The organism is Arthrobacter flavus (genome assembly GCF_039526005.1).
Lineage (GTDB): Bacteria > Actinomycetota > Actinomycetes > Actinomycetales > Micrococcaceae > Arthrobacter_D > Arthrobacter_D flavus.
Genome location: NZ_BAAAIJ010000013.1, coordinates 1 through 57,671 on the forward strand (window position 1 = coordinate 1; position 57,671 = coordinate 57,671).

Below are 57,671 nucleotides of genomic sequence, written 5' to 3' on the forward strand. Positions count from 1 at the left end.
AGTTTGAGACAATCAACAACATGGTGCTAGCCGCCTAAGAAACTATCAACCCCACGAGTCAACCAAACCGTGGGCAGTCCCACGCGCTGAGCGTGGCCGCCGTCGTTGAGCTGGTGGCAACCCTCGGTATGGCTTGGCTCGGTGACCGTTTCGGACGGATCCGGGTGGTGGTCTGGGGGCTGATCGGCGTCGCGCTGCTAGCCGCACCGCAGTTTCTGGTTGTGTCCTCTGACTCGGTGTTTCTCATCTTCCTGGTCTTTGCGCTCATGCGATTGCTGATGGCGGCGACCTACGGACCGGTGGCGGCAGTTCTCTCCCAGATGTTCCGTCCCCAGGCGCGCTACACCAGCATCTCCTTGGCCTACCAGGTCTCTGGGGCGATCTTCGGTGGAATCTCGCCGGTTGTTGCCACCCTGGTGTTCCGAGAAACCGGGAGCATTGTTCCGGTGATATTCCTTCTCATCGCCATGTGCGCATTGAGCATCGCTTGTCTCGTGAAAGCCCCTCAGCATATCGACGAGACAACCATCGCATCCGAAAAAGTCATGCAGTAAGAACCTGACACCTACACAACTCGCTGCCCTCTCAATCATCTCGCTGATTGAGAGGGCAGCTCGCGTTGTGGGGGTGTTCACCAAGCGACCTACTTTGACCCTAGCCGTGGCCTTTTGGTGAAGCCCGTTAAGAGCTTGCTCCATACCCGTATGCTTCAACCACGAGCATGAGCCGGGGGACATCATGCGCTGGGGGGTCCAGGCGTTCAAGTTCTTCTACCTGTGTATCGCGTTGTATCAACTTCGTCCGCGTTATCACTCCATGGAGAACAAGTGAAACCAATCAGAGCTGCCCTCATGATGCTTGCGGTGCTGGTCATCAGCGCCGGTACCTTAGTGGCACCCAGCCAAGTCAGCGCCGCGCCGACATTCCGCGACGTCCCGTCCACCAGCCAGTTCCATACCGAAATCTCTTGGCTCGCAGATCAGGAGATCTCCAAGGGCTGGCCGGATGGCACATTCCGTCCCCTGCAGTCGGTAGCGAGGGACGCGATGGCAGCCTTCCTCTACCGGTTGGCCGGAGAGCCGGCCTACAAGGCTCCCACGCAGTCATGGTTCACCGATGTGCGGGTCGGAACCCAGTTCTACAAAGAGATCCACTGGCTCGCGTCCCAGGGAATCACCACCGGCTACCCGGACAGGACCTTCAAGCCGCTCAGCTCAGTCAACAGGGACGCCATGGCAGCGTTCCTCTACCGGTTCTCCGTCAAGCCAGCATTCACTGCGTCGAAGACCAGCGCGTTCCGCGATGTACCCACCGCCAACATGTTCTATAAAGAGATCAGCTGGCTCGCGAACACTGGAATCTCCACCGGCTGGTCGGATGGCCGCTTCCTGCCCCTGCAACCGGTCAAGCGGGACGCGATGGCAGCCTTCATGTATCGGACCAAGACCGAGCTTCCGCTGAACCGTCCGGCCGTTTACGGGTCGACGGCGGTCCAGGTGCTGCAGTCCATCCCCGTCAAGGGGCGCGCTCCCAAGACCGGCTACGACCGCGACAACTTCGGGCCCACCTGGTTCGACACCGACAACAACGGCTGCGACACCCGCAACGACATGCTGAAGCTCCAACTCACCAACATCACCTACACCTCCGGCAACTGTCAGGTCGCCACCGGCGTGCTGAACGACCCCTACACCGGAACACTGATCAACTTTGTGCGGGGAACCGCCACCAGCACAGCGGTGCAGATCGACCATGTTGTTGCGCTGTCCGATGCCTGGCAGAAGGGTGCCCAGCAGCTCAGCGCCGACCAGCGGCTGATGTTCGCCAACGATCCGCTGAACCTGCAGGCCACCGACGGTCCGATCAACGGTCAAAAGGGCGACGGCGACGCGGCCACCTGGCTGCCGCCGAACACCTCCTACCGCTGCACCTACGTTTCGCGGCAGATCTCGGCCAAGGCCATCCACGGCCTGTGGGTGACACAGGCGGAGCGCGACGCCATGGCCGGTGTGCTGAACAACTGTGCCGGGCAGCCTGCCGCAGTTACCCAGCCAGCTCCCGTGGTCATGACCCCGGCGCCGAAACCCACGCCTGCTCCGGCGCCCGCGCCGAAGCCGACGCCCAAACCGACTCCCAAGCCAACGCCGAAACCAACTCCGAAGCCGACGCCCAAGCCAAAGCCGGGTAACCCAGGCGATACGAAGAACTGCGATGACTTCAGCACCTGGCGGGAAGCGCAGAACTGGTACGAGAAGTACTTCCCCTACTACGGAGACGTGGCAAAGCTTGACCGGGATAAAGACGGTATTGTCTGCGAGTCGCTCCCCGGCGCCCCGTAACTTACCTCGGTAGCGCGGCGCCTGGGGATCCCGGTCCTCAGGCGCCGCTGCTAGGCTTCCCACGTGACCGTCCTTCCCGCCCTGTCTCCGTTCCGAACCACCGCCCGCATTGTGCTCGGCGTCTTCCTGCTCTTTGCCGGAACGGCACACCTGTTCTTTGCCCGTGAAGAATTCGCCGCCCAGGTGCCCTCATGGATGCCCCTTGATACCGACTTCGTCGTCGTGGCGTCAGGCATCGTCGAGGTGGTTCTGGGAGCAGCGCTGATTTTCCTCCCACGCTGGCGCGTCCACATCGGCTGGATCGTGGCAGCCTTCTTTGTGGCGGTGTTCCCGGGCAATATCGCCCAGTACGTCGACGGTGTCGACGCCTTCGGTCTGGACACCGACTCCGCCCGCCTCACGAGACTCTTCTTCCAGCCGCTTCTGGTGGCGTGGGCGCTGTGGTCCACCGGCGCCTGGCGCGACCGCAGGACTCTTCGCGGATCCACCCGACAGTAGGCCTACCGGGTCAGAAGACCCTCCACCTGGTCGCCCATCAGCTCTCCGTCGCGGTCCATCCAATACCGGCGCAGGACGTTCAGTCCCACACAGGTGTCGATGGACTGGATGCCGGAGAGCGCACCGATCTCGTCAGTGATGAAATGCGCCAGTTCATCCGGCCCCCTGAAGGTCCCGTGATAAATGATTGACGCCTTTCCGGTCACCATGGACACCATGCGGGCTGATTTTTTGACGCTGAGGTTTTCCAGGGCAGCAGCAATGAACTTGGGTTTCACCTGCAGGGAAATGATGGCATGCAAGGTAAACCCGGCCGCCGCCGGTTCCATTTCGACGCGCGGTGAGATGGAACCGTTGTTGAGGAGTAGTTGGATGGTGCGGTAGGCCGAAGAGCTGCTGATGTTCAATGATCGGGCTACCTCGGCAGCAGTCACCCGCGCGTTCTGACCCAGCTGCAGGAGCGTACCGAACTCAATATCGCTTAGTTCATCGATCGACGTCATGGGCGGCTTATTCACCGGCACCCGGTGCACCTCGAGGGCGGCAACCTGCTCGGGTTTGAGTCGGTCTAGTCGCCAGGAGTGTCCCACTCGTTTCGATTCGAGCACCAACTGACTCTCGATGGACGCGACGCCGGGAATCGAGGGGACACTGCGGCTGAGCAGCTCATTGATGTCCGACCCGTGCAGGGGATAGAGGTCGGCGTAGATATCAGCGCTACCCGAGGTCACCAACAGAAACTGGATCTCCCGAAAGCCCCTCAGCTTCTCGGCAACCTCCAGCGCCTGCCCGGGCTGGCATTTGAACCACAGCTGACGTGGATTCCCAGAGGTCACTAATGGCCACGCGAAACGCCCGATGACTTTCATGAGCCGGTCCTGCTGCAGGCGCTTGAGGCGCCGCGTAATAGTGCTGGCCGGCTCGCCCAGGATGTCGGCGAGGGCGTTGGCAGGAACGCGGGGAGCAATCTGCAGTGCGGCCACGATATCCAGATCCGTTTGATCCATGGGCGGCGGCTCATGCGGGGGGACCGAGGAGGTGTTGCGGTCAGGTGTCGACGCCGTCACTGCCGCTTTTACAGGAGCCATAGCTCGACAATACAGGGCAACCGGCCCATGAGAACTCTCTTTTAAGAAGAAATAATCATGAAACATGTAATTGATGACCGAATTAGCCATTCAGTCTTGCATGAGTGACAGATCTCATCTAACTTGTTCTAGGTGAGAGCTGCACCACACGAATGTGGCTCGGCCCACCACGATTCCATCGAGGAAACGAGCACCTATGAATGACTCCCAACCGTGGAGCTGGCCAGAATCCCAATGGCGCGGACACGTCAACAGCGTCCGTGCAGGGAAGCCACTTGCACATCCAGACCCCGCGCAGCGGTGGCCGGGCGGCGCGAAGGCTGCCGTCCTGCTGTCCTTCGACTCTGACCACGAGACACCCGCCCTGCGCGACGGCGAGACCTCCCCCGGCAAGATGGCCCAGGGAGAATACGGGGCGCGGGTTGCCGTCCCGCGTATCCTCGATCTGTTGAAGCGGCACGAGGCGCCGGCGTCGTTTTACATCCCCGCCGTGTGCGCGCTGCTGCGACCGGACGAGGTACCCGGCTACGTCGCCGCCGGCCACGAGGTGGCAGTCCATGGCTGGATCCACGAACGCAACACGCTCCTGACCTACGAGCAGGAACTGGATTTGCTGGGCCGGGCGGTCGACGTCCTGCAGACCCAATCGGGCAGCCGGCCCACAGGAATCCGCACCCCCTCGTGGGATTTCTCCGACTCCACCCTCCGGGTCATCCAGGAGCTGGGCTTCGAGTACGACTCATCGCTAATGGCCGACAACGAACCCTACGAACTCCTCGCAGACGGGCAGCCGACCGGCGTCGTGGAAATCCCCGTCGAATGGATCCGGGACGATGCCCCGTACCTGATGATGGACCGCTTCGCCTCGTTGCGTCCCTATATGCCGCCGCGCGAGCTGATCCAGATCTGGAAGGACGAGTTCGACGCCGCCTACGCGGTGGGCGGCACGTTCCAGCTCACTATGCACCCCCACATCATTGGCCACCGTTCGCGACTGATCGTTCTCGACGAACTGATGAAGCACATCCGCTCGTTCGACGACGTCTGGGTCACCACTCACGCCGATCTGGCACACCATGTCGCATCCCAACTCGATACCAGGACAGACACCCCATGAGCTCTCAGACCACACATGAAGAGGTCCACCAAACCAAGCTTTCCCCCAGGGGGAAAAAAGCCATCATTGCCGGCGGAATCGGCAACGCCGTCGAATGGGTGGATTGGGCCGTTTACACCACCTTCTCCTCCATCTTCGCCCACCACTTCTTCCCGCCGGGCGATCCGGTAGCGGCGCTGCTCGCCACGCTGGCGATCTTCGCCGTCGGCTTCATCATGCGCCCGGTGGGCGCGGCAGTAATGGGGATCTACGCTGACCGCAACGGGCGTAAGAAGGGCCTGGTCCTCACCATCGGCATGATGGCGGCTGCGACGGCGGTCATCGGCTTTGCGCCGACCTACGAGCAGGTGGGCATCCTGGCTCCGATGATCCTGGTCGCGGCCCGCATGATCCAGGGCTTCTCCGCTGGCGGCGAGTTCGGCTCGTCCTCGGCGTTCCTGGTCGAGTCGGCGGCTCCCCGCCGTCGTGCGTTCGCCGGGTCATGGCAGCAGGTATCCGTGGGTGCGGGTGTGCTCATCGCCTCAGGTATGGGCGCCATCATCACGTCGACTCTTTCACCCGAGGCGCTGGATTCATGGGGCTGGCGGCTTGCCTTCATCCTCGCTGCTCTGCTGGGCGTCGTCGGCCTCTGGCTGCGGTCCTCCGTTGAGGAAACCGACTCCTTCACCAACGCGAAGGCAGCGGCGGAATCCTCCACCGAACAGCGCCGCAACTCGGTCTTCACCATGTTCACCAAGCACCCCAAGGAAACCGCTCGGGTCTTCGGCATCACCATCGCCGGCACCCTGCTCTACTACATGTGGGTCTCCTACATGCCGACCTACGCTGCCGTCGCCACCGGGATTCCACTGAGCCAGGCTCTCACCGCCAACTTCATCGCCGTCGGTGTCTTTTTGGTCCTGCTGCCCTTCGCCGGCATCCTGTCCGACAAGATCGGCCGCAAACCGACCATGACCGCCTTCGCTGCCGGGTTCCTGCTGTTCTCCTGGCCAGCCTTCGCCATGCTGAATGGCAACTTCTGGATGCTGCTCCTCATCGAACTGATCGGCGTCATCCTGCTCCTCGGTTACTCCGCTAACTGTGCTGTCATCATGGCTGAACAGTTCCCACCCGAGGTCCGCGCCACCGGCATCGGCCTGCCCTATGCCCTGGCCGTCGCCATCTTCGGCGGCACCGCGCCGTATATCACCACCTGGATGAACACCAACGGGTACGGCGATCTGGTCTGGCTCTACTGCGCCATCGCTGCGGCCATCGGCGTCGTGGTCTACCTGACGATGCCCGAAACCAAGGGAAAGAAGCTCGATTGAGACGCCACATCATAGTCACCGGTGCGGCCAGTGGAATTGGCCGGCAGATCGCCCTGCGGTTTGCCGGCCTGGGGGAGCGGCTCACCCTCGTTGACATCAGCGCTGAGGCGCTCGCCGACGTGGCCGCCGCCTGCACCCAGGCAGGGTCCGACGACGTCGGCACCATCACCGCCGATCTCCGGCTTGCGGACGGTCCCCAGGCCATGATCGACGAGGCCTGGGGTTCCGATCCCGTGGATGTCCTGGTCAACTCGGCCGGGGTGTACCCGGCGACGCCGTTCCTGGACCTGAACGCTGACACCTGGGACGCCGTCGCCACCCTGAACACCAGGGCTCCGGTCCTCGCGACCGTGGCTCTCGCGAACCGGGTGATCGACGCCGGCCGGACGGCCAACGTCGTCAACATCTCCTCGGGCGCAGCGTTGCGGGCACGCCCCGGCGCCGCCCCGTACTCCACGTCGAAGGCGGCGCTGGAGATGGCCACCCGGGCCTCAGCCCTGGAACTGGGTCCGCTAGGCATCCGCGTTAATGCCGTGGCACCCGGGTTCGTCACCGTGGACAGCACAGCCAACCCCGTCACCGAGGACTACGCGGCGGCGGTCTCCGGCAATCCGCTGGGACGGCGGGGTGAACCGGACGACATTGCCCGGGCCGTCCTCTGGCTGGCCAGCGACGAGGCCGAATGGATCACCGGAGAAGTACTGCGCGTGGACGGCGGATCGTCCGCCGGTGCCATGAACCTTCCGCTGCACTGGCCAGCCCAGGGCACGGATTCCCCGAAAGGACAGCATGACTAACCCTTCCCCCTACACAGTGGTCGGCGCGGGAGCGATCGGTGGCACCCTTGCGGCTCACCTGCATACCCACGGTGTGCCGGTGCAACTGGTCGACGCCGATCCCGAGCATGTCGCAGCGATCCGAGCCAACGGGCTCCAGGTCCGCGGCCCGGAGAGCACGCTCACTGCCAATGTGCCGGTGTACGGCCTCGACGATGCACCGGCGCAGCTGGACCGCGTCCTCCTTGCCGTTAAGGCGCAGGCCACTGATAAGGCAGTCGCGTGGATCGCTCCACGGCTCTCCTCCGACGGTTTCGTTGCCTCGCTGCAAAACGGGCTCAACGAGGCAACCATCGCCTCACACGTCGGCATGGAACGCACGGTAGCGGCGTTCGTCGACCTGTTTGCCGACGTGCTCGAGCCCGGAGTGATCAAAGACGGTGGCAGCGGAGGCATGGCGCTCGGCGAATACACCGGCGGACCCAGTGACCGCACCCGACAGCTCGCCGAGGACCTCCAGCACTGGGGGACACCCGTGGTGACGGACAATGTGGCGGGTTTCCTGTGGTCCAAGCTTGGCTTCGGTGCCATGCTCGTGGCTACGGCACTCGCCGACCGCGACATGAGCGAACTGATCGACGCCCATCGGCCTGCTATGAACGGCCTCGCGGCCGAGGTTTTCGATGTCGCGGCGAAGGAAGGGATTGAGTTGGAGGGCTTCGACGCGTTCGATCCGGAGTGCTACCGGCGGGGCATGGATCCGGCCCGCAATGCTGCGGCGACGGATGCTCTCGTTGCGTGGCTCGCTACCCAGACGAAAACCCGTTCCGGGATCTGGCGCGACATTGCGGTGCGGAAACGCCCGACCGAGGTGCCGACCCAGTATCTGCCGGTCATCGAGCTCGGTAAACAGCATGGCATCGTTACGCCCCTGCTGACCGAACTGGTATCTCTGATTCAGCAACTGGAAACCCAGTCCATCCAGATGACCGAAGAGCACCTGACAGCTCTCGACACGAAGGCGGCAGCCCACGCATGAGCACTCTCGATTCCCTGCCCGGCTGGGTTGCCCAGCACCGCGACACCATGGTCCAGGACCTCTCCGACTACGTCAGCGCCGAAACCCCCTCGGATGACAAGAACCTACTGAATCAGGGCCTGCAATGGATCGAAGGATGGCTGCGCCGCCGGATCGGCGATCCCGCGTCCCGTCGCATGGTCGACGGCGGCGAGCTGGGTGACATAGCGATCCTGGACTATCCGGCCGACGACGACGCCGGCCCCTGGGTCACAGCGTTGTGCCACTACGACACCGTCTGGTCCGCCGGCACCCTGGCCGACTGGCCGGCCACTGTTGACGGCGACAGGTTCACCGGACCCGGTGCCTTCGACATGAAGGGCGGCTTGATCCAGCTGGTCTGGGCTATGAAAGCCGCAGCATCTCTCGGGCTGCCCCGGCCGAACCTGCGGTTGGTCCTTAACGGTGACGAGGAGATCGGCAGCCCTGTTTCCCGTCCCGTCATTGAGGAAGAAGTGGTGCGCGGCGAATCCGTGCTGGTGTTTGAAGCGAGTGCGCACGGGGCGTTGAAGACGGCCCGCAAGGGGGTGGGCATCTTCCAGGTCCAGGTCCGCGGTGAAGAAGCCCACGCCGGTCTTGATCCCGACGCTGGGGTCAGCGCGATCGATGAGATCGCCCGCCTGGTCCTCGAACTGCACGGCGCGGCAGATCTGGAGGCCGGCACCACGCTGAACGTGGGTCTGCTCAAGGGTGGCACCCGTACCAACGTGAAGGCTGGTCTGGCAACCGCCAACCTCGATGTGCGGGTGTCCTCCGATGAGGAAGCCCAGCGCATCAATGGGGTGTTGGCCGGATTGACTCCACACAACGCCAAGGCATCCGTGGAGGTCACCGGCGGATGGAACCGGCCGGTCATGGTGCGGTCCGAAGACACCGCGAGCCTCTTTGGCGAGGCGCTCGCCGTTGCCGGAGAGCTGGGGTTCCCGCTGGAGGAGACCTCGGTGGGCGGCGCCAGCGACGGCAACTTTGCGGCAGCGCTCGGCCTGCCGGTGCTAGATGGTTTGGGCGCGGTGGGCGACGGCGCGCACGCCCGCACCGAGTGGATCAGCATCGATGGGATGCTGGAACGCACCTGCCTCGCAGCCGGACTGCTGGCTGGTCTGTCTGCCGCAGCAAAAGAACCAGTCGCGTTGGCTCAGGGTGGTCGAAGCTGATGGAAACCACCAGCCGAACCGCTGTGAATACTCCGCTTACGCTGCGCGGGGTCACCATCCCCAACCGGGTCTGGATGTCGCCGATGTGTCAGTACTCGGCCAAGGCCGATGGTGTGCCGACCGACTGGCATCTGGTGCACTACGGTTCCCGTGCTGTCGGCGGATGTGGGCTGGTGATGGTGGAGTCGACCGCCATCGGTCCCGATCATCGAACCACCGCCGCGGATCTGGGTCTCTGGAGCGAGGACCAGATGGCAGCGCATAGCCGTCTCGCGGGGATCATTCGAAGTAGCGGCGCCATTCCTGCGGTGCAGCTGCAGTGTGCGGGGCGAAAGAGCTCGCATCAGGTGCCGTGGCAGGGTGGCGGCCAGAACAGCCCGGTGCCACCCGAAGATGGTGGTTGGACCCCGTGGGCTCCTTCGGCAGTCCCATTTGGTGCACTGACGGTGCCGCGGGAGATGACCGTGACGGACATCGATGTGGTCGTGGAAGCTTTCGCGGAATCTGCTCGTCTAGCGGATCGTGCCGGATACGACGTCGTGGAAATCCATGCAGCGCACGGGTATCTGTTGCACCAATTCCTGTCACCACTAGCGAACCAGCGGTCCGACGACTATGGCGGTTCGCTGAAGAACCGGATGCGGCTCGCTCTTCAAGTAGCGAAGGCTGTGCGCGAAGCTTTTCCGGAGGATAAGCCGGTGTTTGTGCGGATGACCGCAACGGACTGGGCAGACGGCGGAATCAGCTTCGAGGAAGCGACAGTCTTTGCATCCGAGTTGGCAAACCTGGGTATCGACCTCCTGGATGTCTCTTCAGGAGCTCTAATCCCGACGGCGCCACCACCCCAGCGCACGGGACTCAATGTTGACTATGCCGTTCAGCTTGCTGCAGCCTCCGGGTTGCCAGTAGCGCCGGTCGGCCAGATCGCTGATGCGGTGGCTGTGGAAGCTGCCCTGGATGGAGGCGTGGAGGCCGTTCTAGTGGGACGGGCCTTGCTTCGGGATCCGTATTTCAAGCTGCGAGTCGATGCTGGCGACCTGAAAGGCCGGTGGCCAAGTCAGTACCATCGGGCCTTGGCCTGATCTGCTTCACGTTGCCGCTCAATACTTAGGCTGTCGATAAATACCTTCCACTTGGTCCTGGTTAGGCGATGAGCTTCAACTGCTGGCTATAACCGAAACCTACGTGCACTGCTGCATCCTGCTTGAGCCTCGGTCGGCGCAGACAACAGGCCGACCGATTCAGTCGTCCGAGGTCTGGGTAGACGAGGTCGACTTGACCTCTTCAGACACTACCTTCACCAACATCAGGTGACAGGACCTGATGTTGATCTGACCGCGGAAGCACGCGGACATGAGCGTACGTAACTGGGTGTTATCGGCGTTTCCATTAGGCCAGAGAAGCTTCAGCCCCGCACCCTGGGGTGTGGGCATTCACCACGATCTTGCACTTTTACAAAGTTTGTCGCTCCAGCTCGCTGAAAAGCGCTTCGGTTAAGTCGCGGAGGGCCTGGTTTACGTAAGGGACGAAGGGTGCGTCGTAGACCCAATCGGCGTCCGTTGGAAAAGGGAACGTGATCAGTTCGGCCCCCTTCGGAATCCCACCAGAATTGCTTTTGTAACCGTAAAAAAGAATGCGCAGTCCGCGCCCGTCCTCGTTGCGAAAGCTGAGCCAGTTCGACACTGCGTCTCCAGCTGGATGATCGAGGTGAGTCCGATAAAGGCGGGCCATTTCGAGCAGCTCACACGCAGCTTTCGCATCCGGGTATTTATCTGCGACTGCGTCCAAGAATTTCTTCATACTTCGAACCTTCAAATCTCCATAGACTGTCTGAAATCTGACGGTTATTGCTGCCAGGGTTGACAGGGTCTTATAGAGGCCCTGGAAGTAGCCTTCGTAGAGATCGAACACTTCGTGCTGATGGTGAGCGGGCGGTATGCTTCGTAGCGTCAGGCTCGTTAAGAATCCGGCAGTGTTTGCAAGTTGCTCGCTCTTTAGGGTCAGTCGCCCCACTGCTTCGACATAGTTGGCGATAGCACGGGTGCGTCCGTAATCCATCCCCGGTAGCGGGTACAAACGGTCGGCCCAGTTATCTATGAATTGCACATTAAGCGGGCGCGGGGGGACGACTACTTTTTCCACCACGGTTGGGTTCATTTCTAGCAAGGAGTTCCTTTCGGCGAAACGAGATGTCATGGATCATATTTCAACTCTGTGCTCATCAAGACCATCACAAGAAGAATTTCTGTTGCATACGGGTAGGCTCAGCCCAGCGCCGGCAGCACGCCCAGATGGTTATATGTGAGAGCGCCAAGCGCGTCGGGCACAGCTACGACAACGCCCGTCGGTGTCTCCTGTCCAGTGATTCGATCTAGCGTCGCTGTGCATAATCGCGATGTTTGCTCTCGACCAATTGCTTTACCTTGGAAGGGATATTTTTCTAGGTACTTCGCTCGCATGTATTCCATGAAGGGGAGCATCCCCGCTTCCTGATCGTTACCGTAGCTGTCTACCGTTGGGCGCCCGAGGAGATCATCTAGGTGAGCTTCCGTCAGTTCTTCGGCAATGACTTCAAGTCGCATCAGCGTGATATTGCTTTGGTCATGGCTCCGGGTGAAATCAGCTTCGGCGAGCCACTTCTCCTTCAGCACTCGGCGGACTGATGATGACTTTAGATGCTTCGGCAACGTGATGTCGTCGAGCCATCGTCCACCTTCAAACAGTCGGTAAAAGCCGGAGGCTGAAAGGCTACGTCGCTTTGCGGTGATGAGATCCTCGACCTCGGTTATAGCCTTGTCATTCAGGTAGCGCGTGATGACGTCATAGGCGAGGCTAGCGAGGAGATGTAGTGCAGCGCGAGATTCCGCTATTCCATTGCCGCGCGGATTCCCAACCGGGTATCTGTTGGTCCAGCAGTTGCCGCCTGCCAGGGTCCAGTGTGCCTTGTCGGTAGAGCCCGCGCTGGGTGACTAGCCAGGTTGCCAGGATGTTTTCGAACCTGTCGACGCCGTAGTGAAAATGTGGCGCATGTCCTTCGCTGCGAATGAAATCAATGACTTCAGTGAGGCGCTTTTCCCACAAGGTACTTTCAGCTTGCAGGCGCGGAGGACCGATCCAGTCTCCGAGCGCTGATCGGAGCAACTGCTGGCGCCCGATATCTAGGGATCCTTTGCGGACTTGTTTGCGCTGGCCGGCGACCCAAACAGCAAGCCTCTGTTCTATAGGGTCTTTGGAGAGTGTGCGTGGCAATCTTCCATGGCGCCGCTGGAAGTTCTTCACACCCTGCAGATGCGCGTCCCACGACGGACGAGGTGCCTTCTTTGGCAATTCAGCTGCTGTTGGGAGCGCGGGACGGTCGTTCAGCACTAGTCGTTTCCCGGCTGATTCTGGCTGCGTTCTCTCAAAGCTCCGGATGACCCTACGCACGCGTTTAGCTGGGACTCGGCATAGCTGAGCGATGTTATCTGGGGTGAGCCCCCGCAGGTACATCAGCCGCCACTCCGCAGCGGATAAGCAGGGACCCCAGTCATTGGGGTCCTCTTCCTCGATGCCAGGTGCAATGGCCACGGCCACAGAATATTGGGGACGACGGAATCCCGCCAGACCTCAGCACAGAATTGCCGAGGGCACTTTTCCCAACTATTTCCTATCCGGATCAGCTGGCGTCACCGAGCCAACCCAGACCCAGCCTTCACGGTGGATCTTGATGCCCGGCTCGAAGAAGCAGACCTTGGTGGCCGCCTCCCTTCAGGACAGTGCGTGTGCCTGGCTCCGGTACGCCGGGACGGGTACCTGACCCAGACGTAGACCCGACGTGACGCGGGAAAGTCCTACACAGGATTTGTCGGCAGATCCAGCTGAGCCTCGGTGAGCATGATGGGCTCTTGGCGCATCACCGGGTCCTCGATCAACCCATCCAATAGCCGAGGGTACTACTTTGCGTATCGCTTATTTTGGCCCGTGATTTGACCGTCGCTCAAGCTCCTGGGACGGCGGCATCCCTTACGCTAGAAGCTGCGCCGACACTTACCCTTTGCGAGACTCCAATTTCAGGACGGCTTCATGGAACTTAGCTGCGGCGATTCCAGTCGGATAAGCGGCGAGATGGCTGACCGTTACAGAGTCGGTCTCATGAACCATCAGTGAGCAAAATCGAACCGAGAGGTATCTGGGCGCTCGCCGTTGCAAGGAATTCTTCCCAGGGCCCAACCAACCCCTAGGAATTGCGCAGTCAACCGACCCGGGAATCATGCCGCCTGTTTGTTGGCGGTGGCGTCGGGTGACGCGCCGGTTTGTAGATCATAATGTGTTTGCTCGTATTCCTCTGGCGTCTGGTGATTCAGGGCGGAATGCAAGCGTTCGTTGTTATACCAATGAACCCATTCGAAGACGATTGCCTGCGCGTCGGGTTCGGTCTTCAAAGCTCTACTGCGGAATGTTGAACCCTTCGCGACGGCCTCGTTCTTGAACAGCCCAACACCGTCTCAGCGGCGGCGTTGTGGTACGCGTCACCGACGCTTCCGATCGAGGGCTGCAAGCCCTCCAGGGCCAGGGTGTCGGTGTAACGGATCGAGGTGTATCGGCGTCCTGCATCGGAGTGATGGATCAGCCCCGCCGCGGCCGGCCGGCCGGTGTGGTGACGGCGCCACGGTTTACGCCGGGTTCGTCTACGTGGCCTTGGTCATTGACCTGTATTCCCGGGCGATCGTCGGCTGGGAAACCTCGACCGTGAAAGACACAGCGTTCGTGGAACAGTGCCTGCGGATGGCGTTGTGCGGGACGTAAGTGAAATCAGTGACCCAGACCTGGTTCGGCGTCAGGGCGGTGAAGTCCCTGTTGAGCAGGTCCCCGGCGCGGCGGCCGTCCTTCCCAGGGATCGTGGTGCGCATCTTGCGTCCCTTGGTCAACCCGTTCATGCCCTCTTCGCGCATCAGCCGGTCAACGGTGTGTTTGGATGCTTCCGGGAGACCGTTGCGACGCAGCCACTGCGTCATCTTCCTCCGCCCGTAAAGGACCTCGGGCCGTGGACAGCCTTTCGCGTCGGGGACGTTCAAAGCTCGTAGGGCATCGGTGAGGCGGGCGTCTTCAAGGGTGCGCAACGCTGGCAGGCGTGTCTTCCACGCAGGGTAGGCTTGTGCGGCGACCTGCACGTCCTGATCTCGCAGGACGGCGCAGATCGACTCGACAGCGTAACCAAGGGCGCGTATGTCGTCGATGAATCGGCAGATCAGCGGCGGCGAGGGTCGAGTTCCCTGAGCTTAAGAAAATCGACGCCTGTTTGAGGATCTCGTTGGACTCCTTCAGATCCCGCGCCTCGGCCCGGAGCCGCTTGATTTCCTCCAGTTCCTCACTGCTCGGACCGGTCTTTTTACCGGCGTCAATCTGAGCCTGGACCACCCAACGACGCAGCGATTCAGCACCGACCCCAGCTTCGGCGCTAAAGCCTTACAGGCCGTATAAACAGAGGGATATTCGGGCAACCGATCCACTGTCATGCGCACTGCACGATCATGGACTTCGGGAGGAAACTGCCTGAGCTTAGTCACTATCTTTCTCACAGAAGATAGCAGCATCAAACCCGGGACGGTTCACTTCAACAAACCCCGGGCGGTTCACACCGCCTTACCCGAGGCGCTTGAGAGCGTCCCATGATCCGTTGACCTGTTTGATGTCAGAGGAGGATACCAGCACGTAGGACCACTTCTCTTCTCGTGTCTGGACCTCTTTCAAACCGTTGACATAGTTCACCCATTTGCGGGCCGCGTGACGTTTGGCTTGAACATCTTCCGCCAGCATTTGGTTGTCAGCCTTTACCTCAAGCAAGATCCGCACACCCTTGTCTTCGGCGACTAGAAAGTCCGGGTTGTATAGCTGTCCTGATCCCCAGGCGATGGTGAGATCACCTACAGCGAGCCTCATCCACCACTGCACTTCCTTCGCCTCATCTGCGATGAGGGCCAGCGCCCTTTCTGGTTCTGAATCGAACCAGTCGGCGGACATACGTGATTTAGCCCATCCCTCATAGGCTGTTGTCTTACTGAAGCTGCCGCGGCGATCATCTGACATGACTCTGGTCCCAAGGTTTCTGCTGGGGGCGAGTTTGGCGAATCCGATCTGCTCTTCATAGCCGATGCCAGGTGTGACTTTGCGTTGCTCTGCTTGAATCAGACGCGCGAGGCGGACAGCTGCTCGACCGCCGAAGGCTGATAGCAGGGTTGGAGCTTGATCGCCCAAGCCCTCGATGAGGGCGTCAACAAGACGTCCAGCATTCGCTTTCTCAACTGACCTCGATGCAGAAGAACTATCGACCATCGGCAGATCCATGACGTGCGATATCAAAGCAATTCGGGAGAGTTCGAGGGGGAGGTCGAGAGTTGGTTTTGAGCTGATGGCGTCTGCGGCTGTTACTTGTCTCGTTTCTGAGCGCCACACACCATCCGGCCCCTGTACACGAACCGCAGTAAGGCGTATCCGGCGCAGCTCATCGTCGGGGTTGGATCTTAAGGATTTTCCGAGCTCGACAAAGACTGCATCTGTCGTAATGTCCGACAGACTGAACTTCTTAGCGACTGGTCGCTGGGTGATTTTGGGCAGGATGATCTCTGGATCGGCTAATTGCAGAGTGATCGGAGTACGAGATATTTTCTCGGTTTCGGCTGTGCCAGCTGTCTCACGCGCATCTACCTCCGAGATTAGGAAGCTACCGATGTTGGCGTCAGGTGTGGCGGCTGGATCTTGACCAGCAGCGTTAGGGTCGACGGATTCGCTCTGGTTTTGAGTGTCGGAGGGAGAAGGTGAGACTGCCCGGCCCGTTTCTTCGGTTACTGTCCGGACCACAATTTCATTGTTCTGATCGGTTGTTACGATTGTTCGTGTCCGGAAGGAGACAAGTTCTTCATTCAGCACGCCAGCGCGGTCGAGTAGTGCGGCGAACCTTTCATGCGCAAGAACTTCGAGCGTGTCGAGCATCTCAACGCCCGTGTATTTACCGTAGGGGAGCCTGAGTCCGCGGCCCAGCACCTGTTCAGTGAGAACGTTGGACAGGGAGGGTTGTGTGGAGAGCAGTACGTAGACGCTTTTGACGTCCCAACCCTCCTTGAGCATGGCTACGCTGACGACGACGCGGATGGGTGACGTGGGTAAATCGACTCGCGATAGTTTGCCCCACATGTCGGGTTCTTTGTCCTCGGTGACGGATGAATCGACCTGCAGTACTGCGTGGGCGTAGGCACCGTCACGGAAGTCGTCGGAGCGAAGGTACTCGGCGAGCTCGTCTGCTTCTGCCGTGTTTCTCGCGACAACCAGCATAAACGGATTGACCGCTGATGTTGTCGGGTTCTGCGCGAGGTAGGCGTCCTGTGCGGTCCGCTTAACCTCAAGAAGTGTGATGCCGTCATTGAGAGCCGTGTTGGTGTCTGTGCGATCGTCTTTTCGCCCAACAATGACGGGCGTTTTTACGAACTTGTCTGCGATCGCAGCGGACAGTGGGTACTTGTAGATGATGTGGTCCGCAGGCGTCTTGCTGCTGGGGGTCGCGGTAAGGCCCACGATGGCGCGTGGAATTAGCCCGCGAACGGCGTCGGAGAATTTTTCGCCGTAGTAGAGGTGGTGTTCGTCAGCTAGAACGACGAGATCGTCGGCGTTAACCAGCCACTCGTAGAACTCGGCCCCCAAGCCTTCTGTGAAGGTTCGGGTACGGCGGTTCACTTTGGTTGTGGGCTGGATCAACGTCTGTACGGTCAGAACGTAGACCTTGACGATTGTTGAGTCGTCCATGATCGACGCCATCTCAGGGGTGTCGAAGTTCTCGCTGGTGACGAGGACCGTCTTAACGCCCAGTAGGTTGGTCAGATCTCTAGGGGACCCAGGGGTGAAGTTAGCGATCGTCTTGGTGAGGATTGTTCGGCCTGGGACAACGATGACGAAGTTGTTCCATCCTCGGGACTGCGCGAGGTAGTCGATTGTTGCCGCGAGGACGTAGGTCTTACCGACACCGGTAGCTGAATCGACGACGCCTTCGAAAGGTGTTGACCGCCCTAGACGATCGATGTGATCCGATATGGCAGTGGCTATGTCTTCCACGGCTTCGGCATTGGGTTGCCGCAACTGCATTTGGTGCTTGATGAGCGCCAGCAGGTCGTGGTCGATGTTGAGTTCCCCGGACTCACTCACTCTGATTCCTCACTGTTGTGGTCGCCAAACCAGTTGAGACCGCTGGAACGACGATTGGCACGTCGATACGACGAGATGATGGATGCCGGTATTTTGACCAGGCGTGACCCCCGAAGGGCCTGCTTGATGTAGGTCTGCGCGTCAGGATCTACTCCTGTTGCGTAGATTTCGATGAGTTCCCCGGGATCAAGGGAGGAAAGAAGGTAATCGACGAACTCCTGGTTGACGAACCCGTCGACCACAGCGAGGCGTACATCTCCTCGCCTGCCTGCGAAGGGAGGAGTCACCTCGAAGGTGAAGTCGAACTGTGCTGCGACTGCTTCACCGAGTTGATCACCGACCGCCCAACGCGAAAGGTAGACGTCGTCGTCGTCGACGGTGAACATGGACGGGCCTACGTCGAGGACGCGGAAACCTCCGCCTCCGCCCCATCGATCCTCAGCGACCATCTGGGTTTTAAGGCTGTCCCGAAAAACTTTGAGAGTGGCTTTGAAAGCATCACTAGCAGTGCCTTCGATGGAGCCGCTAGCGACGACAGCGTTTAGGGCCCGCAGAGCGTCGTAGGCGTTCTGCGGGGTTACGGAATCTGGCAGTACCCCCACGGCTTCCCTGAAAGAGGCTGTGCTGACCCCGCCTCGATCCGTGCCGTCCACCACCCGTGTGAGTCTGGGCATGGTGAATCGTTCGATGGTTGCGGCTTCCCACTCAACAGTCACCCATCGCCGGCCCATTTTGTGGGCGACAGCTGCAGTGGTGCCGCTGCCGGCAAAGCAGTCGAGAACGATGTCGCCTGCATCGGACCCGATGTAAATGATTCGTTCCATCAGACGTTCGGGCTTCGGCGTGTCGAAGGCATTTCCGGTGGGGAACAGTTTTTTGATTTCCGCCTTGCCTTCTTGGCTGTGACCCACGTCGGCAGTCCGCCACAGCGTCTCTGGTGGACGAGTCGTTGATTCGTCTGCGTACTGGCGGAGGTAGGGCTGCAGACCGTTGCCCTTATCAAGCCAGTCCACTTCGTCTTTGCGTTCGAGGTACGTGGACTCTTGCCACCGCCAGTTACCCTCTGTTCCATTGGGTTTGATGGGCCAGACTGTCTCGCCGTTCGGGGCCTCGATGCCGTACCAGAGGTTTTGTCGGTCTGCCCGTGCTGAGTTCTTTCCCCACTTCCGCAAGGGGTCGCTGCGGTACGGTCGGCCTTCGTCGTCGATGTGTCGGAACTGTTCGGGATTGGGCGCGATGACGAAAGGATTGGGTCGCCATCCCGGGGATTTCGAGTACACCAGGATGGAATCTTGACTGATAGAAAACTGCTTGGCGTCCATGCGCGGGCTGTAAACTTTCTCCCACGAAATGTCACCGACGAAGTTGCCGGGTCCGAAGACTTCGTCCATGACGACACGTGCGCGGTGCACCTCAACGTGATCCAAATGGAGCCACACTGACCCGTCTGGCGCGAGTAGATCCTTGATCTGCCGTAGCCGATCGCGCATCATAGTCAACCAGACACTGTGCTCGAGTGCGTCTTCGTAGTGAGTGAAGGCTTGGCCTGTGTTAAAGGGCGGATCGAGATACGCCAGCTTGACCTTGCCGGTGTACTCCTTTGAGAATTCGGGCAGGTTACCCAGTGCGGTGAGAGCGTGCAGGGCGTCACCTCGGATGAGGAGGTTGTCTTGGGCCCTGTCGTTCTTGCCGTGAACTTTCCCTACCGTTTCTACATCGTGCAGGAGGCGGACCTCACTGGTTCGGTAGTCGCCTGGGGTGGTCCATTCGTAGCCACCCCCCAATTTGGAGAGTAGCCGCATGTGCTTGTTCGTCCAGGTCAGCTCTAGGCGTCCTTTAGGGCCCTCGTATTCCACCACGTTGACTATCAACCTCTTCTCAAGGGCAACCATTGCCCCCCCCGAAGTCTATAGTCCGCAATAGTGAATCAAGCCGCTGATGTGTCCTTCTTGCGTCTGCGCTGCGAGCTACTTCAAGGGCGGAGGTATCGCGTCCAGATCGATTGTCGGGTCTGTTGCCTTAGGGCTGACGGGCATCAAGGTGGCGTTGCTTAGCCAGATCTAGGTGAGAGGCGAAGTGGGGTGCTGTAGCCGCGTTGTGCGAGGGGCAATTGAGGCCCAGCAGCCTGGACACTGCTTGTTCAGTATGAGGGGTGAGCGACGGCCGAACCTGGGTGATGTGTCCCGTGTGATCTACGGCGACGTAGCCCCATTCGAACAGGGCATCACATCCCAGATTGCACACAAGCATTGCAACGGCCTCGAAGTCTCTTCTTTCGGCTTCGCTGCAGCGCGAACGAGGCTTGATATGCGCAGCGATGAGGAGGTTTGCAGGCAGGTCTCTACTGCACAGCGAGCAAAGTGCTGATCTTCTGCCGGCTATCAGATGATGACGAAGATCCTGTTGCTCCGCACGTGCCTTCCCGAATCGCACGATGTCTGAGTCGTCACCATCCCAGAAGCTTGGGGGACGTCCCAGCCAACTGCCATCTGGGTCAGGGATGACCAGGTGGAGCCGATCTAATAGTTTGTGCCCGTCCTGGGCTGAGACACGCGACAGAAACTTCCCCTGAGCTGCGCCCCTGCCGTCTGACTTGAGAGGCCCGTGCTGACCAAGAGCAATGATGGAGCCGAGTTCCTTGTAACCCATATTGATGTCCTTCCTCAACGGCTCAACGAGAACGAGCCACCCGTTTTCTCCTTCACCCGGACGAGGAGGATATTCGGGAGGACGTGGATGAGCGACTGCCGGGACTGTCACCGTGCTCACGGCCCGTAAGGCCCCATCTTTATAGTGAAGTATGACGTCGCCACGGCGCAGGTCGTGGATGAGTCGACGTGCTTCATCAATCTTTCTTTCGGGCCGTGGGCAGGTCCACAGCGTCTTGCTGAGGATGACCTGCTCGTAGTTCGTGGCTTGGTTGGCAAAGTAGTATTCCACGGTCCAAGCACACCACAGCGCCTCCACATGGTCTGATGTCGACCCACGCATAGGGCGGACTATTTTCTCGACGTTTTGACTGCGATATCGCGGTGGACCTGGTAACGCCGCACCGCAGGAGGATCCATCACAAAGAGGGGGCCCTACACCCTTGAGGATGCTTACCGCACTTCTGATTCCTTCGATAGCGAAGACAAGCAGGTCGGGGATCATCCAGCTTTGGTCAGACAGCTGCTATAGCTCACGCACGAGGGCTTCCGTAGTTCGACTAGGCTCAAGCTGACTGAAACCAGCCATAAGGTATCGACACCAACTCAACGAGTCTTTGGGGAGGCAGTCCCACGTCCCTTAGCTTAGGTCCCAACCTCCAATTTAGAGTCCAAACGTAGAACCAAAGGCCTAGTATTAGAATTTAGCTATGGACTTGAATGAGGTTGAATCACGTGCACGGCAGCTCCTGGCGGCGATGCTTCAGTTTGAGGGCCACATTAATCTATACCAAATTCTAAGTGTGATCGACGATTACGACGAAAGTTGGCACACGGATCCAGTGCAGGTGCGCCTGAATATGCGCGCGCTTGAGCTTCTCACAAAGCTGAAGTACGCAGATGTGATGCAGGGCGGATATGCGCATAATGCAACCACTCTGGGGCGCCGAGTCGCGGAAGTTGGATGGCCGACGAAGTTGGCTGCAGATTGGCTTGACGAATGGGTCGAACACGAGCAGATGCTAGAGGCCCTCAACGAAAGGCGCGAGTCGTCAGAGAACGCTGTCAGCAGGCTCGTTGTTAGCAATTGGCGACAATTCTCCAATGTAGACATAATTTTCCATCCCCGGCTGACAATCTTGACCGGAGCAAATGGTGCTGGTAAAACCACATTGCTAAACATTCTCGGGCCTCACTTCGACTGGGCTGGGCAGCTACTCACCCAAAAACCCCGAAAGGAGTCGTCGCATACCGCTATAGATGTGGGGCAACTCCTATACTCGAACGGCACAAGATCACCAATACTTCAGCACCTGACCACAGGGGTCCAGAATTCGCCCCTATCGATCACCCACATGCAACAGGTCCCCGGCCTATTCATTAACTCCCATCGTTCGATTAGTGCTTATCAACGTTTGGAGAGTCTTCCCGCCCGATTCTCCGAATACGAGGTATTGCAACAAGATTTTGCATCTGAGATTCAAATTCGTTACTCAGGGGGCAGCTCGGAGCATTCACCGTTGTACCGAATGAAAGAGGCTTTGGTGGCAGCGGCAATGTTCGCTTACGGCAACCAAGCAGTTCGTCCCAACGCCTCAGCTAAGGAAGTTTGGGAGGGATACCAGGAAGTACTTCGGCGATTTTTACCTGCGTCTCTGCAGTTTGAACGATTCGAAGTAGAAGACTCCGAGTTAATACTGGTGACGGGGACGGAGAGCTTCCCCCTCGAAGCCGTTTCAGGTGGCATCAGCGCGATGCTCGAACTTTCCTGGCAGATTTTTCTTCGTCAAAGGAATCAAGCTTCGTTTTCTGTCTGCATTGATGAGCCCGAAAATCACCTACATCCTGAGCTTCAGAGGTCAATCGTTCCATCTTTACTCGCGGGGTTCCCCGCAGTTACCTTCATTATCGCGACCCATAGCCCTTTTGTTGTCACATCAACGCCGGATGCCTTCGTATACGCGCTCGGTGCGGAGGAAGACGGTCGGATTAGCTCTCGCATAGTGAGCGACATCAATACATCAGCTACGCCTGATGAAACTCTCATGTCTGTACTCGGGCTAGATACGGCTCTGCCGCTATGGGCAGAATCTCGCCTGAGTCAGCTAATGGACACACTTTCGGCGTCACCGTCTGTTGCGGAGCTACGCGGTTTTCGTGACCAGCTCGAGGAACTAGGTCTCGACCGACAGTTTCCTGCTGCGGTTCGTTCCTTAGGTCCCAGTAGTGATTGAAATTGTAAAGGGAGGAGCACCAAAGTGGATAATGTCGAACCAAGACCGGAAAACTGCTGAGTACATAGCGGCACCTGCAGCTAGTAAGCCCTCGCCATGGCGTGCAGATGAGGTAGTCGTTGCGTTGAAGGTAGAATGTTCGAAGAAGTGTATGTACTGCGAAAGTTTCATAGATGACACTTCATATTCTGCCGTCGAACACATCCGGCCCAAAAAGATCTTCGAGAACTTGGTCCTTGAATGGACCAATTTGGGTCTAACATGTTCGAGGTGCAATACGAACAAGGGCAGCTATTGGTCTGAAAATTTGAGTTTGCAGCTGCTAAACCCCTACCGGGATGCAATAGAACAGCACCTCGCGTTCCGCGGCCCACTGACAGTGGCCACGCTGGACAGTTCGCGGGGGGAGAATACCGTCAGGAAGCTTCGGCTGAATTCCCGCGAAGATTTGTTGATTTCCCGAATGAGACGTATTGAAGAGTTGCACAGCAAGTTGAGAATTTGGCATTCTGAGCTAAATCCAGAGCTTAAAGAACTATACGCAGAAGACGTTTCGTCTGCGGTCGCAAGGGAGCGCGAGTATTCGGGTGTTCTTCGAGCTTATGCCCTCGAGGCAGGGTTCCCGGTTGGCTAGGTAAGGTCACCGGATCGACGCCGGTGGAACCACAAAGATCTCGAGGATCCGGGTTACCAGTTGCGTTTTTTGGTGCCCTGACCATCTGGATCACTCAGACTCTTCCTGAAGGGTTTGAAAACGTGTGGCGCCTCGTATCCGGCTGGGCCGCGCCGGCGTCGCAGGTGCGGCACCATTGGCTTCTACGAACCCGGTGAGAATAGAGCCTATTCAGTCGTGTGTGCTCGCGGCAGCGGATCATGGGTTTCCGCACACTGTCCACCAAATCTAAGTACTCTGCGTATTCTTCAGCGGTCCACCAGGTCTTCGACGGCCACCCCACAGATTTGGCAACTTCCTGCTCCATGATCAGGGGAGGTCGGAAGTGGTCTTGCAGGGTTTCTCCCGCTGAAAATTAGAGGAGCTTGGTAAAGAATGCGGGTCCGAGACCTTCAGGTATGCGGCGTCGGATTTACAGAGGCCTCGGTATCCAGTGCTTGCTGATCCCATCGGTCCTTGGGTGGACTTGATCCCCTGGACCAGCCGATCTCCTGCTTCAGGGTGACGCAACGGACCTATGCGCCGGTAGAGATCCCGCGACTTGTTACCCGCACCCCATGAGTAAACGGCATAGAAATCAATGGCATCGGAAGCGGTTTCGATTTCCTGCCCGAGCGAACAGATCTTTACGATTAAGTCGTTTCGTCCACGTCCATGTAACTCTCCGATCAGCAAAATTGCGGGGTATTTGCCGCATTGCGAGCTCCCACTTCGAGAGCCAGTGACGAGTATTGAACCTGAATCCTCGGGCCAGCAGCTCGTTTTCGTCGGGGACCCCCGTTGGCAGTCATGAGCTCAACTACTTGGCCGGCGGTCTTGCGGACTCTCGCCACGAAAATGCTCCTAGGTGATGGATGCTGGCGAGCGGAGTATTTAGCTTGCTACAGGAGACGCCCAGAGAGTTTTGTTTCCTCGGCTGGGTCGACACGACTAGGTTGTGCACCCACACAACGCTTGAAAGGCAAGCGGTTGACGATGCTCAATGCCCCCGAGACAGTCCCCTGCGACGATTGAATGAACGTCCATTTAGTCAAAGGATCAGCAAAATGAGCAACGGCGCCGTACCTGAAACCAACCCCTCCCAATTCGATAAGGCCGATGCAGCGTTCCTTGGAGACTTCGCGACGCTAAGCACCTTCGGAGCTACGGCCGGGGGAGGAGTGGACCGACAGGCAGGATCTAGAGCAGATGGGGAACAGCGCTCCTGGTTCACCCAACTACTAACTGATAACGGATTCACCGTTAGCTTCGACCAGATCGGCAACCAGTTCGGGTTGCTGGAACTCGAAGTCGGCAAGCCCTACGTCGTCGTCGGATCTCACCTCGATTCCCAGCCCACAGCCGGCCGCTACGACGGTGCTTATGGCGTCCTTGCCGCGGCACACGCCGCGTTCCGCCTTGCTGCCGAATGGCAGGCGGCAGGCCTCAGCCCCCGCTACAACCTTGCGGTCGTGAACTGGTTCAACGAAGAGGGATCCCGCTTTAAGCCGTCGATGATGGGCAGTTCCGTCTACACCGGGAAGATGACTGTCGACGCGGCACTGGCCACCACCGATCCGGCTGGAATCACCGTTCGTGAGGCGCTGGCATCCACCGACGCACTCGGTGAGGGCTCTGGGCCGAAGGCCGCCTACTGTTCTGAGATCCATATCGAACAGGGACGCAGCATGGAACGCGATGGCATCGCTATCGGAGTCGTCGATTCCAACTGGGCTGCCAATAAGTACGAGTTCGTGGTCCACGGAGAGCAGGCCCACACCGGTTCCACTGTCATCGCTGACCGCCATGACGCGATCCTCGGCGCTTCACTACTTGTCGTCGCGGCACGGAAGATCGCCGATCACTTCCCTGACGGCGCCGTCCACACTTCGGTTGGTCAGTTGGACGTCTATCCCAACTCGCCCGTCGTCGTCCCCTCGCGCGTCAACCTGCTGCTGGACCTACGCTCCGCTGATGAGGCTCTGCTTCAGGAAGCTGACCGGATGCTGCACGAGCGGATCGAGCAGATCGAACGCTCCGCCCAGGTCGAGGTCGAGAAGGTGGGTTCCCACTGCTGGCCGGTTACGCCCTACCAAGCAGAAGGCGTCGCCCTCGCGGAGAAGATTGTCGCCAACCGCGGCGTCAGCCACGCTCGGGTGAAGACCCTGGCCGGGCACGATTCCACCAACATGAAAGACATCGTTCCGACGGTCATGCTTTTCGTCCCGTCGGTCGAGGGCATCTCCCACAATGAACACGAGTACACCACCGACCAAGACATCGTCACCGGACTGCACGTCCTAACCGACGTTGTGCGGAGCCTGTGCGAGGGCGAACTCGACCTCTTGTAAAGTCAGCCCAGCCCGAGTTGGCCGGGAAGAATAGGTATCGATGAGCCAACGTCAGCCTGCCGTCAAACTTGTCGGCCACAGAAAACCCGGTAGATCAATTTCCTGATTCGAGGCTACGGCGGGCCAAAGAGGACTAGCTTCAGCTCGATGTCTGGTGAGAACCAATCGATACCCTAGGAGTTTGGGCTATTGAACGAGGTTGGCTCATCCGTCTAAATTGGCTATAGTCAAGGCGCCCCAATTACGTTCAACTTTTTTGTGAGAAAGACCGTTCCGATGAAGAAGTCGATTATCTGCTTAGGTGGATTATCACTGGTCCTGAGTATGGCCGCCTGTAGCGTGGAGCGCTTGACCACTGCAGACACATGTATCGAATTGAGTGCATTGAACGTGGAATCTTTGAGCCTGGAATCGCTGCCTTCGCCTGAACAGGCGGACCGGTTTGAAGAGCTTTCAGCGAGGTCGTCTGAGATCTTATCAGACGAGCTCCAACTCTTGGCTGCGATAGGCAAAAAATCTTCCGACGAGCGGGAGCGAATCTTCCTGATAGATTCCCAATACGAGGCTGTCGAGCAGGCGGTCGCAACAGTGAGCAACGCATGTCAGTAAAAGCCATTGGCGTCCTAAGATCGTTTCGAGCCAGACCTGTCTGCCTTGCTCTAATCTTGGCAACTGGTTTTGGTCTCGCTGCGTGCTCGTTAGCCGAGGAGCCCTCAGATGCTTTAATCGAGGGGCCCCAGCGTCCCGTGCTTGGAATATGTGAAGTCACGGGAACCGCGCAAGAGTGTGCAGAGAGGCTCACCGAGATTTATTTAGAAGCCGATGATGCGTACGAGAATCTAGCGGCACCAACTGACCAACAAACTCAGGCTATTCAGCGAATGGTAGCAGCGGCCGAACTGTATTCCACGAAGTGTCGCTCGCTAAATGTGAGAGCGGGCGCCGAGGTAAACATATCCAATGGTTGCGATAGTGCCATAGGCGATATAGTCCAAGCTCTATCAGCAGTGCAGTAGCCCAAGGTGCGGGAGCGACTTCGGGGGTTTGCAAAGTCGAGCGAACGAAAATTGGGCGGTCCCTGCTTGTCATTTGCTAGCCAAGCAAACCGTTCGGATGTCGGCCTCGCGCCGCTCAAAGACCTACCGGGTCTCCGTTACCCCGCACCACTCAGCGATGAACAAGGCAATAGTCTTCGTGACCTTCCGGACCGACTCGACGTGCACCCGCTCATCGAACCCGTGGATCGCCTCGGACACCGGCCCGTAGACCAGCGCCGGAATCCCGCCGTAGAGAGTGAACACCCGACCATCCAGGTAGCCCGGCGTCGTGAAGGACTCCAACGCCGACCCGAACACTTCCTGATGCGACGACGCGAGGACACCCTCGGCGTCGGACCCCTCCTCCAGCACGTACCCCTCGGAGAAGAAGCCGCTGCGCACCGCCGACACCTCGGCACCGGACGTCGAGTCCCGGAGGCAAGCCTCGATCTGTGACCACGCGTCGGCCGCTGTTACCCCGGGATACAGTGCCGCCCGCACATCGAACTCGCACCAGGACGGCACACTCGACGGCCAGTCGCCGCCGGAGATCATCCCGATGTTGAAGTTGATCGGATGCTCCAGGTCCTCGAAGTACCGGTGGCTGCCCTTGTCGGCATTCCACTTGTCCTGCAGCTCCCGCAGATCGCCCATCACCGTGTACGCGGCGTCGATCGCGTTGAACCCGGTCGCCATTTCCCGCACATGGGTCGGCTTCCCGGAGACGCGCACCTTGAACCAGATCACTCCCACGTTGGCTCGCACCAGCATGTTCTCTTCTGGCTCGGGAATGACCACGGCCTCAGCCGTGTACCCGCGCTGCAGCGCGGCCAGCGACCCGTTGCCCGTGCACTCTTCCTCCACCACCGACTGCATGTGAATCACAGCCGCCGGAGCGAGCCCGGCAGCGCGCAACGCATCGAACGCGAACAGGTTCGCGGCCAGCCCGGCCTTCATATCGCCGGACCCCCGCCCATACATCCAGCCGTCCTTGATCTCGGCGTCCCACGGACTCCGCGACCAGGTGTCTTCCGGCCCGGTGGGGACGACGTCGATGTGCCCGTTGAGGATCAGTGACCGCCCAGTGGCGGGACCGGCAGGTGTGTACGTGCCGACCACGTTGGTGAGGTCCTCAAACGCGACGGTCGTCGGCCCGTAACCGACATGCGCGGACAGGGTTTCCTCGTCCAGCTGCCACCGGTCCATGGCCAGCCCGCGGGCTTCCATCTGCGTGAACATCAGGTCCTGCGCGCTGGCTTCCTCGGCCCGGAGCGACGGGTGCCGCACCAGCTCGGCGGTGAACTCGAGCTGACGGTCGAACGCGGCGTCGACGGCGTCGGTAATCCGTTTCGTGATTTCTGGAGTCAACATGACTACTGCACAATCGCTTTGTCTTTGACGCGGAGCTTCTCACCGAAGAACCCGCCGGCCGCCGTAATCAGCGACACGGCCATCAGCAGCAGCGACGCGGTCCACGAACCGCCACCTGAGACACCCAGCAGCGCCACAGCAATCAGCGGGAGGAACCCGCTCAACGCACCGGCCAGGTTGTAGCCCAGCGCCACACCGCTGTACCGCAGGTGGGGTGGGAACATCTCGGTCAGCAGCGCACCGGTGACGGCGTAGGCCAGGGAGACCAGGGCAATACCGATAGTCACGGCGAGGATGATGGCCGCAGGGTTGCGGGTATCGATCATCCAGAACAGCGGGAACGCGCCCGCCGCCGTCGCCAATCCGCCGAAGAAGGTCATCCGACCCGGACCAATCTTCTCGCTGATCCTGCCCACCAGCAGAACGACGCCGATCTGCACGACGGCCGCCACCAGGGTGGCGTTCACCATCAGCTGGCGGTCCATGCCCAGGGTGGTGGTGCCGTAGCTGATCACAAAGGTGGTCATCACGTAGAACCCGCCGACGCCCAGGAACGCTGCGGCGATGGCGACGAGCAGCCGGCCCCAGGCCTGCTTGAACACGTCAACGGCGGGGATCTTGGCGCGCTCTTCGAGCTTGACCAGTTCACGGAAAATCGGGGATTCCTCGACCTGCAACCTGATGTACAGGGCGATCAGCAGCAGCGGGAACGCGGCCAGGAACGGCAGGCGCCAGCCCCACGCGTCGAACGCCTCGGAGGGCAGGAGCAGCACCAGGGCAAACGCGCCCGAGGACATCAGCGTGCCGACCGGCGAACCGACCTGCACCAGCGCCGCGTACCTGCCGCGCTTCTCGATCGGGGCGTGCTCGACGGCGATCGTCATGGCACCACCCCACTCGCCACCGACGGCGAGACCCTGCATCAGCCGCAGGACCGCCAGCATGATGGGGGCCGCAAGGCCGATGCTGCCGAAGTCCGGCAGGAACCCGATCAGACCGGTAGCCACACCGATCATCACGATGGTGATCAGGAGGGCCGGTCTGCGGCCCACCCGGTCGCCGATGTACCCGAAGAGCACCGCACCGATCGGACGGGCGGCGAAGCCGACGCCGAAGGTCGCGAACGCTGCAAGAGTCGCCGCCGTGGGGTCGAGCTCGGTGAAGAACAGCCGGTTGAACACGATCGCTGCCGCGGTGCCGAACAGGAAGTAGTCGTACCATTCCAGCGCGGTGCCAACGAAGGCGGCGCGGGCAATCTTGCCCGCGTCCTTGCCGCTGACTACCGGAATGTCCGGCTTCTCATCCTGGGTTGCCTCATGTGGTTGCATGCTCAAACTTCCTGCTTCTGAGTGGTGGGAACGTGCTCTTGCGAATGGACGGTTTCAAGGGTGTCGAGGTAGTCCTGGCCGAAGACGCCGACGCCGTCGATCACCGTCGCGAGGACGGTGATAGCGCCGATCTGCTCGGGTGGGACGTCGGCGGGGTGGTCGGAGAGGAGGACAAAGTCGGCTAGTTTTCCGGTTTCCAGGGTGCCGCGGTGGGCTTCGTCGCCGGCCATCCACGCGGTGTCAACGGTATAGGCGCGCAAGGCGGTCTCGGCGTCGACCCGTTCCTCCGGGCCGAGCACCGCTCCGCCGGAGGTCTGCCGCAGCACCATCGACTGCATGCCGAGCAGCGGAGCGCCGGACGCTACCGGCCGGTCGGAGCTGCCGGGCACGCGCACCCCCTGGTCCAGGAAGGAGCGGTGCCGGTAGACCCACGGTTCGCGGTCGACGCCGACGGCCGCGGCCATCGTGTCACCCACCTCGTAGAGGAAGTGGGGTTGCGGGACGGGGGTGACGTTCAGGGTGGCGAACCGGGCCAGCTGGTCCGGCCTGACAATCCCGGCGTGTTCAATCCGGTGCCGGACGTCGGCGCGGGGGCGTTCGTTCTGCGCCACCTCGAAGGCATCGAGGGCGACGTCGACGGCGGCATCCCCGATCGCGTGCGCTGCCACCGTCCAGCCGGACACATGGGCGTTGATGATGCGGCGGGTGAGTTCGTCGATGGAGAGCTGGAAGCTGCCGGTGGAATGGTCGTGGTCGCAGAACGCTTCGGTGACGGCTGCGGTCCGGCCGATCAACGAGCCGTCAACGAAGATCTTCATCGCCCCCAGCCGGATCCGGTCATCGCCAAACCCGGTGGTGAGCCCCAGATCCAGGCCGAAGCTGATGCGGTCCTCCTCCGCGGAGTCCAGCGGGTGCAGGGCGTCGCTGGCAGCCATCAGCTGCACCCGGGTGTTCAAGGTGCCCCGGCGTCGGGCCTCGGTGTAGGCGGCGAGTTCCACCGGGCTGCGGCCAATCCAGCCCGACCCGATGCCCGCCTCGGTGACGTGGGCCAGACCCTCGGAAGCATAGACGGCGCTCGCGGCGCCGATCGCGTCAGCGAGATCCGCGATGGGGTAGGGGACCACGAGAGACGAGACCAGCTTCTGGGCCTGCTCCTCCAGCAGCCCGGTGGGTCCGGCGTCGTCGGTGGCGACCACGCCGCCCTCGGGGGTTTCAACTGAACGGTCCAGGACGCCCGCCCGGTCCAACACCTCGGTGTTCACCGTGCACATGTGGCCGGAGCGGTGCTTGAGCCACACGGGGCGGCCGGGCGCGGCGGCGTCGAGCCCATCCCGGTGTGGGTGGGCGCCGAGCACGGTGTCGTCGTAGCCGGAGCCGATCACCCAGGCGCCGTCGTCGAGCCCCCCAGCGAACTCGGTGACCGCGGCGTACAGCTCGTCGAGAGTCGTGCACCCGGAGAGATCCAATTCGCTCAGGGACTGTCCAAACCACGCCATGTGGTTGTGTGAATCGCCAAACCCGGGGACGACGACGGCGCCAGCACAGTCGAGCGTGCGGCGCGCCGGGAGGTCAATGATGTCCTCATCGAAGCCGAGGATGCGGCCGTTCAGAACACCCATCGAAGTAGCGGTGGGAGAGGCATCGGCCAGCGTGAACAGGCTGGCATTGACGAGCTTTAGATCAAGCATCAATATCCAAGGGCTAGAGGGCATAGTGCCGGGAGGAGTGAAATGGCTTACTCAATGGTGGTCTGGATCACGTTGCCACACAATGGGTGATCACCTTCACCCATCCGGCTAGAATGGGCACATGCCCAATGTTGAGCCCTCTGCGCCTGAAAGGGCGCCCATGCGGTCAGTCGTGTCCGATGTTGTTGCTGACTGTCTCGCTGACATCGACAGCATTACCGACCAGTTTCTGCTGGATGTCCGGGAGATTGAGGGGTACGCCGGGTCGACTGTCGACGGCCAGGATCTGCGGGATACCGCCGTCGCCTCCCTCGAACTCCTTCTCCGCCTGGTGGGAGAGTTGCCGCTACCCGAGCGGCTGACGGGAGTGTCTGATTCCCTGGGGCATCGACGCGCACGGCAGGGTGTGCCACTCGAATCGCTGCTGAAGGCGGTCCGCATGGACTTCCGGTTGTTGTGGGTGGCGATGCTGGAGAAGGTGCCCGCGGCGTCCTTGCCTGACTTCACCAAGGATGCGGTGCGGGTCTGGGAAGCGGTCGAGTTTCACACCATCCGTGTTCACGCTGGCTATCTGGATGAGCTCGCCAGCATGGCGCAGGCCAAGGAGCAGCAACGCGCCTTCCTGCTGTCCCGGCTTTTGACCAGTGATGGGAAGGACGCCCAACTGTTGGGACAGGCGGCCCGCGCGCTTGGGGTGGATCCGGAGAGCCAGTTCATTGTCGCTGTCGCCGCCGATCACGCGCAGCAGGCGTTCCGGAACCGGGCGATGGCGGCCGGCGTCGGGCAGCACCTCCACGAGCGCGAAGGTGCGCTGATCCTGATCCTTGAGGACCTGCCGGCCCGGTCAGGGAAGGACCCGGCAGGGACCCGACCCTGGTTGGATCAACAGGGTTGCTTCCTCGCCCCGCCTGCCCGATCGCTCGCGGAGGTTCCGTTGATGCTGCGCATTGCCCTGCAGTCAGTCGAAGCGTTGACGCCCGAGTCATCGGGACGACAAACGATCCGCGACACCTGGGGGCACGTGGCCGCTGCCCAGCTGGGCGAGTTCGGCCCGGTGTTGGCCCAGACCGTGTTGGGGCCGCTGTCAGCGATTTCCGACCATGAACGCGACCGGCTGATCGAGACGCTGCAGTCCTACTTCAGCTCCGGGTCGGTCTCCGATACCGCCAAGGAGCTCTACTGCCACCGCAATACGGTCCTGAACCGGCTGGCCCGGTTTGAACAGCTCACCGGATACAGTCCCAACAAGCCGGTGGACGCCGCCGCGGTGCTGGCTGCGCTGAGTTGTCAGGCGCCAGTCGGGGAGTCCAGCTAGGCCGGTTTCGGTGTGATCCGTGGGTGAGTCCCGCTCGCCTCCCGGTGCCGCTTCGTGCTGGCGAGGAGTAGCCACACTGTGCGCGGGACCGGCCACAGGATCGCCAGCGCCAGCGCAGGGACCAGGGAGACGCCGACGTCGGGGAACTGGCGGATGATGACGAAGAGGTGAGTGTCGAACTGGGTCGGGGCGTAGGCGAGGCATAGCCACAGGGTGAACCCGTCGAGGGTGAGCGCCGCGGCAGCCCAGGCCAGCAGGGTCTGCGGTGTCCGGGTAGCTGCCCTCCCGCCGCGCCGAAGCAGCCGAAGCGTCAGCCCCAGGCTGAGCAGCTGGGCCAACAGCAGTCCGAGTGCGACCGCCCAGCTGGAGCGTTGCAACCAGTCCTCCTGCACCACGGCGGGTACCGGTGCCTGGCCGTGGATGATCCGCAGGAGATTGCTGTCGATCGCTTTCAGCCGTGACGGCGCTGCGGTGTCATTGCCATTGATCACCAGTGCGAGGCCCAGACCGTCGGACGGAACCATCGCGAGGAAGGTGTGGCTGTTGCCCCATTCGCCCTGATGCTCCAGAAGCCTGGGCAGGGTCCGCTCCGGGGGTGTGGGTGCTGTGGGATCGGTGGACTCCACCAGCGGCCTGGTGAACCAGCCCATGGCGTAGCGCGTGGATCCGCTGGTCCGTGCCCGGGGCTCGAACATCGTCTCAATACTTTCGGGCTGCAGGATCTGGGTGTCGCCGTACCGGCCGTCGTCGAGCAGGGCGATCAGTTGGCGGCTGAGATCCTCAGCCGATGAGTACAGGGTGGAGGACGGCATGCCGGTGGTCGGGGCGGGAGTGTCAGTTTGGCGCCACCAGCTGCCAAACCACAGGGAGTACCCTTCTGCTGCGTTGTCTGCCCGGGCTTTATCCCGGGTCGGATGACTGTTATCCAAGGCCAGCGGGTCGAAGACGTGTTGCTCCAGGTAGTCGCCGAAGGGCTGGCCGGTGACCTCCTGGACCAGGACGCCCAGGATGTTGAAGTTGGCGCTGGCATACCTGAACCGTGCACCCGGTTCGCTGGCGAGCGGGGAGTCCGCAAGGTCCCGCACCCCGTCTTCGAGCGCGTCAAGACCCTGGGCGTCGGAGTATTCGAAGGCGGTATGCCTCGAGGCCATCCCGCTGGTCTGATGGAGCAGGTGGCGGACGGTGATCGTTGGTGACCTGTTGTCGTCGAGCGTGAACCACGGCAGGTAGGTCTGCACCGGCTCATCCAGTCGTAACCGGCCAGCCTCGACCTGCTGCATGACGGCAATGGCGGTGAAGGTCTTGCTGGTGGACGCCAACAGCACCGGGGTCTGTGGGGTCATGGGCCCTCCGGAGCGATCGGCGTGGCCGAAGGCGGCGGTGTGGACCAGCACTCCATCCTTGACGACGGCGATCGCTGCGCCTGGGATGCCCAGGTCCTGGATCTGCTCCTGAAGGTAGGCATCCAGCTCGGCGTACACCTGCTCTTGGGTCGCGGGTCGCATGGATGCTGCAGCTGCCGGTGGGGGAGCGCTTCCGAGGAATCCGGCGGCCACAAAGCACAACACGAGGCACATTGACGACCAGATTGGTCTCCGCATGCCCGCACCTGCACTTCGGTTGCCCGTCTTTTTACGGTATGGCTGGGCTAGAGGGAAAACAAGAGGTCGAGAGTCGGCGCCCCGCCCTTCATGGACCGTTTGCTACCCGTTCACCCAAAAGTATGGTGACAGTCACATTTCCATGGTTACTATGTATGCGCATACATTTCTCGTTCCTTCGTTTGTCGGGGCATGATGTATGCGCATACATTGACTGAACTTCTTCACGCCAAAACCCTCGGGTCCCGGCTTGTCTTCTACGAATGGAACGCAACGATGAGCAAAGCTGCTTTTTCCTGGTCCAAGGCTGCGGTGCTGACTGCCTCGGTACTTCTCCTGACTGCGTGTGGGGCGGGTGACGATTCCGGAGAAGCCGGAGCCTCACGCGAAGACACCACCCTGATTGTCTACTCCAACTCGGTCAGCGACGGACGCGGCGAATGGCTCGCCGACCGGGCGGAAACCGAAGGCTTCAACATCGAACTGGTCGATCTGGGCGCCGGTGACATCCAGAACCGGCTGATCGCCGAGAAGGGCAACCCCGCGGCCGACGTCGCCTTCGGCCCCACCAATGTTCAGTTTGAGACCCTCAAGGAAGCCGCAGTACTCGAGAACTACACGCCCGAGTGGGCGAGCGAGGTCGAAGAGTACGTGGCAGGTGGCGAGGACGGAGCATTCTGGCCGATCGTCCGCGAACCCATCATGCTCATCCACAACACCGAGGCCTACCCCGCCGGTGAAGGCCCCCAGAGCTGGCCCGACCTGTGGGAAAACGAAAAGTTCCACGGCAAATACGAAACCCAGACCGTCCTGGGCGGTGGCACCACCCGCATGGTGATCACCGGCATCCTGGCTCCCTACTTTGATGAGAACGGGAAGCTCGGGGTGAGCGATGAGGGCTGGACAGCTATCGAAGAGTTCTTTGCCAACGGCAACCCGTCAATCGAAGGAACCGACCTGTTCGCACGCATGGCCAACGGTGAGGTGGACGCCGGTCAGATGTGGCTCGCCGGCAAGTTCAGCCGCGAAGAAGAGTACGGAATCACCACCGAGGCCGCCAACCCCGAGACCGGGGTCCCCTTCGTCTACCAGAACATCGGTCTGGTAGCTGGCAGCGAGAACCAGGAAATATCACAGGAGTTCATCGACTGGTTCGGCTCCGCCGAGGTCCAGGCTGCCTGGTCCCAGGAGTTCTTCACCGCACCGACCAACGCCGCTGCCATCGAGGACGCCAACACTGAGGCTGTCGAAGCCACCAGCGCCTTCACCGAACAGGACATCGATTGGGCCGTCGTCGCCGAAAACGTCGACGCCTGGATGGAAGAAATTGAACTGAACTACATCAAGCTCTAACCCCTCGACCTCGCCGTCGGCGCCGTTCTACCCGAAAAGGAGAAAATCCTATGATTACCTACTCCGACGTCGAGGTCCGCTTTCAAGACTTCCTCGCACTGCCCCAGTTCAACCTGACGGTCCAGGAGGGCGAATTCTTCACCCTCCTGGGCCCGTCCGGCTGCGGTAAAACCACTGCGCTGCGCACCCTGGCCGGACTCATCGCCCCCTCGCAAGGCTCCATCTCCATTGCTGGCAAAGACGTAACCCGTCTGCGCAGTGACCAGCGCGAGCTGGGCATGGTCTTCCAGAACTACGCGCTGTTCCCCTCCATGAGCGTCTTCGAAAATATCGCCTTCGGGCTCAGGGCCAAACGCACGCCGAAGGCTGAGGTGAACGACGCCGTCGCGCAGATCGCCCGCGAGGTGGATCTCACGCCCGAACAACTTCAGAAGAACGTCGCCGAGCTCTCCGGCGGCCAGCAGCAGCGGGTCGCCATCGCGCGGTCCCTGGTGCTGCGGCCAAAAATCCTGCTGCTGGACGAACCGCTATCCAACCTGGACGCGAAACTGCGCCAGCAGCTCCGCGTCCAGCTGAAAGACCTGCAGCGTCAGTTCGGCATCACCACCGTCTACGTCACGCATGACCAGGACGAAGCCCTCTCCATGTCGGACCGGATCGCAGTGCTCAACAAGGGGCGGATCGAGCAGGTAGGAACCCCCCACGAGATCTACGTCCGATCGGCCACCGAGTTTGTCTGCACCTTCATCGGCGACGTCAACCGGCTTACTCCCCAGCTGGTGAAACGCCTCGCTGCGGCGCCAGGCTCCCAGTTGCAGCCCGACGCCGTCACCTACCTCCGCACCGAGCGGGTGACAATCGTTCCCGACGAGGCAGGGGTCTCCGCCTACACCATCGGCGGAACCATCAAGGAACGCTCCTATCAGGGCACCAGCTCCACCTACTCAGTGGATTGCGGCGACAACGGAATGCTGCGAACCATCATGCGGGAGGACGACACTGACTACCGGACAGGGGATTGGGTGACACTCTCCTTGCACCCCGATCACCTCCTGCAATACCCCGACGGCGATCAGGCCGGCCCTGAGTCCGGTCTGCAGGGAACAGGGAAACAGGCAGCCGAAGAATCCGATGGACAGGCAGTCCTCCGGTGACCAACGTGCGCCAGATGCTGCGCAACCCGCTCTTCCTGGTCCTGACCCTGTTCCTGACCTGGTTCATCTTCACGTTCCTCCTGATGCCGAACTTCGCGATCCTGCGGTCGGTGTTCGTCTCGCCCGAGGGAGGCCTGACCTTTCGATCGGTCGAGCGTCTCCTGTCCTCCGAACGAGCCGTTGACGCGCTGCGCAACAGCTTTGTCCTCGCCGTCGTCCTCTCGGTCACGGTCAACATCGTGGGCATCTTCATCGTCCTGGTCACCCGGTTCTATGACATCAAGGGTGGGCGCATCCTGTGGCTCGGCTACGCGACAACCCTCATCTACGGGGGAGTGGTCCTGGTCGCCGGGTACAAAACGGTGTATGGGCCGAACGGTGTCATCACCCAGGTGATCGGATCAGTGATGCCGGGCATTGACCCGCAGTGGTTCTCCGGCATGCTCGCCGTGATCTTCGTGATGACCATTTCGTCCACCGGCTACCACCTGCTGTTCATGTCTGCAGCAATCGCCCGGGTGGATTACCAGACGGTTGAGGCCGCCCGGATGATGGGCGGGTCCGACTGGGCCGTGCTGCGCCGGGTGGTGCTGCCGATGCTGAAGCCAATCATCTTTGCGATCACCATCCTGACCTTCCTCGCCGGACTGGCCGCGCTCGCCGCCCCACAGATTCTCGGCGGCGGCGAGTTCCAGACCATCACTCCGATGATCCTGGCCTTCGCCAACAGCCCAACCTCACGGGACCTGGCGGCCACCCTGGCCATCATCCTGGGCATCTCCACGATCGCCCTGCTGGCGCTGATGAACCGCTTCGAGAAGGGCGGCGTGTACTTCTCCGTCTCCAAGGTGCCCGTGGCCCTGCAGAAGCAGAAAATCCAGAACCGTACCGCCAACATCGTGGTGCATGTGGTGGCCTACGCCCTGTTCCTGATCTACGTGCTGCCGCCAGCACTGATCGTGCTGTTCTCCTTCACCGACTCCCGCTCCATCAACTCCGGGACCATCAGCCTGGACAGCTTCACCCTGGAGAACTACATCAACGTGCTCACGGAGGAGCGCGGCTACCGGCCGTTCCTGGTCAGCATCGGCTACGGTGCGGTGACCGCCGTCGTCGTCATTGTCCTGATGCTGTTCACCGCGCGGATGATCCAGCGGTATAGGAACAAGCTGACGATTGTCATGGAGTACCTGCTGCACATCCCCTGGATCCTGCCGACCACCATGATTGCGCTGGGCCTGATCCTGACCTTCGACCACGCCCAACCTCTGGTGGGTGGTCAGGTTCTTACCGGAACGGTCGGGATCCTCGCCATCGCGTACGTGATCGTGAAGATACCCTTCACGTTCAGGTTGCTGAAGGCGGCGTTCGCCGGGGTCCCCGACAACGTCGAGGATGCCGCAGCAATTCTTGGCGCCGGCTCAATGTATACCTTCCGCAGGGTCCTGGTTCCGCTGGTGTTGCCGGCGGCTGCGGCCATCACCGCGCTGAACTTCAATAGCCTGCTGGACGACTACGACACCGCGGTGTTCCTCTCGCACCCGATCTATCAGCCGTTGGGTGTGGTGATCCGTAACGCCACCACCGGGGACCAGATCAACGACACCACCGCGCTGACCTTCGTCTACACGGTGCTGCTGATGATCATCTCCACCTTCACCATGTGGCTGGTGTACGGGCGGAAGTCATCAAGTGACCGGGCCAACAAGCGTGCCCGGAAGGCTGCCGCCAGGTCTCAGGATCCGGCGTCGACGTCGACGGTGGAACCCGCCGACAAGGCACCCGTTCGCAACGACAGCTTGCCCTGATCCATTCACTACCTAAGGACGTCCATGTTCGGGCAAGACCAGTTCCACTCCATCAACTCGCTCCTCAACAACAGGTTCGCCGAGAAGAACCCCCTGGTGGCCGTGCACCGCGGGACAGGGCTAGGCATGATCATCGAGAACACCTCGCATGCTGTGACGGCTGCGCTCCGCAGCGGCGCCGACATGGTGGAAATCGACGTCGTCCAATCCACCGACGGCGATTTCTACGTCTTCCATGACGGCACGGAACCCGAGAACTTCGGGATCGATCACCTCATCACCACCCTCAGTACGGTCGAGGTTGACGAGCTGGTCTACACCCAGAAGACCGCCGCGCCTCGGGTCCACGTCGAGAAACTTGAGCACACCCTGACCTCTTTCCCCGAGGTGTTGTTCAATATCGATCGCTCCTGGTTCTACTGGGACCTGCTGCTGCCCTGGCTTGACCGGTTCGACATGGCCGAGCAGCTCATCCTCAAAGCTCCACCGACGCAGACGGCGATGCATCTCCTCCGCGCCCACCCGGTGAAGTATCCGCTGGTGGCCATCGTCTCCAGCCGGGAACAGCTGACAGCGGTGCTCGAGGACCCAGAGATCAATCTGGTCGGCGTCGAACTGATTGCCGACAGTCCAGCCCACGAGTTCTGCGATCCGGCGGTGGCGAAGGCCTTCCAGGACCGGGGGCTGCTGGTGTACCTGAATGCGTTGAACCTCAGCGACGGAAGCGTGCTGATGGCGGGGTGGGATGACAACCTCTCGGTGACCGGCAACCCGGATGACGGCTGGGGGCGCCTCGCCGGTCTTGGCGCCGACGTCATTCAGACAGACTGGCCTGCGCTGCTGAACGCTTATCTTGGCCGGGATATCCGCGGACTAAGCTGGCTCTCAAGTACACACTCAATGCAGCGGAGCTAGCGGTGAGGATAGATCGCTTGGCAGAGAAGAAGAACGACGACGGCAGGCCGGCCTCTGCATGGTCAAAGGTCACCATGTCCGACGTCGCACGGGAAGCCAACGTGTCGACGGCGACGGTGTCCCGGTTTCTCGACGGGATGGTGCCGGTCCTGGAACCCACCCGGGCCAAGGTGATGGACGCCATCAAGAAGACCGGGTACATCCGCAACGAGGCAGCGACGCGGCTGGCGCGCGGCACCTCAGACACCGTCGGACTGCTGATCCGCGACCCGAACAACCCGTACTACGGCATCCTGCACTCCGAGCTGCAGCTGGGCGCGGCCGAACACAAGCTTCACCTGCTGACGGTGGCGTCCCCTCCGGGGTTCAACCCGCAGACGGAAAGTTTCGGGCTGCGCCGGCTGCTGGAGCAGCGGGTCGGTGGGATCCTGGTCGCCACCGGCACCATTGCCCCCGACGAGCTGTCTGCGTTTGTCCGCGACGTTCCGACGGTCGTCCTGGGTCGGCCGGAGGAACATCCCACCCTGAACACCGTGTCGCTCGACGAGGAAGCCAATGCCAAGCTCATTGTCGACGCCGTCCTTGCGTGTGGGCATCGGGATATCGTCGTCACCTTCCCCCAGACCAACCACTCGGGGCTGCTCATCGAGCATCTGCGTGGCACCTGGCTGACGCGCCATCTGAGGGATGGTGGCGCCAACGTGATTACCGTCGACACCCCGTCCCTGTCTCCGGCGGACCTGGAAGCCACTCACCGGCAGGTGGTCGGTCTGGTGCGGGAGAGGAGGGTGTCGGCAGCGCTCTTCACGTCCGACATGAAGCTGCTGGGTTTCCTCAAGGCCGCACAGGAAGCTGGCGTCCGGGTCCCCGAGGATGTCTCAGCGACAGGCTTCGACGGGTTGCTTCCCGGCACCGAGCTGTTGGGTCTCGCCACCGTGCGGTTGCCGGTGGAGGCGCTGGCCAGGCGCGGGATGGAGATCATTCACGAGGAGATGGTCAGTGACGGCACACTGCCGGTCCGCCATGAGTCACTGGTCGGATCGTTCCTGCCCGGACGCACGCTGGCATCACGGCTTCCCCAATAGCGTGGATGGGCGGTTCTTGGGGGGATCGCCCATCCCACACCTCTAAACGAGGTTGCAACCTCCCTGTTGCTTTCGGTGCGGTCTGACGCGTGACTGTTCCCTACTGGTGGAACTTCTGAGCAGTTCCCGTTGCCCGTCTGTTCCCGGGCGCTGAATAACGTTGAGGACATAAGAAACCGCAGCGTTACCCAGTCTCAGGAGCACCCATGAACACCGCCGCCATCGAAGCCCAGCCAGTATCCCGCCGTCGTCGTAGCGCAGAGAAGAAGTCCTTCTCCCGCAGCCGCCGCCTGCTGCTGCCGATCGCTGCGCTGTTCGCCGCAACCGCTCTGGTTGCGGGCTCGGGTGCCGACTTCGTGTCCACCAGCGTCAACACCTCCAATGCCTACACCACGGGAACGCTGACCCAGAGCAACTCGAAGGCCAACGCCGCCGTCTTCAACCTGAGCAACGTCAAGCCCGGTGACACCCTCAACGGCGCGGTCACCATCACCAACACCGGTTCATTGGCCTCCACCTTCACCCTGAAGGAAGCAGCGACCAACGGCTTCACCACAAAGGCCAACCTCAAGCTCGTCGTCACCCAGCAGGGCGTCACCGCACCCGTGTTCTCCGGCACCTTCGGTGAGCTCGGAACGGCCAGCCTGGGCACCTTCGCTCCCGGCGAAGCCCGCACCTTCACCTTCAGCACCAACCTCGCCCAGACCGCAGGTAACGAGGAGCAGGGCAAAACCGCCACCGCTACCTACACCTGGGACGCCGTCCAGGCCGCTGCGACTGCCACCAACCAGTAACACCCCAGAACCGGGTGCGGGGCCGAGCGTATTGACCGGCTCCGCACCCAGGCAGCACCACCAGATGATGGACCAGCCAGAGAGGCACCACGATGAGCAAGACTTCAACCCGGCGTAGCACACCGCTCCGCAAGGTCGGCCGGCTGGCCACCACCCTGGCAGCGATCGCCACCTTTGCGCTCGCGGCTGTGGTGCTCCTGCCGGGGCTGCTGGGGTTCGAACGGTACGTCATCACCGGGGGGTCGATGTCAGGGACGTTCGAGCGCGGATCAATTGTCATGGCCGAGGTGGTACCGGTGGCCGACCTGGCGGTGGGCGACATCATCACCTACATGCCGCCGTCGGACTCCGGGATCAATGAACTGGTCACCCACCGCATCGAATCCATCACCGACTCCGGGACGGGCCCGGTCTTTCGGACCCGCGGGGACGCGAACTCGGCCTCGGACTCGTGGACGTTCCAGCTCTCGGCCCCCACCCAGGCGCGTGTCGATGTGGCTGTGCCGCAGATCGGGTGGGCGTTCATCGCCCTGGCGGACAAGGATCTGCGGATGCTCATCATTGGCGTGCCGGCCGCACTGATTGCCCTGATGAGCGTGGTCGAAGCGACCCGGGTACTGAGCGAACCCCGGAAATCGACCGTCCAGCCCATGCCTGTGGCGGTCGCCGGCTAGAGCTGGCCCAGATCAAAGAGTGCTCTCCCACCGTTCGGGGAGGGCACTCTTTTGGTTAAGCGGGCCTTCTTTAACCGGGCTTGCCCCGCGGTCTGTTACCCAATTGTGGAAGTGATACTGCCCCCCTGTTACATCCCTGTTGACAGCGGTTTTCTACAGTTGAAGGGAAGACGAAACGCCTACCGGAAGCTGGCCATGAAAGCACGCACACTGATCGCCCTGCTGGCGCTCATTGTTGCGTTCGTGGCCGTGGAGACCTCCGCCTTCTCCACCGCCGCCTTCACCTCCGGCACCACCAACACCGGCACGGTCCGCGCCGCGGCGGACTGGACCCCACCGACCGTCAGCATGGTGAACCCGGGGTCCCCCCTCAAAGGCGCCGTGACCGTCACCGCTAACGCGGCCGACGCCGAGACCGGGGTCTCCTCCGTCGCCATCCAGCACCTCGCCCCCGGCACCAGCTCCTGGGTCACTATCTGCACTGACAGCACCGCGCCCTACTCCTGCTCCTGGGACACCACGCTGCGGGCGGACGGCGCCTACAGCCTCCGGGCGATCGCCACCGACAAGGCGGATTACACGACGACGTCGGCCGCAGTGACCACGACCGTCACCAACACAATTGTCGTCAGCCTCTCCGATCCCGGGGAAGCCGTCCGCGGCTCAGTCCCGCTGAGCGTGTCGCTGGGCAACGCCGGCACCACGAGCTACGCCGTCCGCATCGAATACGCTGTAGCCGATTCGGGCAGCTGGAAGACGCTGTGCTCCGCGGCGTCCTGCACCTGGAACACCACCGGCTTCGCCAACGACTTCTACGACCTGCGTGCCGCGGCCACAGCGAACGGTTCCACCACCTTCTCGGAGGTTGTTGAAGGGGTCCTGGTCGATAACCTGGCCCCTACCGTCACGCTGGCCGACCCCGGATCGCCGCTGAGCGGTGTGCGCACCTTCGCCGCTACAGCGACTGACGCCCACTCCGGTGTCGACGAGGTGGCCATCCAGTACGCGGCCAACGGCAGCTCCGTCTGGACCACCCTGTGCTCTGTGGCCGAACCCTTCTCCTGCCGGTACGACACCACCAGCATCTCGGACGGGACCTACAGCTTCCGGGCGGTGGCCACCGACAACGCCGGCAACACGAGGACCTCCGCCACGGTCGCAAATCGGGTAATCAACAACGTTGTCGCCTCCGTTTCGCTCGACGACCCGGCGGCAGTGATCAGCGGTTCGGTGCCGCTGACCGCCAACGCGGCATCCACCGCTGGAGTCGCCTCGGTCCGCATCCAGGTGGCACCTGCCGGAACCACCGCGTGGGCCACCGTCTGCACCGTCAATGCAGCGCCGTTCACCTGCGCCTGGAACAGCGCCGCCGTGGCTGATGGTCTCTACGACTTCCGTGCCGTCATGGTTGACCGCGCCTTGAGGGAAACTATTTCGGCAACGGTGACCGCCCGTCGCGTGGACAACACCCCGCTGCGGGGCCTGGACATCCAGGCCGTCAATGGCGCGAGCACCCCGGGCCGCATGGAAGCCGGCGACACCCTGACCTTCACCTGCAACGACCGCGTCAATCCGAGCTCTATCGTCTCGGGCTGGAACGGCTCCGCATTGGGGGTCACCCTGCGGGCCCGCGGTGGCGGCTTCCTGGGGATGGGCACCAGCGGCACCACAGCTGACGTCCTCCGTAATGGTGCTGCGGTCAACCTGGGATCGGTGAACCTGCGGCAGAACTACGTCCGCTCGCTGGGCACTTCCTCCTTCGCGGCCACCATGACAGCAACAACGGTGACCATCAACGGGGTCCCCAGTACGGTGGTCACCGTCACCCTCGGCGCCGTGGCCAGCGGCAGCAGCAACCTCCGCACCGTCACCACGGCCGGCTCGATGATCTGGACGCCGAGCAGTACAGTCACCGACCTGGCCGGCGTCCGCACCTCGACGGCCCCGATCACCGAGTCCGGCACGCTGGACCGGGAGTTCTAGTGTCGGCCCTGTTCCGTGCGCCGGTGGTGACAGTGGTGGCCCTGCTCCTCGGTACAGCGCAGGCAATCGCTGGTGCCCTGTACTTGCAGGACGTACCGTATCTGTCGTTGTTGCTGTTCCTGGCCGCACTCTTCTGCCTGCTGGGCAGTGCGAAACTTTGGCGTGACAACTGCTTCGAGTCACGGTTCGGGCTGGCGATCGTCGCCGTATCAACCATCGCCGGGCACGTTCTCTCGCTCACCGTTGGGCTGCCGGGGAGCGAGCTTCAACCCTGGTCCGGCGTGAACGCTATCCTTAGCATCGCGTCGCTCGCGCTCGCTGTAGTGCTGCTCTTTCTCCTGTTGCCACATCTGTTCTCCGGCGAAGCTCCCGAGCCTCCGCCGACTGATTTGTATAGTGGTTGACATGGGGAACAATATTTTGCTGGTCGAAGACGATGACGGTATCGCCCTGCCGCTCCTCCGCACGTTTGAACGGGAGGGCTACGCGGTCACCCGGGTCGCCGAAGGGCTCGAAGGTGTCCGCCAAGCCAGCGAGGACCAGTTTGACCTGATTGTGCTGGATCTGGGCCTTCCCGACATCGACGGACTCGAGGTCTGCCGCAAGGTGCGCGACGACGGCTACGCCAACGGGATTCTCATCCTGACCGCGCGTGGCGGCGAGATCGACCGGGTAGTGGGGCTCGACGTCGGCGCCGATGACTACATGGCGAAACCCTTCGGCCTCGCGGAGCTGCTGGCGCGCACCCGCGCCCTGCTCCGGCGGACCGCCCCGGCAAACCAGCCCACGCCGTCGTCCGTGCCCGACGACGACGCCGCGCCAGCTTTCCTGGTCGACCTCCAGTCCCGCCGGGCGTTCTCCAACGGCAAGGAAATGCCGCTGACCGTCAAGGAATTCGACGTGCTGGCGACGCTCGACGGCTCCAGGGGCGCCGTCATCACTCGTGAACAGCTGATGGACGAGGTCTGGGATCAGAACTGGTTCGGCTCCACCAAGACCCTTGACGTGACCATCGGCCGGCTCCGCCAGAAGCTCGACGACTCCGGCGGCGACGTCCAGGTGGTCACCGTTCGAGGGGTCGGATTCCGGCTGGAGACGGTGAGCTAGTGCGGGAGCGACTCATTGCCGCCTTCGTGGGGCTCGCCGTCGTCGTCGTCGCGCTCTACGGGATCCCGCGCGCCTACATTGTGGCCGACCAGGCGTTCTACTCTGAACAGCGCAAGATCGAACGCTCCGTCGCCCTCCTGGCCGCGCTGCTGCCCGATGCGGCGGTCAACGGACACCTCACTGAGGAGTACCTCGGCGAGCTGATCCAGGCGGGGGAGCGGATCGAGGTCCGGGACGCTGACGACGTTGTTCTCGCGGCGGCCGGTCCGCTACTGACCGGTCACTCCGACGACATCAGTGTGACCCGCGAGCTCGACGACGGCTCGATCGTCACGCTGGAACGCTCGGGTCTCACGGTGGCCGCCAGCGTCGCTGATGCGGTGACGCCCGTGGTGATTCTCGGCGTTGGGCTGGTCCTGTTCTCAGCGCTCGCCGGGTTCGCCCTGGCGCGGTTGCTGTCGCGTCCGTTCCAGGAGCTTGCCGACACGGCAGGGCAGCTGGGCAACGGCAAGTTCGATCTGGAGGAGAAGCACTATTCGGTGCCCGAGGCCAGGGAGATCAGCGTCGCGTTGCATTCCAGTTCCGCTGCTCTGTCCGAACTCGTGCAGCGTGAACGCGAGTTTGCGGCGAATGCTTCCCATCAGCTGCGCACGCCGATCACGGCACTGCGGCTGGAGCTGGAAGACCTGACCCTGTGGAAGGAGACTCCGCCCGCCGTCACTGAGCAGCTGACGCACTCGCTGAAGGAGATCGATCGGCTCTCCACAGCGGTGAGCGAGCTACTCGAGCTGGCCCGCGGACAACGCCTCAGCGATGCCCGTGAGGTGGACCTGGGCCTGATTGCCACCAAGGCTGCTGCTCGTTGGGAGCGTCAGATCACGGCGGACGGGCGGGACATCTTCACTCTGGGTGGCCCACTGCCCGCGGTCATCAACCCGGGTCCGGTGCACCAGATCCTTGACGTCCTGATCGAGAACTCGATCGCCCACGGCGCTGGCACCATCCGGGTGGTGCTCGCGGACGCTGGTACCCACCTCAGTCTGACCGTGAGCGACGACGGCGCCCGCCCGGTGCGGACCAACATCTTCACCCGCCGGGTGACCCAGGGGGCCGGGGAGGGAATCGGCTTGGCTGTTGCCTCGGAGCTCGCCGAGGCGATCGGTGGCCATCTGGTCCTCGGGGCTGAGGAGCGGACGACGTTCAACCTGATGCTGCCGAAGCGGGAGCTGGTCAGCGCCTGGCCTCGCTAGCTCCCCCCTTGAAGAGGGAAGCATCGGCCGGGTTCGCAGTGTTGTTTTCGCCGCGCCCTCGAACTCTTCGCAGCGGCAGGGTAACAATTAAATTGTTGAACAATACCTTGCGCAGATTGTTCAACAACCTGTAGGGTCGTCTCCAATACAAAATGTGACTCCAGTCACCTTACGTAACGGACGGCCCCCATGGCAGACACCCAGAACAAACCCAAGTTGAGCTCTTCAGCTCGGCGTACCGCGCTGCTGGGAGCCATGTTCCTCATGGCGACCAGCGCCATCGGTCCGGGCTTCATCACCCAGACGACAGTCTTCACGGTGCAGATCGGCGCCGCGTTCGCGTTCGCGATCCTGGCGTCGATCCTCATCGACATTGCCGTGCAGATGAACGTCTGGCGCGTCATCGGCGTTTCAGGGCTCCGAGCCCACGAACTCGGCAACAAGGTGCTTCCCGGCGTCGGCTGGTTTCTGGCCGGGCTGGTCTTCATCGGCGGTGTGGTCTTCAACATCGGTAACATCGCCGGCACCGGGTTGGGCGCCAACGCGATGCTCGGCGTCGATCCGAAGATCGGTGGCGCCATTTCGGCGGTCATCGCCATTCTGATCTTCGTCAGTAAAAAGGCCGGCATGGCCCTGGACCGCATCGTGGTGCTGCTCGGCGCCGTCATGATCCTCCTGATGATCTACGTGGCCATTGTTGCGGCGCCTCCGGTCGGTGAAGCGCTCAAGAACGCGATCCTGCCCGAGCAGATCGACTTCCTCATCATCACCACCCTCGTCGGCGGCACCGTTGGCGGTTACATCACCTACGCCGGTGCCCACCGGATGCTTGATTCAGGCGTCACGGGTCCCGACAACGTGGGGGAGATCGCCCGCAGCTCGGTCCTGGGCATTATTGTCACCGGCGTCATGCGGGTGCTGCTGTTCCTGGCCATCTTCGGCGTCGTCGCCGGCGGTGCTGTGCTGACCAGCGACAACCTGGCCGCTGAAGCCTTCGGTGTTGCAGCGGGCGAAATCGGTATGCGGATGTTCGGTGTGGTCCTCTGGGCCGCTGCGATCACCTCAGTCATCGGTGCAGCGTTCACCTCGGTCTCCTTCATCACGACCTCGAAAACCCCCCAGCGGAAGCGGAACCTCATCACGGTCGCCTTCATCGCCGGCTGTGCCATCGCCTATGTCTCCCTCGGTCAGGCGCCCCAGGAGCTGCTGATCTTCGCTGGTGCGTTCAACGGCCTGATCCTGCCAGTCGGGTTCGGCGTCCTGCTCTGGGTGGCCTGGCGCCGCCGAGACCTGCTGCACGGGTACGTTTACCCCAAGTGGCTGCTGATCGTCGGCGTCATCACCTGGTTCCTCACCCTGTTCCTCGGCTACACCTCAATCATTGGGCTGTCCCAGCTATGGGGCTGAGTAACGGGCTGAACGCCCTGCCGGCCGACCCGGCGGCGATGCTGCCAGCCGACGCCCGGGCCGCGTTCCGCGCCGGACTGGTGAGCCCGACGTCGGGCTGGTCCCGCGGCTACGCACAGGTGAACATGTTGGCGATCCCTCGGGAGCAGGCCTTCGATCTGCTGCTCTTCGCCCAGCGCAACCCCAAACCGTGCCCCATCCTCGGGGTGCTGGAGCCGGGTGAAACCACCGGGCCGCTGCTGGCCGGCGGCGATATCCGCACCGACATCCCCCAATACACCGTTTATCACGACGGCGTCCTGGTGGACGAGCCCACCGACATCACCGCCCACTGGCGCGATGATCTGGTGACGTTCCTGTTCGGCTGCTCGTTCACCTTCGAGACCGCGCTGCAGGACGGCGGCGTCCGGATTGCGCACATCGACCAGGGCGTGAACGTGCCGATGTACCGGACGAACCGGGAGGCGGCCCCAGCTGGTGCCATGTCCGGGCCGCTGGTAGTGTCCATGCGCCCGGTTCCGGCAGCCCAGGTGGCCGACGCCGTCCGGATCACCTCCCGCTATCCCGCCGTGCACGGAGCGCCCGTGCACGTGGGGAATCCGGCGGAGCTGGGAGTCGATGTGGGCTCGCCGGATTTCGGCGATCCGGTGCAGATCCCCGAGGGGCACCTTCCGGTGTTCTGGGCCTGCGGGGTCACCCCGCAGGCGGCGGTGATGCAGTCACGGCCGCCGCTGGCGATCGGCCACGCCCCGGGACACATGCTCATCACCGACGCCCGGGACAGCGATTACCTGGTGCCCTAGGACGCTTCGTCCGCGAGATGGCCCAGCAGCTCGGCCTCGGCCGCGTTGAGATAGGTGCGTAGCCCTGCGGCGGCTTCCTCACGCTGGCCGGCCCGCAGACGTTCGACGAGCTGCACGTTGCGGTCCACGTAGTGGCTGTGGAAGTCGGGGGCCGAGGCCATTGCGTGGAACACCAGCCGCATCTCCGCGAGGACCCGGTCCATCAGCGTGCGCAGCGATGCGCTGCCGGTCAGACCGACGACGGCGCTGTGCAGCGCCTGGTTGGCGTCGGCCATCTCCGGGACCGATCCGGCGTCGCGCGCCGCCTGGGCCCGCTCCACGATGGCTTCCATGTTCTCCAGGACCTCTGGGGTCACCTCGCCCCACAGGACGGCGGCGGGCTCGATCATCCGGCGGACGCGGTAAATCTCGCGTACCTCCTCGGCTCCCGGGGATGCCACGAAGACGCCGCGATTGGGGATCCGCGTGACAATCGACTCGCCGGCCAGCGTGGAGAACGCTTCACGGAGGGTATTGCGGGAAACGCCGAGCGCCGTCGACAACGACTGCTCCGACAACTTGGATCCCGGCGTCAGCTCACCGGCTGCGATCCGACCCCGCAGAACGGTGGCAATCCACGCCGCCGTGTGCGCGTGCTCGGCGGATCCTGAACCGGTCTCCGATCCCCATCCTGTTGTCCCCTTAGCCAGCTCCGTGGCTGCTTCGATAGCCATTGTTTTCCCCCACCCTTGTCACCAACAGATGTTAGCCGACCATACTCAGAACGTTCCCCAGGACTTCTCCGCGCGCGACGACGCCACCCGGCTCCTGCCCGCCGCGCTGGAATGTGCCGGCTGAGCTGGAGAGCACCTCGGTCTCCATTTTCATGGCCTCCACGACGGCGACGGGCTGGCCTGCGGCCACCTCGGCGCCGTCGTCGGCCAGCCACTTCACCAGGGTGCCGCCCATTGAGGCGGTGACTGCGCCGTCGTCGTTCGCTGTGGCCTCGGCGGACTGGGTGGCGGGGCTTCCGGCAGCGTTGCCGCCACCGTTCATTAGTGCTGCGAAGATCTCGGCGGGAAGCCCCAGCTGGACCGCTTTGCCGTCAAGGTCCACGGTGAGGGTCTCCCGGCGGGCGAGGGGGCTGGTGGTGCCGCTCGACAGGGCGGCGTCCAGCCGTTCAGCGAAGGCATTCTCGATCCACGTGGTGTAGACGCCGAGTCGTTCCGGGTTGGTGAAGTCGGGGTCCCGGACCACTGCACGGTGGAAGGGGATCACCGTGGGAAGGCCTTCGATGCGCAGCTCGTCGAGGGCGGCGCGGGCCCGGCGGAGAGCCTGGGGCCGGTCTTCGCCGTGGACGATGAGCTTGGCCATCAGCGAGTCGTACTCGGCCGGGACGGAGGAGCCGGAGCGTACCCCGGTGTCGACGCGGATACCCGCACCGGTGGGCGCCTCGAATACGTCGATCGGCCCGGGGGAAGGCAGGAACCCGCGGCCGGCGTCCTCGGCGTTGAGCCGGAACTCGATGGCGTGGCCCTGCGGCGCCGGATCCTCGGTGATGCTGACGGGCAGGCCGGCGGCGATCCGGAACTGTTCGCGGACCAGGTCAATGCCCGACGTCGCCTCGGTCACTGGGTGCTCCACCTGCAGGCGGGTGTTGACCTCCAGGAAGGAGATCACGCCGTCAGGCGCCACCAGATACTCGACGGTGCCGGCGCTGGTGTACCCGGCTTCGCGGCAGATGGCGCGGGCCGATTCGTGGATGCGGGTGCGCTGGTCAGCGGTCAGGAACGGCGCAGGCGCCTCCTCGACCAGCTTCTGGTTGCGGCGCTGGAGCGAGCAGTCGCGGGTGCCGACGACGACGACGTTGCCGTGCGTATCGGCGAGCACCTGCGCTTCGACGTGTCGCGGCTTGTCGAGGAACCGTTCGGCGAAGCACTCGCCGCGTCCGAACGCGACGGTGGCTTCGCGGACCGCCGATTCGAACGCGTCGTCGATGTCTTCCATCCGGTGCGCGATCCGCATCCCGCGGCCGCCGCCGCCGTAGGCCGCCTTGATGGCGACGGGGACGCCGAACTCCTCGGCGAAGGCTCGGACTTCTTCGGCGTTGGCGACCGGTCCGTCGGAGCCGGGGACCAGCGGGGCGCCGACTTTGACCGCGATCTCCCGGGCGGTGACCTTGTTGCCCAGGCTGCGGATGGCATCGGGTGACGGGCCGATCCAGATCAGTCCGGCGTCCTGCACAGCGTCGGCGAAGTCGGCGTTCTCGGAGAGGAAGCCGTAGCCGGGGTGCACGGCGTCGGCGCCAGCCCGCTTCGCGATGGCGAGGATCTTGTCCATGTTGAGGTACGTGTCGGCGCTGGCCGATCCGTCGAGGGCATAGGCCTCGTCGCTGAGACGGACGTGGAGGGCGTCGGCGTCGGGCTCGGAGTACACGGCCACCGACGTCAGCTCCGCGTCGGTGCAGGCGCGGGCGATGCGGACGGCAATTTCCCCGCGGTTGGCGATCAGGACCTTTTTCATGGCTGCTACTTTCACGAGCTTCGGGTGGTGATCGGGGTCTGTGTCTTGGTCAGTGGTTGCAGCGTCTCCGGGTCCATGGCCTCGAACCGCAGCGATGTTCCGGGCGCCAGCTGGGCAGCGATCGGCAGGTCATCGGGGACGACGACGCCGATCACCGGATACCCGCCGGTCACCGGATGATCGGCCAGGAACAGCACGGGCAGCCCCGAGGGCGGCACCTGCAGCGATCCGGCGACGACTCCTTCGCTGGGGAGTTCATCGGCGGTGAGGCGTTCGAGCGGCTCTGCGGGTTCGTGGTTCTCGGTGTCGTGCTTCTCGCCCGTGGCGAGCCGGACCCCGATCCGGTTCGATTCGGCGGTCACGGTCCAGATCTGGCTGGTGATGGCGCTCTGGGATTCGTCAGTGAACCAGTCGTGGCGGGGGCCGCCGGTGATCCGCAAAATCACCGGCGTTCCCGCACCCTTCCGAACGGCGTCCGGAAGGGTCGAAGGTTCAGCAGCGCCGACCGTGCGGCCCTGGTCGATGGCTCCAATCGGCAGATCCACCCCGGCCGCGAGGGGGTCCGGCCCGATTCCCGACATCACATCGGTAGACCGGCTGCCCAGCACCTCGGGCACGTCGATGCCGCCGCGGATGGCCAGGTAGGTGCGTAGCCCGGCGTCGGGCTGGTCGAGGGTGAGGGTTTCGCCGTCGTGCAGGGCGAACGGTGAACACATCGGTGCCGTGCGGGTGCTGTCGCCGCCGGCGTCGTTGGTGGTGCTGATCTCGGCGGGTGTGATGGCTCCCGTCAGGGCCAGCGTCAGTTCGCCGTGGGCCCGGACGGTGAGGCCGCCGAGGATAGTTTCGATCACCGCGTCGCCCGGTGTGTTGCCGACCAGCCGGTTGGCTTGGCGGGCGCTTGCGGTATCGGCGGCGCCGGCTTTGGAGACGCCGACGTCGCCGAGACCGGGTCGGCCCAAATCCTGGATCAGTGACTGCGGTCCGGGAGCGACAACCTCCAACGAATGGCCGGTGACCTCAGGCGTGTCCGTCGGCGTACTGGCGCCAGTTTCTGGGTCTGACACCGTGACCGAATCCCGCACGGCCACATACTGCACGGCGGTGCCCGGGCGGAGCAGTGCCGGTTGGTCCCGCTCCAGATCCCACAGCCGGGACGCGGTCCGTCCGATCAGCTGCCAACCGCCGGGGGAGCGCCGCGGATAGACGGCCGAGAAGTTGCCGGCCAGCGCCACCGCTCCGGCGGGGACGGCGGTGCGTGGTGAGGTGCGGCGGGGAACGGTGAGCGTCTCGTTCTCGCCGACCAGGTACGCGAATCCGGGGGCAAAGCCGCCAAACGCAGCCGTCCACAGTTGGCCGGTGTGTGCGGCGATGACACCGTCGGGGTCGAGTCCGGTGAGGCGGCCCACTTCGGCGAGGTCGTCGCCGTCGTACACCACCTCGATCCGCACCGGATCGCCCACCGGTGCCGCGTCAGTGGCCGGGGACGTGTCCAGTTGTGCGACGGCGGTCCGGGCTGCACGGGCGCTGGCGCCGGAGTCGAAGACGGCGAGCACGGTCTGGGCGGCGGCCAGGACTTCGACCTGTCCCCGCAGTGGGTGCCGCTGCAGGTGGGCGTGCACCGCGAGCACAGATTCGAGGGATTCGAGCTGGATCAGGAGGGCGCGGGGCCCGGCCCAGCGAACCTCTGGAGGGGTCACACGAAGCTCCGGATGTCGATGCCAGCGGCTTCGAGGTCGCGGCGGACGGCGGCGGACATGGATACCGCGCCGGTGGTGTCGCCGTGGAGGCAGATGCTTTCGGCGGTGGTCTTCAGGGTTGAGCCGTCGCGGGCGATGATGACCCCTTCGGTGGCGAGGCGGACCATGTTGGCGGCGACCTCGTTCTCGTCGTGGAGGACGGCTCCGGGTTCGCGGCGCGAAACCAGGGTGCCATCGGGGTTGTAGGCGCGGTCGGCGAAGGCTTCGGCCACACCGCGGAGACCTGCCTTCTCTGCCGAGTCGAGGGCTACCGATCCGGGGAGGAGCAGCAGCGGGAGGTCGCCGCCGAACGCTTTGACGGCGTCGACCACTGCCTGGGCCTGCACCTCGTGGGTGACGATGGCGTTGTAGAGGGCGCCGTGGGGTTTGACGTATTTAATGGTGCCGCCTGCGGCCCGGGAAATCGCGTCGAGGGCGCCGATTTGGTAGAGCACGTCGTCGGCTAGTTCGGTCGGGGAGAGGTCGAGGAAGCGGCGGCCGAATCCGGCCAGATCCCGATAACCGACGTGGGCGCCGATGGTGACGCCAGCTTCGACGGCGTCCCGGCAGGTCTGCGCGATGGTGGAGGGGTCTCCGGCATGGAAGCCGCATGCGACGTTGGCGCTGGAGACGGAGCGGAAGATGGCGGAGTCGTCGCCCATGGTCCAGTTTCCGAATGATTCGCCGACGTCGCTGTTGAGGTCGATGTACACCATTGTGATCCTCGTCTCTCCTGAGTGGTCTCTCTAGGATGCACGACTTTGGCGGATTGTTCAACAATTTCTCGTGGGAGACTTTTGTGCAGCAATGCGTGCGCCTTTCAAACACATCCCCTCCACACACCCCTAGCCGGTTCCCGCTACGCTCTTCCCATGACTAGCAGCCACCCACCGAAGCGAGCGTTCGCCGAGCCATCTGCGTCGACATCGACGGCGACGGTCGACGTCGTCGCCGTCCAGCGGCGTACCGTCTGGGTGCTGATTGCCGGGCAGATCCTCGGCGGAATCGGGATCGGGTGCACCGTTTCGATCGGTGCGGTGATGGCCGCCAACATTTCCGGATCGGACGCGCTGTCCGGGACCGCTACGACGTTGAGCACCCTGGGCGCAGCGGCGAGTGCCATTCCACTGGCGCGGCTTGCGCAGCGGCTGGGCCGACGTCGGGCGCTGACCACAGGTGCGCTTCTTGCGGCAATGGGATCCGTGGTGGCGATTGTTGCCGCGTGGTGGAGTTCGTTCCCTCTACTGTTGCTAGCTTTCGCCTTTCTCGGCGTGGGCACCGCGGTGAATCTTCAAGCCCGGTTTGCGGCGACCGATCTGGCGAGCCCGCAGCATCGGGGGCGGGACCTCTCCCTGGTGGTCTGGTTCACCACGATCGGCGCGGTACTGGGGCCGAACCTGATCGGGCCGGGTGAAGCGATCGCGTCGACGCTGCAGATGCCGTCGCTCACGGGGTCCTTCCTGATCGCTGTGGTTGCCCAGTTGGCCGCAGCGACGGTCTACCTGGTGGCCTTACGGCCCGACCCATTTCTTTTGAGCAAGTCCAATGCTCCCGAGCCTGCCAGCGAGGCGGCTCCCGGCGCCATTCATGGGCGGGGCCCGTTGGTGTTTGCCATTGGCTCCATCGCGATCAGCCACGCGGTGATGGTGTCGGTGATGTCCATGACGCCGGTGCACCTCATCAATCACGGTGTCACGCTGACCATTATTGGGCTGACCATCAGCCTGCACATTGCCGGGATGTTTGCGCTGTCGCCGGTGTTCGGGTGGCTCAGTGACAGGGTGGGCCGGGTGACGACCATTCTCATTGGCCAAGGCCTGTTCGCGGTGTCGCTGCCGATCGTTGCGTTGGGCGAGGACGATCCGGTCCTGGTGACCGTGGGACTGGTATTCCTCGGGCTGGGATGGAGTGCGGCCACTGTCGCGGGATCAGCTCTGGTGGCGGATTTGGCGACCGGTGCTGCTCGCCCGAAGATTCAGGGCCGGACCGACCTCGTCATGAACCTTGCTGGCGCTGCGGGAGGAGCGGCGTCAGGCGTCGCACTGGTGTTGATTGGCTATGCCGGGCTGGCCTGGGCCGCCGGTGTGCTGGTGCTGGTGGTCGTGGCGGGATCAGCTGTTTCCCGGGCGGGCCATCAAGTGTCAACGGAATCGGTTCCAGGTAAGGGTGGTGCGGTCGAATCGTAAAAATGGCCGGTTGGGGTGCTGATCCGGAGCGAGTGTCTACGTCCGGAGCGCGGGTGAGCTTTCCAGCCGCTGACTTCTTTCGTGTGGTTGCACGCTTCGCAGAGTCCGGCGCCGTTGGTGATCGTGGTTGGTCCGCGTCGGTGCCAGGGGATGATGTGATCGACGTGGCGGATGGGTGCGTCGCAGTAGGGCATCCGGCAGGTGTCATCGCGAGCGACAATGAACCGCTTCTGTGCCTTGGTGAAGAGCCGGGCCTTCGAATCCATGGCGACGAGTTCCCTGGTGGCGGGCGCGGTGTAGAGGCGTCGCAGCCACACATCATAGGCGTGGCGTTTGGTGGCCGGTGCTGAGTTCTCGGATGGGTCAGGGTGGATGAGGTCTCTTGCCCAGGAGGAGGGGACGATGCCGTAGCCGGGGATCCTGGCTGGTTCGCTGTCGCCTTGGAAGAGGGCGCGGTCGGTCATGATCACTTGCAGTTCGACCCTGGTGATGCCTCCCGGGACTCCGGTGGTGCGTTCGACGAGGGTGTCTGCCATGAGTTGGCCTCGGGATCGGGTGTCCCCGGAGGCCCGTGCGCCGTCGGCAATTCTGGTGAGTGCTGCGTAGGCGGCGACAGCGTTCTTCACCGGCAGTAGGGCGCTGAGGTAGGCCATGGTGTCCGGTGCTGGGCGGATGCTGACGAATCGTTCGTTGGCCGCGTGGGCGGCGCGGTTGACCACCGACCGCGGGTCTCGGCGGTATGCGGCAGCCTTGACTGCGGCGGTGATGGTTTTGTCCCCGCAGCCGGTGAAGGTCCCGGTGTCGGGGCTGAGTTCTTCATCCACGGCGGTCCGGTCGGCGCTGGAGAGGCATGCTGTCTCTTTCACCAACAGGGTGGCCCGCCACTCATTGAGCTGGCCGGTGTGCAGGGCAGCTAACGTGTGGGGCATTTCCGTGACCAGGGCCCGAGCCAACCCCAGGAGCCGGCTGCCGCGGGAGGGGGATTCACGCCGGGCCAACGCGATCTGGGCGCCGACACTCTTGCCTTGCTCCGCGGTGGGCACCCCGGCTTGGGCTTGGTGCTGGCGTTCAGAGCGGTCGAAGGCGACAGTGATCTGGGCTTGGACCCCGGCGATGGCGGATTTGAGGTCTTCCAGGCCGCGGAGCTGATCGATCATCCCGGCCGAGGATGTGGCGGGCTGTAGTGCCGTGAGGGCGGCGAGCAAAGCACGCGTACCAGCATCAGCACTACGGCTATCCGAGGTACAGCCTGGGCCGGAAGGGCCGCGCGGAGCCGTTCCAGAGAAGGGAAATTCCTTCTCAGTCAACGATGAAGCCCTGCTGCCGTCCATACCTCCATTGTCCCAAACCCACCCCGACAGCCCGGAGAATTACTGGCCTATGTGGACAACTCTCTCGAACAAGTATTCGAACCGGGCGGGGTGTCGGGCTGGCAAGAGCTGCTTACGCCGTCGCGAACTGCAGCACGCCACCCTGATAGACCTGCCCGATCATGGAACGCAGACCAGCCAGCTGCTCCGTCGATTCGAGGGTTCCGGTGAGCACGACGACGTCGGCCAGATGCTTCTCTGCCAGCCGCCCCACGGAGTTGATGGGGGTGATGAGTTCGCCTGGCACCGACGTTGACGCTGCCAATACCTGCTCAAGGGTCATGCCGGCGTCGGCCATCAGCGCGAGTTCCTCAAGGTTGTCACCGTGCGCGCCGACCCCCGCGTCAGTGCCCATGCCCACCTTGACGCCCGCAGCGATGGCTCGGGCGACCGACTGGCGGTGGTCTTCCGCCACCTGCTGGGCCTTGTCGATGACCTGCTGCGACAGGCCGCTGGTGCCGGATTCGCCCTTGCGGATGACTGCCAGCGGAGCTGACAGGGTGGGCACCAGGTAGGCCTTGGTGTCCAGGAACAGCTGGATTGCTTCGTCGGTGAGGTAGATGCCGTGCTCGATGGTCCGCACGCCCGCCCGCAGCGCGTTGATGATCCCGGCGGTGCCTTGCGCGTGGGCCATCACGTATTTGCCCTGCATCTCGGCTTCTTCGACAACGACGGCGATCTCCGCGGGGGTGAACTGGGAGTGCCGCGGGTCAGTGGTCGGCGAGAGTACGCCGCCGGTGGAGCAGATCTTGATCTGGTCGGCGCCAGCCCGCAGGAGCGTACGAGTGACCTTCCGGACCTCCTCGACGCCGTCGGCAATGCCGCTGGGACGGCCGGGATGAGGGCCAAAATCGGGGGAGTCAAGTCCCGAGGGGTGCCACAGATCGCCGTGACCGCCGGTCTGGGACATGATGCTCACGGCGATGCGGAGCCGTGGACCTTTGACGATCCCGGTTTCGACCGCCTGCTTGGCACCCAGATCAGCACCACCGGCGTCGCGCACGGTGGTGACACCTGCGCGGAGGGTTGCCTCGAGGTTCCGCACGGACTCGTAGAACTGCAGGGAGTAGGGATCCACCATTGCCTGGATGGAGCCGGGGGTCGACGTCATGGCGTGAACGTGCAGATCGATCAGACCGGGAAGGACCGTGCGACCGGCGCAATCCACCACCGTGGCCTCCGTATACGCGTCGGCTGAACCGGCGTCGCGGCCCACTGCCTCGATCATCCCGCCGCGGATGACGACGTCGGTTTGGCCGGGGAGGAAGCGTTCGCCGTCGAACACATGGCCGTTCTTCAAAACTGTCGCAAGCGTCATTGCTGCCTTTCGCGGGTTGACCGCAGCCAGGCGCTGCAGGCGTTTAGCGGCCAGCCTACAGCCAATCCACCCGCCGGAGCGGCGGTTGGGTACCGCCGGGACGCTGCACCAGCACCTGGTTCACGCCAGTCAGTCCGCTCTCGAATCCCAGCGCACTGGTAGCCATATAGAGCCGCCACACCCGGGCCCGACCCTCGCTTGTCAGGCCCACCGCTTCGTCCCAATGATCTTCAAGGTTCTGCACCCACGCGCGGAGGGTGAGCGCGTAGTGCTGACGCAACGCTTCGACGTCGAGCACCTCGAACTTCGCTGACTCCAGGGCGCCAACCATCACCGTGAGACTGAGCATCTCGCCGTCGGGAAAGACGTACTTGGGGATGAACGAATCGGGGTCCGGCCGCATCGTGTCGCCGGCATTCCAGGAGATGGCGTGATTAAGCAGTCGGCCGCCAGGGCGCAGCAAGCCATG

48 protein-coding genes (1 of these 48 running past the window's edge) are annotated in these 57,671 nt (G+C 62.6%); 28 read left to right on the plus strand and 20 right to left on the minus strand.

Annotation, left to right across the window (positions count from 1 at the left end; all coding sequences use genetic code 11):
* The first annotated feature begins 86 nt into the window (after window positions 1-86).
* The 3 genes from ABD059_RS04920 to ABD059_RS04930 all read left to right on the plus strand — a co-directional run bounded on the left by ABD059_RS04920 (window position 87) and on the right by ABD059_RS04930 (window position 2,837).
* Window positions 87-554: an MFS transporter gene (locus tag ABD059_RS04920; protein WP_343878357.1), complete on the plus strand. Its 468-nt coding sequence runs from the start codon at window positions 87-89 to the stop codon at window positions 552-554.
* Between the two features lie 273 nt (window positions 555-827).
* Complete coding sequence (locus ABD059_RS04925; RefSeq protein ID WP_343878206.1) at window positions 828-2,339, plus strand: S-layer homology domain-containing protein; 1,512 nt, start codon at window positions 828-830, stop codon at window positions 2,337-2,339.
* 63 nt (window positions 2,340-2,402) lie between these two features.
* The gene (locus ABD059_RS04930; protein WP_343878207.1) at window positions 2,403-2,837 is read left to right on the plus strand and encodes a DoxX family protein; all 435 of its coding nucleotides are present in this window, start codon (window positions 2,403-2,405) and stop codon (window positions 2,835-2,837) included.
* Between the two features lie 2 nt (window positions 2,838-2,839).
* Here the strand turns inward: ABD059_RS04930 and ABD059_RS04935 are convergent, their stop codons facing one another.
* Window positions 2,840-3,925, minus strand: coding sequence for an Lrp/AsnC family transcriptional regulator (locus ABD059_RS04935; protein WP_343878208.1), 1,086 nt, complete (start codon window positions 3,923-3,925; stop codon window positions 2,840-2,842).
* Between the two features lie 196 nt (window positions 3,926-4,121).
* Between ABD059_RS04935 and ABD059_RS04940 the strand changes: the two genes are divergently transcribed.
* Genes ABD059_RS04940 through ABD059_RS04965 form a run of 6 tightly spaced genes read left to right on the plus strand, consistent with a single transcriptional unit; the run spans window position 4,122 to window position 10,442 of the window.
* Window positions 4,122-5,042 (plus strand): polysaccharide deacetylase family protein, encoded by a 921-nt coding sequence (locus ABD059_RS04940; protein WP_343878209.1) that lies wholly within the window; start codon window positions 4,122-4,124, stop codon window positions 5,040-5,042.
* Window positions 5,039-6,352 carry an MFS transporter gene (locus ABD059_RS04945; RefSeq protein ID WP_343878210.1) on the plus strand — a complete coding sequence of 438 codons (1,314 nt, stop codon included), beginning with the start codon at window positions 5,039-5,041 and terminating at the stop codon, window positions 6,350-6,352. Before ABD059_RS04940 ends, ABD059_RS04945 begins: the two co-directional genes overlap by 4 nt.
* Window positions 6,349-7,149 (plus strand): SDR family NAD(P)-dependent oxidoreductase, encoded by an 801-nt coding sequence (locus tag ABD059_RS04950; protein WP_343878211.1) that lies wholly within the window; start codon window positions 6,349-6,351, stop codon window positions 7,147-7,149. The genes ABD059_RS04945 and ABD059_RS04950 overlap by 4 nt, the downstream gene beginning before the upstream one ends.
* Window positions 7,142-8,167 carry a ketopantoate reductase family protein gene (locus ABD059_RS04955; protein ID WP_343878212.1) on the plus strand — a complete coding sequence of 342 codons (1,026 nt, stop codon included), beginning with the start codon at window positions 7,142-7,144 and terminating at the stop codon, window positions 8,165-8,167. Before ABD059_RS04950 ends, ABD059_RS04955 begins: the two co-directional genes overlap by 8 nt.
* On the plus strand, window positions 8,164-9,360 hold the full coding sequence (locus ABD059_RS04960) for a M20 family metallopeptidase (protein ID WP_343878213.1): 1,197 nt from the start codon (window positions 8,164-8,166) through the stop codon (window positions 9,358-9,360). Before ABD059_RS04955 ends, ABD059_RS04960 begins: the two co-directional genes overlap by 4 nt.
* A 23-nt stretch (window positions 9,361-9,383) precedes the next feature.
* A complete protein-coding gene (locus ABD059_RS04965; RefSeq protein ID WP_343878214.1) occupies window positions 9,384-10,442 on the plus strand; it encodes an NADH:flavin oxidoreductase/NADH oxidase in 1,059 nt (352 codons plus the stop codon).
* A 370-nt stretch (window positions 10,443-10,812) separates the two neighbouring features.
* Here the strand turns inward: ABD059_RS04965 and ABD059_RS04970 are convergent, their stop codons facing one another.
* The 8 genes from ABD059_RS04970 to ABD059_RS05005 form a co-directional block, all read right to left on the minus strand.
* Complete coding sequence (locus ABD059_RS04970) at window positions 10,813-11,517, minus strand: hypothetical protein (protein WP_343878215.1); 705 nt, start codon at window positions 11,515-11,517, stop codon at window positions 10,813-10,815.
* Between the two features lie 107 nt (window positions 11,518-11,624).
* Window positions 11,625-12,011 carry a hypothetical protein gene (locus ABD059_RS04975; protein ID WP_343878216.1) on the minus strand — a complete coding sequence of 129 codons (387 nt, stop codon included), beginning with the start codon at window positions 12,009-12,011 and terminating at the stop codon, window positions 11,625-11,627.
* Between the two features lie 181 nt (window positions 12,012-12,192).
* Window positions 12,193-12,849: a helicase associated domain-containing protein gene (locus ABD059_RS17720; protein ID WP_377959603.1), complete on the minus strand. Its 657-nt coding sequence runs from the start codon at window positions 12,847-12,849 to the stop codon at window positions 12,193-12,195.
* A gap of 758 nt (window positions 12,850-13,607) precedes the next feature.
* Entirely contained in the window at window positions 13,608-13,832 is a 225-nt protein-coding gene (locus ABD059_RS04980; protein WP_377959605.1) for an integrase core domain-containing protein, read from the minus strand.
* 195 nt (window positions 13,833-14,027) lie between these two features.
* On the minus strand, window positions 14,028-14,510 hold the full coding sequence (locus ABD059_RS17725; RefSeq protein ID WP_377959575.1) for an IS3 family transposase: 483 nt from the start codon (window positions 14,508-14,510) through the stop codon (window positions 14,028-14,030).
* Between the two features lie 472 nt (window positions 14,511-14,982).
* A complete protein-coding gene (locus ABD059_RS04995; RefSeq protein WP_343878218.1) occupies window positions 14,983-17,532 on the minus strand; it encodes a DEAD/DEAH box helicase in 2,550 nt (849 codons plus the stop codon).
* Window positions 17,529-19,424, minus strand: a complete 1,896-nt coding sequence (locus ABD059_RS05000) for a site-specific DNA-methyltransferase (protein WP_343878219.1) — start codon at window positions 19,422-19,424, stop codon at window positions 17,529-17,531. Before ABD059_RS05000 ends, ABD059_RS04995 begins: the two co-directional genes overlap by 4 nt.
* A 127-nt stretch (window positions 19,425-19,551) precedes the next feature.
* Entirely contained in the window at window positions 19,552-20,472 is a 921-nt protein-coding gene (locus ABD059_RS05005) for a hypothetical protein (protein ID WP_343878220.1), read from the minus strand.
* Between the two features lie 418 nt (window positions 20,473-20,890).
* On the opposite strand from ABD059_RS05005, the gene ABD059_RS05010 reads away from it, so the two are divergent.
* From ABD059_RS05010 to ABD059_RS05025, 4 genes are all read left to right on the plus strand, one after another.
* Window positions 20,891-22,414 carry an AAA family ATPase gene (locus tag ABD059_RS05010; RefSeq protein ID WP_343878221.1) on the plus strand — a complete coding sequence of 508 codons (1,524 nt, stop codon included), beginning with the start codon at window positions 20,891-20,893 and terminating at the stop codon, window positions 22,412-22,414.
* Window positions 22,407-23,048 (plus strand): HNH endonuclease, encoded by a 642-nt coding sequence (locus ABD059_RS05015; protein ID WP_343878222.1) that lies wholly within the window; start codon window positions 22,407-22,409, stop codon window positions 23,046-23,048. Before ABD059_RS05010 ends, ABD059_RS05015 begins: the two co-directional genes overlap by 8 nt.
* A 1,085-nt stretch (window positions 23,049-24,133) precedes the next feature.
* Window positions 24,134-25,417, plus strand: a complete 1,284-nt coding sequence (locus tag ABD059_RS05020) for a M20 family metallo-hydrolase (protein WP_343878223.1) — start codon at window positions 24,134-24,136, stop codon at window positions 25,415-25,417.
* 276 nt (window positions 25,418-25,693) lie between these two features.
* Window positions 25,694-26,026, plus strand: coding sequence for a hypothetical protein (locus ABD059_RS05025; protein WP_343878224.1), 333 nt, complete (start codon window positions 25,694-25,696; stop codon window positions 26,024-26,026).
* A gap of 530 nt (window positions 26,027-26,556) precedes the next feature.
* On the opposite strand, the gene ABD059_RS05030 is transcribed toward ABD059_RS05025, so the two are convergent.
* Genes ABD059_RS05030 through ABD059_RS05040 form a run of 3 tightly spaced genes read right to left on the minus strand, consistent with a single transcriptional unit; the run spans window position 26,557 to window position 30,841 of the window.
* Entirely contained in the window at window positions 26,557-27,825 is a 1,269-nt protein-coding gene (locus ABD059_RS05030; protein ID WP_343878225.1) for an ArgE/DapE family deacylase, read from the minus strand.
* Between the two features lie 2 nt (window positions 27,826-27,827).
* Entirely contained in the window at window positions 27,828-29,153 is a 1,326-nt protein-coding gene (locus tag ABD059_RS05035; protein WP_343878226.1) for an MFS transporter, read from the minus strand.
* A 2-nt stretch (window positions 29,154-29,155) separates the two neighbouring features.
* Window positions 29,156-30,841 (minus strand): amidohydrolase, encoded by a 1,686-nt coding sequence (locus ABD059_RS05040; protein ID WP_343878227.1) that lies wholly within the window; start codon window positions 30,839-30,841, stop codon window positions 29,156-29,158.
* Window positions 30,842-30,962: 121 nt separating this feature from the next.
* Here ABD059_RS05040 and ABD059_RS05045 point away from each other — a divergent pair, with 121 nt between their 5' ends.
* Window positions 30,963-32,156, plus strand: a complete 1,194-nt coding sequence (locus ABD059_RS05045) for a PucR family transcriptional regulator (RefSeq protein ID WP_343878229.1) — start codon at window positions 30,963-30,965, stop codon at window positions 32,154-32,156.
* On the opposite strand, the gene ABD059_RS05050 is transcribed toward ABD059_RS05045, so the two are convergent.
* Window positions 32,153-33,757, minus strand: a complete 1,605-nt coding sequence (locus ABD059_RS05050) for a serine hydrolase domain-containing protein (RefSeq protein ID WP_343878230.1) — start codon at window positions 33,755-33,757, stop codon at window positions 32,153-32,155. The two genes, ABD059_RS05045 and ABD059_RS05050, sit on opposite strands and share 4 nt — an antisense overlap.
* Window positions 33,758-33,967: 210 nt before the next feature.
* Between ABD059_RS05050 and ABD059_RS05055 the strand changes: the two genes are divergently transcribed.
* The 13 genes from ABD059_RS05055 (at window position 33,968) to ABD059_RS05115 (ending at window position 48,090) form a co-directional block, all read left to right on the plus strand.
* Window positions 33,968-35,110: an extracellular solute-binding protein gene (locus ABD059_RS05055; protein ID WP_343878231.1), complete on the plus strand. Its 1,143-nt coding sequence runs from the start codon at window positions 33,968-33,970 to the stop codon at window positions 35,108-35,110.
* Between the two features lie 50 nt (window positions 35,111-35,160).
* Window positions 35,161-36,264 carry an ABC transporter ATP-binding protein gene (locus tag ABD059_RS05060; RefSeq protein WP_343878232.1) on the plus strand — a complete coding sequence of 368 codons (1,104 nt, stop codon included), beginning with the start codon at window positions 35,161-35,163 and terminating at the stop codon, window positions 36,262-36,264.
* A 14-nt stretch (window positions 36,265-36,278) separates the two neighbouring features.
* Window positions 36,279-38,072: an ABC transporter permease gene (locus ABD059_RS05065; protein ID WP_377959607.1), complete on the plus strand. Its 1,794-nt coding sequence runs from the start codon at window positions 36,279-36,281 to the stop codon at window positions 38,070-38,072.
* A 24-nt stretch (window positions 38,073-38,096) separates the two neighbouring features.
* Window positions 38,097-38,987 (plus strand): glycerophosphodiester phosphodiesterase family protein, encoded by an 891-nt coding sequence (locus ABD059_RS05070; protein ID WP_343878236.1) that lies wholly within the window; start codon window positions 38,097-38,099, stop codon window positions 38,985-38,987.
* A 17-nt stretch (window positions 38,988-39,004) separates the two neighbouring features.
* A complete protein-coding gene (locus ABD059_RS05075) occupies window positions 39,005-40,072 on the plus strand; it encodes a LacI family DNA-binding transcriptional regulator (protein WP_343878238.1) in 1,068 nt (355 codons plus the stop codon).
* 206 nt (window positions 40,073-40,278) lie between these two features.
* Window positions 40,279-40,866 (plus strand): TasA family protein, encoded by a 588-nt coding sequence (locus tag ABD059_RS05080; protein ID WP_343878240.1) that lies wholly within the window; start codon window positions 40,279-40,281, stop codon window positions 40,864-40,866.
* Between the two features lie 92 nt (window positions 40,867-40,958).
* A complete protein-coding gene (locus tag ABD059_RS05085; RefSeq protein WP_343878242.1) occupies window positions 40,959-41,540 on the plus strand; it encodes a signal peptidase I in 582 nt (193 codons plus the stop codon).
* A gap of 195 nt (window positions 41,541-41,735) precedes the next feature.
* Entirely contained in the window at window positions 41,736-43,523 is a 1,788-nt protein-coding gene (locus ABD059_RS05090) for an Ig-like domain-containing protein (protein WP_343878244.1), read from the plus strand.
* Entirely contained in the window at window positions 43,523-43,927 is a 405-nt protein-coding gene (locus ABD059_RS05095; RefSeq protein ID WP_343878246.1) for a hypothetical protein, read from the plus strand. Before ABD059_RS05090 ends, ABD059_RS05095 begins: the two co-directional genes overlap by 1 nt.
* A 1-nt stretch (window position 43,928) precedes the next feature.
* A complete protein-coding gene (locus tag ABD059_RS05100; RefSeq protein WP_343878248.1) occupies window positions 43,929-44,630 on the plus strand; it encodes a response regulator transcription factor in 702 nt (233 codons plus the stop codon).
* A complete protein-coding gene (locus ABD059_RS05105; RefSeq protein ID WP_343878250.1) occupies window positions 44,630-45,880 on the plus strand; it encodes a sensor histidine kinase in 1,251 nt (416 codons plus the stop codon). The genes ABD059_RS05100 and ABD059_RS05105 overlap by 1 nt, the downstream gene beginning before the upstream one ends.
* 189 nt (window positions 45,881-46,069) lie before the next feature.
* Entirely contained in the window at window positions 46,070-47,287 is a 1,218-nt protein-coding gene (locus ABD059_RS05110; protein ID WP_343878252.1) for an NRAMP family divalent metal transporter, read from the plus strand.
* Entirely contained in the window at window positions 47,278-48,090 is an 813-nt protein-coding gene (locus ABD059_RS05115) for a putative hydro-lyase (RefSeq protein ID WP_343878254.1), read from the plus strand. The genes ABD059_RS05110 and ABD059_RS05115 overlap by 10 nt, the downstream gene beginning before the upstream one ends.
* Here ABD059_RS05115 and ABD059_RS05120 read toward each other — a convergent pair.
* The 4 genes from ABD059_RS05120 to ABD059_RS05135 are packed head-to-tail and all read right to left on the minus strand — an operon-like array spanning window position 48,087 to window position 53,044.
* A complete protein-coding gene (locus tag ABD059_RS05120) occupies window positions 48,087-48,803 on the minus strand; it encodes a GntR family transcriptional regulator (protein WP_343878256.1) in 717 nt (238 codons plus the stop codon). The two genes, ABD059_RS05115 and ABD059_RS05120, sit on opposite strands and share 4 nt — an antisense overlap.
* Before the next feature lie 31 nt (window positions 48,804-48,834).
* On the minus strand, window positions 48,835-50,592 hold the full coding sequence (locus tag ABD059_RS05125; protein ID WP_343878258.1) for an acetyl/propionyl/methylcrotonyl-CoA carboxylase subunit alpha: 1,758 nt from the start codon (window positions 50,590-50,592) through the stop codon (window positions 48,835-48,837).
* An 11-nt stretch (window positions 50,593-50,603) separates the two neighbouring features.
* Window positions 50,604-52,289: a 5-oxoprolinase subunit B/C family protein gene (locus ABD059_RS05130; RefSeq protein WP_343878260.1), complete on the minus strand. Its 1,686-nt coding sequence runs from the start codon at window positions 52,287-52,289 to the stop codon at window positions 50,604-50,606.
* Entirely contained in the window at window positions 52,286-53,044 is a 759-nt protein-coding gene (locus ABD059_RS05135; protein WP_343878262.1) for a LamB/YcsF family protein, read from the minus strand. The genes ABD059_RS05130 and ABD059_RS05135 overlap by 4 nt, the downstream gene beginning before the upstream one ends.
* A 156-nt stretch (window positions 53,045-53,200) precedes the next feature.
* Here ABD059_RS05135 and ABD059_RS05140 point away from each other — a divergent pair, with 156 nt between their 5' ends.
* Window positions 53,201-54,514 (plus strand): MFS transporter, encoded by a 1,314-nt coding sequence (locus ABD059_RS05140; RefSeq protein ID WP_343878264.1) that lies wholly within the window; start codon window positions 53,201-53,203, stop codon window positions 54,512-54,514.
* Here the strand turns inward: ABD059_RS05140 and ABD059_RS05145 are convergent.
* The 3 genes from ABD059_RS05145 to ABD059_RS05155 form a co-directional block, all read right to left on the minus strand.
* A complete protein-coding gene (locus ABD059_RS05145) occupies window positions 54,463-55,845 on the minus strand; it encodes an HNH endonuclease (protein ID WP_343878266.1) in 1,383 nt (460 codons plus the stop codon). The genes ABD059_RS05140 and ABD059_RS05145 overlap by 52 nt on opposite strands.
* A 112-nt stretch (window positions 55,846-55,957) precedes the next feature.
* Window positions 55,958-57,202: a metal-dependent hydrolase family protein gene (locus tag ABD059_RS05150; RefSeq protein ID WP_343878268.1), complete on the minus strand. Its 1,245-nt coding sequence runs from the start codon at window positions 57,200-57,202 to the stop codon at window positions 55,958-55,960.
* 55 nt (window positions 57,203-57,257) lie between these two features.
* Window positions 57,258-57,671 carry the final stretch of a class I SAM-dependent methyltransferase gene (locus tag ABD059_RS05155; protein WP_343878270.1) on the minus strand. Its footprint extends 873 nt past the window's final position, so only the last 414 of its 1,287 coding nucleotides appear in the window; its start codon lies off the right edge, out of view — the gene reads right to left on this strand; the stop codon is at window positions 57,258-57,260.

Excerpts from the sequence above, each read along its gene's own strand:
- ABD059_RS04935 (WP_343878208.1), bottom strand. The coding sequence starts at position 3,925 with ATGGCTCCTGTAAAAGCGGCAGTGACGGCGTCGACACCTGACCGCAAC.
- ABD059_RS04940 (WP_343878209.1), top strand. The coding sequence starts at position 4,122 with ATGAATGACTCCCAACCGTGGAGCTGGCCAGAATCCCAATGGCGCGGA.
- ABD059_RS04945 (WP_343878210.1), top strand. The coding sequence starts at position 5,039 with ATGAGCTCTCAGACCACACATGAAGAGGTCCACCAAACCAAGCTTTCC.
- ABD059_RS04955 (WP_343878212.1), top strand. The coding sequence starts at position 7,142 with ATGACTAACCCTTCCCCCTACACAGTGGTCGGCGCGGGAGCGATCGGT.
- ABD059_RS04960 (WP_343878213.1), top strand. The coding sequence starts at position 8,164 with ATGAGCACTCTCGATTCCCTGCCCGGCTGGGTTGCCCAGCACCGCGAC.
- ABD059_RS04970 (WP_343878215.1), bottom strand. The coding sequence starts at position 11,517 with ATGAACCCAACCGTGGTGGAAAAAGTAGTCGTCCCCCCGCGCCCGCTT.
- ABD059_RS17720 (WP_377959603.1), bottom strand. The coding sequence starts at position 12,849 with ATGTACCTGCGGGGGCTCACCCCAGATAACATCGCTCAGCTATGCCGA.
- ABD059_RS05000 (WP_343878219.1), bottom strand. The coding sequence starts at position 19,424 with ATGGTTGCCCTTGAGAAGAGGTTGATAGTCAACGTGGTGGAATACGAG.
- ABD059_RS05010 (WP_343878221.1), top strand. The coding sequence starts at position 20,891 with ATGGACTTGAATGAGGTTGAATCACGTGCACGGCAGCTCCTGGCGGCG.
- ABD059_RS05020 (WP_343878223.1), top strand. The coding sequence starts at position 24,134 with ATGAGCAACGGCGCCGTACCTGAAACCAACCCCTCCCAATTCGATAAG.
- ABD059_RS05025 (WP_343878224.1), top strand. The coding sequence starts at position 25,694 with ATGAAGAAGTCGATTATCTGCTTAGGTGGATTATCACTGGTCCTGAGT.
- ABD059_RS05030 (WP_343878225.1), bottom strand. The coding sequence starts at position 27,825 with ATGTTGACTCCAGAAATCACGAAACGGATTACCGACGCCGTCGACGCC.
- ABD059_RS05035 (WP_343878226.1), bottom strand. The coding sequence starts at position 29,153 with ATGCAACCACATGAGGCAACCCAGGATGAGAAGCCGGACATTCCGGTA.
- ABD059_RS05040 (WP_343878227.1), bottom strand. The coding sequence starts at position 30,841 with ATGCTTGATCTAAAGCTCGTCAATGCCAGCCTGTTCACGCTGGCCGAT.
- ABD059_RS05045 (WP_343878229.1), top strand. The coding sequence starts at position 30,963 with ATGCCCAATGTTGAGCCCTCTGCGCCTGAAAGGGCGCCCATGCGGTCA.
- ABD059_RS05050 (WP_343878230.1), bottom strand. The coding sequence starts at position 33,757 with ATGCGGAGACCAATCTGGTCGTCAATGTGCCTCGTGTTGTGCTTTGTG.
- ABD059_RS05060 (WP_343878232.1), top strand. The coding sequence starts at position 35,161 with ATGATTACCTACTCCGACGTCGAGGTCCGCTTTCAAGACTTCCTCGCA.
- ABD059_RS05065 (WP_377959607.1), top strand. The coding sequence starts at position 36,279 with ATGCTGCGCAACCCGCTCTTCCTGGTCCTGACCCTGTTCCTGACCTGG.
- ABD059_RS05070 (WP_343878236.1), top strand. The coding sequence starts at position 38,097 with ATGTTCGGGCAAGACCAGTTCCACTCCATCAACTCGCTCCTCAACAAC.
- ABD059_RS05080 (WP_343878240.1), top strand. The coding sequence starts at position 40,279 with ATGAACACCGCCGCCATCGAAGCCCAGCCAGTATCCCGCCGTCGTCGT.
- ABD059_RS05085 (WP_343878242.1), top strand. The coding sequence starts at position 40,959 with ATGAGCAAGACTTCAACCCGGCGTAGCACACCGCTCCGCAAGGTCGGC.
- ABD059_RS05090 (WP_343878244.1), top strand. The coding sequence starts at position 41,736 with ATGAAAGCACGCACACTGATCGCCCTGCTGGCGCTCATTGTTGCGTTC.
- ABD059_RS05100 (WP_343878248.1), top strand. The coding sequence starts at position 43,929 with ATGGGGAACAATATTTTGCTGGTCGAAGACGATGACGGTATCGCCCTG.
- ABD059_RS05110 (WP_343878252.1), top strand. The coding sequence starts at position 46,070 with ATGGCAGACACCCAGAACAAACCCAAGTTGAGCTCTTCAGCTCGGCGT.
- ABD059_RS05115 (WP_343878254.1), top strand. The coding sequence starts at position 47,278 with ATGGGGCTGAGTAACGGGCTGAACGCCCTGCCGGCCGACCCGGCGGCG.
- ABD059_RS05120 (WP_343878256.1), bottom strand. The coding sequence starts at position 48,803 with ATGGCTATCGAAGCAGCCACGGAGCTGGCTAAGGGGACAACAGGATGG.
- ABD059_RS05125 (WP_343878258.1), bottom strand. The coding sequence starts at position 50,592 with ATGAAAAAGGTCCTGATCGCCAACCGCGGGGAAATTGCCGTCCGCATC.
- ABD059_RS05135 (WP_343878262.1), bottom strand. The coding sequence starts at position 53,044 with ATGGTGTACATCGACCTCAACAGCGACGTCGGCGAATCATTCGGAAAC.
- ABD059_RS05140 (WP_343878264.1), top strand. The coding sequence starts at position 53,201 with ATGACTAGCAGCCACCCACCGAAGCGAGCGTTCGCCGAGCCATCTGCG.
- ABD059_RS05145 (WP_343878266.1), bottom strand. The coding sequence starts at position 55,845 with ATGGACGGCAGCAGGGCTTCATCGTTGACTGAGAAGGAATTTCCCTTC.
- ABD059_RS05150 (WP_343878268.1), bottom strand. The coding sequence starts at position 57,202 with ATGACGCTTGCGACAGTTTTGAAGAACGGCCATGTGTTCGACGGCGAA.